The organism is Pseudomonas sp. LBUM1647, assembly GCF_059716175.1.
Genome location: NZ_CP166809.1, coordinates 2,464,175 through 2,521,845 on the forward strand (window position 1 = coordinate 2,464,175; position 57,671 = coordinate 2,521,845).

Genomic DNA, 57,671 nt, shown 5'->3' on the forward strand with positions numbered 1-57,671 from the left:
ACCTACCTGCAACAGCGCCTCAATCTGGCCTGGTCGCAGTTCGGTAGCGCAGGCGGGCACCTGGCGGTGATGTTCATCGACCTCGACCGTTTCAAGATGGTCAACGACAGCCTTGGCCACCATTTTGGCGACCTGCTGTTGAGGCAGGCTGCCCACCGTCTGCGCGGCTGTCTGCGCGACACCGACATGCTGGCGCGCCTGGGGGGCGATGAGTTTTCGGTGCTCGCTCCCGAGGCACCGCTGGACGTGGTGATCGACATCGCCGAACGGATCCTGGTGGCGTTCGACCTGCCGTTTGTCATCAATGGCCATCAGGTTTTTTCGTCCTGCAGTATCGGCATTGTCAGCGCCGACAGTCAGTTCCATCACGAGCCAGCCGACTTGCTGCGCGATGCCGATGCGGCGATGTACCGGGTCAAAAGTGCCGGACGCGACAGCTACGCGGTGTTCAATCAAGAAGTGCGCCGCGAAGTTTCGGATCAGGTTGAGCGTGAAGGGGCCTTGCGCAATGCGCTCAAACGCACTGACGAACTGCTGCCGTATTTCCAGCCGATTGTCAGCGTCGAAACCGGCGAATTGTTGGCCCTTGAAGCGCTGATCCGCTGGCATCAGCCGGGCGGCCGGGTGATCGCGCCGGGCGAGTTTTTGCCGGATGTCGAGGGCTTGCGCCTGATCGGTCGACTGGATCTGTACATGCTCACCAGCATCGCAGTGATCCTCGCACACCCCGAGCACGCCAATTGGCCGCCGGTGCACGTCAATTGCTCCAGCTACAGCATGACGCGCCCGGACTTCGCCAGTGATGTGCTTGCCCTGTTGGCGCGGCACGGGGTCGCGCCGTCGCGGATCTGCCTGGAGTTGACCGAAGGTGCGCTGGTCGCCGAGCCGGCCATTGCCCGACTGACCATGCAGCAATTGGCCGACAACGGCATGTCGGTGGTGCTCGATGATTTCGGCGCCGGGTTTTCATCCCTGAGCTATGTGCACCAATACCGGTTCAGCGGCTTGAAGATCGACAAGTCGTTCATCCTCGAATTGACCACCAGTTCCCGCAGTCGCGCGATTGTCCGGGCGATTGTGCGGATGGCCGAATCGCTGGACCTCAGCGTGGTGGCCGAAGGTGTCGAGGATGCAGCGACCCTGGACCTGCTGCGCGAAATCGGCGCAGGGCAGGCCCAGGGTTATTATTTTGCCAGGCCGATGGGGTTGGAGGCGTTGTTGGCGAGTTCGCTGATCGGTCGCTAGGGTTTGTTGACGTTTTCGAGGCAGTGCCAGTCCGGCCATGCTCTGGTGGATAAGCCCGCTATACAAACGTAACCTTGCCAGTTCGCTTCCCAAGACAAGAAAAAAACCAGGAGTCATTGATGCAACCGATCCGTCTTGGTCTGGTGGGCTATGGCAAGATTGCCCAGGATCAACACGTCCCCGCTATCAGCGCCAACCCCGCGTTCCAGTTGGTATCTGTCGCAACGCAAGGGCAGCCCTGCGACGGGGTAGCGAACTTTCCGTCTCTGAGCGAGCTGCTCGAAAACGGCCCGTCCGTCGATGCGATTGCGTTTTGCACGCCGCCGCAAGGACGATTCGTTCTGGTGCAACAAGCGCTGGCCGCTGGCAAACACGTGCTGGTCGAAAAGCCGCCGTGCGCCACGTTGGGTGAAGCGATGGCGTTGGTGAATCAGGCAGATGAGCAAGGCGTCAGCGGTCTGTTCGCCTGGCATTCACGCTACGCGCCCGGCATCGAAGCCGCCCGCAACTGGCTGGCCACCCGCACCCTGCAAAGCGTACAGATCGACTGGAAGGAAGACGTGCGCAAGTGGCATCCAGGCCAGGCATGGATCTGGCAACCCGGAGGCCTGGGCGTCTTCGATCCCGGTATCAATGCCTTGTCGATAGCCACCCATCTGCTGGCGCTGCCGCTGTTTGTCGAGTCTGCCGAACTGCGAGTCCCCAGCAACAGCCAGTCGCCGATTGCCGCGTCCATCAAGATGTCTGACGCGTGCCACCTCGATGTCCGCGCGGAGTTCGATTTCGATCACGGTCACGAAGAACTTTGGAGCATCGAGATTCGCTGCACCGAAGGCATCCTAAGACTGGACAACGGTGGCGCGCTGTTGAGTATCGACGGCGTGAGCCAAGCCGTATCGGAGGAAGGCGAGTACGCGGCGGTGTATCGACATTTTCAACAGCTGATTGGCGACAAAGCCAGTGACCTGGACCTCCAGCCGCTGCGACTGGTGGCCGACAGCTTTTTCGTCGGCAGTCGGGCGTTGGTTGCGCCGTTCTACGATTAGCGTCCGCTCAGAAACGCAGAGGTGGGTGAAAGGCACGCTGTTGCGTGCCTGGGTTTTGCCGACCACCTTGTAGAAGTGCCGCGCAGGTGAAAGTCAGTTGGTGACCAACAGTTCCGGGCCGAGGTAGTCGTTGATGTGGTCGATATCGTCGTCGCCCAGACTGCCCACCGAAGAGGCCAGGCGCAGGCGCGACATCAAGTAGCGCAGCTTGGCCTCGAACAGATCGTGGCGCGCAACGAAGAGCAGCTCTTCGGCATTGAGGACGTCCGAGTTGGTGCTGGTGCCGCCTTCTTTGAAGCCCTTGCGTGTCGAAGTCAGTGAGCGTTCGTTGGACTCCACTGCCCGCTCCAGCGCGTGAATACGTTGGGCGCCGCTCTCTACGCCACGATACTCGCGGGTGGTGCCGGTGATGACTTCCTGGCGCGTGGCGTCGAGTTCGTCCAGGGCCTTATAGCTATTGGCACTGGCCTGGCGTGTCAACGCGCTGGTGCCGCCACCGTTGTACAACGGAAAGTTTACTTCCAGCCCGATTGAGGCGTAGCGGTTGCGTTGATTCAGCTCGGAGATTGATTGGCTCTCGCCCGCGGTGTAACCGGCAACGAAATCCAGTGTTGGCCAGTGGCCGGCCCTGGCGCGCTTTACTTCTTCTTCGGCGAGGTCGCTGCTATGCCGGCGCGCATGGATCAGCGGGCTGTCGCTCTGGGCTTTGACCAGCCAGTCCTGCAGGTTGCTCGGTAGCAGCGGTGGCGTATCGAAGCTCGGACGCAAGGTGGTCAGGGATTCGGGGGTTTCTCCGATGAATTCCTCAAGCTTGCGGCGCGCATTGACCAGGTTGTCCTGCGCTTCGATCAGCTCAACTGCGGCGAGGTCGCGGCGAGCGACTGACTCGTCGATGTCGGTGATGGTCCCGGCTCCCAACTCCATGCGCCGATTCGCCGAGGCGAGTTGCTCGTCGAAGGCGCTCAGTTTGGACTTGGCAAGGGTGATGGTTTCGCTGGCCAGGAGCACGTCGAAATAGCTTTCGGCCAGGCGCACCGCGGCGTCCTGACTCTTGGCATCGAACACCGCGACGCTGTAGTCGGCACGCTGTTTACCTTGGCGGTACTCGGCCATTTTCTGTTTGTTGAACAGCGGCTGGCGCAAGCGCACGTTAGCGCCCTTGGAGTCGTAGTCGAGATCCCTTTCGATACCGCTCTGACGCTGGGTGCCATTGACCTTGTTGTCGTAGGCCGAGGCATTGATTTGCGGTAGCAGGCCGGCCATGCCGATGGCGCGGTTTTCCGCACCGGCCTCCTTTTCATGCACGGCGGCGCGATAGACGGGGCCTTGGTACTGCAACAGATCCCAGGCTTGTTTGAGGTCCATGGCGTTGGTCGGGAGGGACAGCGCCAGCAGGCAGAAGAACAGGCAATGACGGTCCATTTCATTGTTCCTTGAAGGAGCTGTCAACACGCTCGAGCATTGGTTTGAGAAGGTAGCTCATCAGGTTGCGCTCGCCCGTCTTGATGGTGACGCTGGCGGGCATACCGGGACGAATGTGATTGCTGCCAAGAAGGCTCATGCCATCGGGCGTAACTTCCACCTGAGCCAGGTAGAACGGTTGCTTGCTTTCCTCGTCGAGCAGACGGTCGGCAGAGACGGTCTTCACGCGGCCGGGTATGTTGGGCGTCCGGGCATGGTTGAAGGCCGGGAAGGCGATGTCCACGGCCAGGCCGGGGACCATCTTGTCGATGGCCTGCACGGGAATCATCGCGTCGACCTGCAGCGGTTCGTTGTCCGGAACGATTTCCATGATCTTGAAGCCGGGCTGAATGATCCCGCCGATGGTCGCAATGCTCAGGGACTGGACCATGCCATCGATGGGCGATCGAATCACCGTGTGGGTCACTTCATAGTCCAGCGCACGCAAGCGGTCGGCCAGGGTGGTGTTTTCCTTGGCGGTGTCGGTGAGCTGCGATTCGACTTCCTTCAGATAATCGTGCTGGCGCTGCAGGATGCGCAGCTTGATTTCGGTGGTCTGGCTACGCACGCGAGCGATGTTGTTGAGGTTCTCGGCCTGGCCGGCGGAGAGGTCGGCATTGCTGCGTTCCAGCTCAAGCAGACGGTTGCGCGGGACATAGCCTTCGGCCGCCAGCACGCGGGTGCCTTTCAGTTCCTGGTCGAGGAAGTTGATCTGCGAGGCGCGGGCGCCATAGACCTGCTGCAGTCCCTTGAGCTGCACCGCCGACGCCGCGAGGTTTTCCTGCAGGATGCTGATTTCGCCAGCGAGGCCGGCACGCCGGGTGTCCAGCAGGCGTTGTTGCAGATCCATGGCGGCCACCAGGCGGTAGTCATTCCCGAAGCGCTTGAGCAATTCGGGATCGTAGTTCACCACATCGCGGCCGTCACGTTCCGCTTCCAGGCGGTTTTCCACCGTCTTGCTGACGATGTACTGGGCGCTGACCGCACCCTGTTCGGCAGCGGCACGCAGCGAGTCGAGGCGGACCACCTCCTGGCCTTTTTTCACTGTATCGCCTTCGCGAACAAGAATGGCCTCCACGGTGCCGCCGCTCAGATGCTGCACGGCTTTGCGATTGCTGGTGACTTTTACCGTGCCTGTCGCTACCACGCCGGCATCCAGCGGCGCCAGCCAGGACCACAGGAGGAAGCCGCCGAAGCCGGCGAGCATCAGCAACATGCCCCAGCGCACGGGTTTACCGACGTCCAGATCCACCACGTTCCTGGGATCGGTGAGAATCATGTCGGTGTGTTGGCTCATTTGCATGATCGGTTACTCCCGTGCTTTGACGGAGGCCAGCGGAGTTGATGCGCCTGCAGGCATCACACTGGCCTTGCGCAGCGCTGCGAATACTTCGTCGCGAGTGCCGAGCATCTGCACGCCGCCGTCTCGCAGCATCAGCACCTTATCGACGGCGCAGAGCACATTGGGACGGTGGGAAATCAGAATGACGGTGGCGCCGCGGTTTTTGAGTTGGGCCAGCGCATCGACCAAGGCCTTTTCACCGACGTCGTCGAGGTTGGCGTTCGGCTCATCCAGCACGATCAGATTGGGTTCTCCATACAGCGCGCGGGCCAAGGCGATGCGTTGCTTCTGGCCACCGGAAAGCGGGCTGCCATCGGTGCCCAGACGGGTCTCATAACCCTGCGCAAGACGCAGGATCATCTCGTGCACTCCAGTAGTCCTGGCGGCGCGGATGACCGCGTCGCTGTCCACTTCGCCAAAGCGCGCAATGTTGTCGGCGATGGTGCCCTCGAACAGCTCCACGTCCTGTGGCAGGTAACCGAGCCAGGGGCCAAGTTCGCCCTTGTTCCAGGTGAATATGTCCGCGCCGTCCAGGCGCACCTTGCCGGCCTGTGCCGGCCAGACGCCGACCAACAGGCGGGCGAGGGTGGATTTGCCCGAGGCGGATGGACCGATAATGCCAAGGCTTTCGCCTGGGGAAAGATTGAAGCTCACCCCGCGCAGAATCGTGTTACCGGTGCCGGGGGCGCCGGCATACACATTTTCCACCGCCAGCATGCCCAGCGGCCGCTGCAGTGACATGCTCGGTGGCCGTTGCGGATAGTCGTTCAGCATCTCGTTCAACCGGCCCCAAGCCGAACGGCAGCCAAGCAGCTGCTTCCACGACGCGATGACTTGTTCCACCGGGCCCAGCGCGCGGCCGGTGAGGATCGAGCAAGCAATCATCATCCCGGGGGTGATCTTGCCTTCGATCGCCAGCAGCGCGCCGGCGCCGAGGATCAGTGACTGCAAAGTGATACGCACGAAGCGCCCGGTGCTGCTGATCAGGGCTGCACGGTCGGAGGCCAGGGTCTGCATTTCCAGTATGCGCAAATGGCTTTGGTACCAGCGCTTGCCGATTGACGGCAGCATGCCCATGGCCTCGATGACCTCGGCGTTGCGCAGGTTGTTGTTGGCGTAGCTGGCGGAGGAGAGGGCGGCCTGATTGGCTTCGGCCAGCGGCTTTTGCGTCGCCTTCTCGGTGAGATAAGCCAGACCCATCAGAATCAGCGAGCCGATCAGCGTGATCAGTCCGAGCAGCGGGTGGATCAGATAGGCGACCAGCAGGTAGATCGGCGTCCATGGCGCATCAAAGAAAGCGAACAGGCCATTGCCGGTGAGGAACTGACGCACCTGCGCGAGATCCTGCAGGGCCTGTGCCGGATTACCACCGGCGCGGCTCAGGTTGCGTTCGAATGCTGCGGTGAAAATGCGTCGATTGAGGTCCATGTCGAGGCAGTTGCCAACCCGGATCAGCACGCGGGTGCGGAACATTTCCAGCGTGGCCATCAGCAAGAACAGGCCTATCACCAGAATGGTCAACATCGTCAACGTTGTGACGTTTCGACTGACCAAGGCCCGATCATAGACCTGCAGCATATAAATGGCTGGCGTCAACATCATGACGTTGATGACGCCGCTGAAGCCTGCCAGCGAGTAAAAACTGCGGCGAAGTCGAAAAAGCGCGTCAGCCAGTTCTGATCGAGTGCTCGATTGTTTGCTCATTTGGGTGACCCCTCTTCGAAAAGCCGTTAGCCCTTGCGGCGCAACAGCTAACAGATGTAGTCCGCAGGCAGTTGGTCGATACGCAGGGTGGTCGCTCTAAGGCGAATCTCCTGCAAATCTCTGCGTTGCTTCCATAGCCAGCAGCGTAGGTGGCGTCGAAACAGTCTGAAATAACATTTCGCTCTAATACCGCAATGAACTATCTATAAGTCTTTTAAAAACAGCTAGTTGTGAGGTCAATCACCAGTCGTCTGTTTTGCGTGTCGTAAAATTGACAATTTTTCGCTATGCAACTTTAGTCTCAGTCATTGAGGGAGCCGCTCGCCTGAAGCCTGTCAACTTTTTGGCAACGCAAGGTGTGATGATTTTCCCGATGGAGCACACCATGTCGATGATTTCGTTTTACTGCGGAGTGAAGGGGCTGTTCAGGAAGTTCGCCGTTACTTCAAGTTTCCATGGCCCACCCAAGGCTCGGGTTCGCTCTGCCTAATCGCCGAGCGAGCCATTCTTTCGCGAATTCCAGGCGCGCATCCCGGAGGGGCCGTGTAACGGCTCTGCCTTCCCGTGCCAGCGCTCGCCAAAAAAAAGAACCAACACACTGCGCAAGCCAGCACCGGACTGGGTGCGGGAAGATTCTTATCGTCTCGTGTCCTTTCCCTAAAGAGATCGAGGGCAATCAAAATGGCCAATTTCAACAAGTCGGACCTGGAGTTCATCCTCAAGCAAATCTTCATCGCAGAAGCGCATGCCGACGGCACCAGCCTCAGTGATTTGCTGCCCAACAGTCAGGTGCCATTCGGCCTGCGAACCGTCGATGGCAGCTACAACAACCTGGTCGCCGGGCAAAGCGAGTTTGGCGCCGCGGACAATTCCTTCCTGCGCGTGCTTGATGCCCAGTATCGAGCGGCCTATGCCGCGTCAGGGACGGTGTTCGACTCGCAGCCACGGACTATCAGTAACCTGATTGTCGACCAGACCGCCAACAACCCGGCCGCAGTAGCGGCGAACGGCGGTGCAGACCCGGTGATCAGCCCCGGTCTGGATGGCGTGTTCGGCACGGCCGACGACAAGGAAGTGTTCTTCATCCCCAACCAGTCACCGGACGCCGGTCTGACCGCCGGCTTCAACTCGTGGATGACCTTCTTCGGCCAGTTCTTCGACCACGGCCTCGACCTGGTCACCAAGAGCAGTACCGACTTCGTGTTTATTCCGCTGCAGCCGGACGATCCGTTGTACGTGCTGGGCAGCCCGACCAACTTCATGGTGCTGTCACGTGCAGTGCATACCCCCGGGGCGGACGGAATACTCGGCACTGCCGATGATAGCCAGCCCAACACCACCTCGCCGTTCGTGGACCAAAGCCAAACTTACAGCTCGCACCCCTCGCATCAGGTGTTCCTGCGCGAGTATGTCCTCAACGCGGCAGGTGACCCTGTTGCAACGGGGCGCTTGATTACCAACCGCGATCTCGGCCCCGACGGCAAGTTCGGCACTGCCGATGATGGCGACGGCGAAAATGGCGGCATGGCGACCTGGGCAGTGGTCAAGGCCCAGGCCCGTGACATTCTCGGTATCAACCTGACCGACGCCGATGTGCACAGCGTGCCGCTGCTCGCAACCGATGCGTATGGCAACTTCATCCGGGGGCCGAGCGGCATGCCGCAGGTGGTGATGCGCGTCAGTAACGGTGCTGACGGGATCGCCGGGACAGCTGATGACGTCACTCAACTGGTCGAAGGCAACCGGGATGCTCCGATCAGCCTGGCCAGCGCCGTGAGCGCCGGGCATGGCTTCCTCGACGACATCGCCCACAATGCCGCGCCGGTAGTCGTTGGCGGGGTTCTGCAGGCGGATGCTGACGACGATATCGGCAATGCGCAGCTGGTTGGCGCGGGCGGCAACAACCTGACCTACGACAACGAACTGCTCGACGCTCACTACATTGCCGGCGACGGCCGGGTGAACGAGAACATTGGCCTGACCACCGTGCACCATGTGTTCCACTCCGAACACAACCGCCTGGTCCAGCAAACCAAGGACACCCTCCTTGCCGCCGGCGATCTGGCCTTCCTTAATGAGTGGCTGGTGGACGACGTGGCCGCGATTCCGACTACACCCGCCGGAATCGCGGCGTTGGTGTGGGACGGCGAGCGCCTTTTCCAGGCCGCCAAGTTCGGCACCGAGATGCAGTACCAGCACCTGGTGTTCGAGGAGTTCGCGCGGACCATTCAGCCGCAGATCGACGAATTCCTTGCACCTAACGGGTATGACACCTCGATCAACCCGGCAATCCTCGCCGAGTTCGCCCACGTGGTGTACCGCTTCGGTCACTCGATGTTGACCGAGACCGTCGATCGCTTCGACCCCGAGTTCAATCCGCTCCTCACTGACCCGAACAACCCGGACTCGCAAATGGGTTTGATCGCGGCCTTCCTCAACCCGCTGGCGTTTGCCGGCAGCGGGGCTACTGCGGACGAAGCGGCAGGGGCGATCATTCGCGGTGTGACCCGCCAGCTCGGCAACGAGATCGACGAGTTCGTCACCGAAGCGTTGCGCAACAATCTGCTCGGTCTGCCGCTTGATTTGCCGGCCCTGAACCTGGCACGGGGTCGCGACACTGGCATCCCCACGTTGAATGAAGCGCGCCGTGAGATGTACGCATCAACCGGCGACAGCCAGCTCAAGCCGTACATCAGTTGGGCTGACTTTGCGGACCACCTCAAGCACCCCGAGTCGCTGGTCAACTTCATCGCGGCCTATGGCACGCATGACACGATTACGGCGGCGACCTCACTGGCAGACAAACGCGCTGCAGCCTTGGCGCTGGTGTTCGGCGGTGTTGGTTCACCGGGTGACCGCCTGAGCTTTCTCAACAGCACCGGTGACTATGCCAACGTAACGCTGGCCGGCAAGGATGGGCTGCTGGGTACTGCCGACGACGTGAAGGGTGTGACGATCACGGGTCTCGACGACATCGACTTCTGGGTCGGTGGCCTCGCCGAGCAGAAAATGCCGTTCGGCGGCATGCTCGGCTCGACGTTCAACTTCGTGTTTGAAACTCAGATGGAGGCGTTGCAGAACGGCGACCGCTTCTACTACCTGTCGCGTACCGCGGGTCTGAACTTCGGCACCGAGTTGGAGAACAACTCCTTTGCCAAGTTGATGATGCTCAACACCGATGTCACCCACCTGTCGAACACCGTGTTCCTGACGCCGACGTTCACCCTCGAAGTGAATCAGGCCAATCAGTTCACTAACCTTGGCTTGGACGGCAAAGACGATCCTACGGGCGGCATCATGATCAACGGCGTGGAAATCGTGCCGCTGGTGATCCGCGACAACCCCAACACCGCAGGTCTGGACAGTAATTATCTGCAATACACCGGTGAAGACCATGTCGTCCTGGGCGGTACCGCCGGTAATGACATCATCATCTCCGGTGACGGCGATGACACTGTTTACGGCGACGGCGGTAACGACCGCCTCGAAGGCGGCGCCGGGAACGATGCGGTGCTGGGCGGTGCGGGCGATGACATCATCACCGACTCGTTTGGCGACAACCGTCTGGAAGGTAATGCCGGTAACGACGTGATCGTGGCCGGTAGCATGGGGGTTGCAGGCAACCTGATCCTGGGTGGCGATGGCCAGGACTTCATCATCACCACCGAGGACGTCAGCACCACCTTCGGCGGTCAGGGTGACGATTTCATCCTCGGTGCCAAGACCAACCTGCCAGCTACCGGCAACGAAGGAGATGACTGGATCGAGAAAGGCACCCAGGACGGCGCGCCTGGCGATAACGCCTCGCCGTTGCTCAATGACGATGTGATCGGCAACGACATCTTTGTCGGTGGTGGTGGCTTCGACGAAATGATCGGCGAGGGTGGCGATGACATCTTTGTCGGCAGCGATGCCCAGGACAATATGGATGGCATGTCCGGTTTCGACTGGGTGACCTACAAAAATGACAAGAGCGGCGTGACCGTTGACCTGACCATGGCCGAGCTGGCGCAGCCACACGGCAACGCGCCAAACCAGAACAACGGGGTGTTCAATCCGGTCGGCGCCTCGCCGGCCTCGATTCTCGACCGTTTTGCCGAGGTCGAAGGCTTGTCCGGTTCGAAATTCGCCGATGTGCTCAAGGGCGATAATGTTGATGCGGACACTATCATCAACCACGGTGGTGCCACGGGCAGTGCGCTGACCAATGTGGCGTTGATCCGCGGACTGGAGCAGTTTCTGGCCGATGCCGGCCTGCCGACCACCGGCTTTGCCACAGGTAACATCATCCTCGGTGGCAATGGCAGTGACCTGATCGAGGGCCGCGGCGGCGATGATCTGATCGATGGCGACAAATGGATCAATGTCCGAATTGCAGTTTATGCCCCCGGTGACGTCAACCATACCGGCCCCGAGATCGCTACCTTCGACAGCATGGTCGATATGATCCCGTTCATGCTGGACCGCACGTATAACCCGGGGCAGCTCAAGGCCGTGCGGGAAATCCTGCCCGGCACCTCGACGGGCGGAGCGGCTTTCGATACCGCGATTTTCTCCGGGCTTCAGTCCGAGTATGTGGTGACGCAGGACACCCGCGGCACGGCCAATTTGGCGGACGATGTCTGGACGGTGACCGATACCGAAGTGGGTCGCGACGGCACCGATACCTTGCTGCATATCGAACGCCTGCAGTTCGCCGATACCCAGCGAGTGCTGGTGTCTGGGCTGAATGCACAACCGACGGGCAGGCCGACCGTCGCGGATGGAAACGGCGGCGAGATAACAGTGGGCGACACACTGACCGTGAGCATGGCCGGTGTGCGCGATGGCAACAACATCGCGGTGGGTAACCTGCAGGGTTTCGTCAATAACGCCTCGGTGTCCTACTATTGGCAGTTCGAAGCCGACCCCGGCACCGGCGTGTTCGAAGACATCATCCTGCTGCCTGCGGGTGACCTGGGGTTCCAAAGTGCCGACGGCACCTCGTTCAAGGTCTCGCCGGATCTTGCCGGGCTGTCACTGCGGGTCAAGGCGATCTACCAGGATGGTCATGGCACGACTGAAGTAGTGTTCTCGCAGCCGACTGACGTGGTGGTTCCCGGCGCGCCGGTCGTGCCGACGGCGCCGACACCGGTAGTCGATGCCACCGCGGGTGGCGAGGGCCTTCACATGGTCCGCTCCGACCTCAACTTCATTCTTGATCAGATCAAGATTGCCGAGGCCGACGCGGCCGGTCAGGACATTCTTTCGCTGATCCCGAATATCCGCGCGCCATTGGGCCTGCGTGCGGTCGATGGCTCGAACAACAACCTGATGAACCTCAACGGCATTAACAACACCGAGTTTGGTGCCGCGGATAACACCTTCCCGCGCTTGTCCGATCCGGTCTTCAATCCGGCGGAAGGTGCTCCTGTAGGGTTCTTTGGCCCCGGCTCGCCGGCCATCCCGGGATCGTCGTACCAACAGAACAGCGGCTCTGTGTTTGACTCGCAGCCGCGCACCATCAGCAATCTGATCGTCGACCAGACGTCGAACAACCCGGCGGCCTATGCCACGGCTTACGACCCTGGGGCAGACGGTAAGCTCAACTTCGGCGAGGTGGGTAACGACGACGTACTCAAGGATGGCGTACGGATAGTCGCCAGCCCCGGCATGGATGGTCAGTTCGGTACTGCCGACGACCACAATGTGTACCTGTTCGAGAACACCACGGCGGATGCGGGGTTGTCCGCGCCGTTCAACGCCTGGATGACCTTCTTCGGGCAGTTCTTCGATCACGGTCTGGACTTGGTGACCAAAGGTGGTTCGGGCACCATCTTCATCCCGCTGAAAGCGGATGATCCGCTGTATGTGGAAGGCGGCAACGCCAACTTCATGGTGCTGACCCGCGCGACCAACCTGCCAGGGGCGGATGGTGTTCTCGGCACGGCCGACGACATCCATGAACACACCAACACCACCTCGCCGTTTGTGGACCAAAACCAGACCTACAGCTCGCACCCGTCGCACCAGGTTTTCCTGCGCGGTTATGAGCTGACCGACAACGGCCCTATCGCGACCGGCAGGCTGATCACTAACCGTGACCTGGGAGCGGATGGCAAGTATGGTTCCGCGGACGACACCGAAATCGGTGGCATGGCGACCTGGAAGGTGGTCAAAGCGCAGGCCAACGACATCCTGGGTATCCACCTTACCGATGCCGACGTCGGTAACGCCCCGTTGTTGGCGACTGACGCCTACGGCAATTTCATCAAGGGGCCGAACGGCTTCCCGATGGTTGTGATGAAAGGGGCTGACGGTCTTGGTGGCACGGCTGATGACGTCCTTGTCGAAGGCAATCCGCTGTCCCCCATTAGCCTGACCAATGCTGTGCGCACCGGTCACCAGTTCCTCGTCGACATCAACAACAATGCAGCGCCGGTGTTCAGCGGTGGCGTGCTCGTGCCTGACGCGGATGACGATGTCGGTAACTCAGTGCCGTTCAATCCGCAGACCGGGGCCAACCTGGCCTACGACAACGAACTGTTGGATGCGCACTACATCGCTGGCGACGGCCGGGTCAACGAGAACATTGGCTTGACCGCGGTGCATGCGATCTTCCACTCCGAGCATAATCGGCTGGTCGCACAGACCAAGGACACCGTGCTCGATTCGGGTGACGTGGCCTTCCTCAACGAGTGGCTGCTCAATCCGGTGAGCGGGTTGCCAGCCAACCAGGCTGAGATCGATGCGCTGGTGTGGAATGGCGAGCGCTTGTTCCAGGCTGCCAAGTTCGGCACCGAGATGCAGTATCAGCACCTGGTGTTCGAGGAGTTTGCGCGGACCATTCAGCCCAGGGTCGACCTGTTCTTCGCACCGACCCAAGTCTATGACGTTGACCTCGATGCCTCGATCGTCGCCGAGTTCGCCCACACCGTGTACCGGTTTGGCCACTCGATGTTGACCGAGACCGTCGATCGCTTCGACGTCGATTTCAACGTGGTCGGCGATCCGAACAGTGCTGATCCTGATCAGCAACTCGGCCTGATCGCGGCGTTCCTCAACCCGTTGGCGTACGCCGCCAGTGGTGTGTCGCCCGAGGATGCGACCAGTGCGATCGTGCGTGGGTTGACTCGGCAAGCCGGTAACGAAATCGACGAGTTCGTCACCGAGGCGCTGCGCAACAACCTGCTCGGCCTGCCGCTCGACCTGCCGGCGTTGAACATCGCCCGTGGCCGCGACGTGGGGATTCCCTCGCTCAATGCGATCCGCCGCGACATCTTCAGCCAAACCGGTGATACCCAACTCAAGCCGTACAGCAGCTGGGTCGACCTGGTGCAGCACCTGAAACATCCGGAGTCGTTGATCAACTTCATCGCGGCCTATGGCACGCATGAAACGATCACGGAGGCGACCACGCTGGAAGGCAAACGCGCTGCAGCCATGGCGCTGGTATTTGGTGGTGATGATGCGCCGGATGACCGCCTGGACTTCCTCAACGGCAGCGGTGACTGGGCCAACGTAACGCGGGCCGGCAAGGATGGGGTGCTGGGGACTGCCGACGATCTGAAGGGAGTGACGATCACGGGCGTCGATGCCATCGATCTCTGGATCGGCGGCCTGGCCGAAGAGAAAACTCCGTTCGGCGGCATGCTCGGCTCGACCTTCAACTTTGTGTTCGAGAACCAGCTGGAAAAACTGCAGGACGGTGACCGCTTCTACTACCTGGAGCGTACCGCTGGCCTGTCGATGAACGCCGAACTGGAAAGCAACTCGTTCGCCAAGCTGATCATGGCCAACACTTCGGCCACGCACTTGCCGGGCCTGGTGTTCTCGGACCCTGGGTTCTATCTGGAAGTGGACAAGACCAAGCAGTACAACGATGGCCTGGGCTTCGCCGATCCGCTTGGCGAGAACGGCGAGAAAGTGGTGTTCCGCGACAACCCGCTGACCGACGGGCCAGACACCAACTACATCCGGTACTCGGGTGGAGAGCACATCGTGCTGGGCGGCACCAACGGCGCAGACATCCTCGTTTCGAGTGAAGGTGATGACACGGTCTGGGGTGACGGCGGCAACGATCGCATTGAAGGCGGTTACGGCAACGACCAACTGCGTGGTGGCGCCGGCGACGACATCATCACCGACCTCGGCGGCGACGATAACATCCAGGGTGGCGACGGCAACGACGTGCTGCACGGTGGCAACGGCGTCAACCTGATCATTGGCGGGTTCGGCAATGACTTCATCATTACCGGTGAGGACGCTTCCGAGGCCATTGGTGGCCAGGGCAACGACTTCATCCTGGGCAGCAAAGCCAACGAACAGGACATGGGTAACGAAGGCGACGACTGGATCGAGAAGGGCACTTCGGACGGTGCACCTGGCGACAACTTCGACCCGGCTGGCAATGACCCGGTGATCGGCCACGATGTGTTCATCGGCGGTAACGAGAACGATAAGTTCAACGGTGAAGGCGGCGACGACATCATGGTCGGCAGTCTCGGCCTGGGTGACCGCTATATCGGTGGCTCCGGCTATGACTGGGCAACCTTCAAGGGGCTCGCCCAAGGCGTGACCATCGATTTCACCGACCGCTTTTTCGATGTTCCACCGATGCCGGGTTCGGGTGCTTCAGCGCTGGTGCGTTTCGACATCATGGAAGGTCTGTCGGGTTCATCGCACGGTGACTTCCTGCGCGGTGATAACGAAGATGCCACATCGCTGCCCACTGCGGGTGCAACCGGCAGTGTGCTGACCAACATCAACCTGATCAACGGCCTGGCTGATTTGCTGCCAGACGGCGCGACGTTCTTCGATGGCGGCAACATCATCCTCGGCGGTAGCGGTAGCGACCTGATCGAAGGTCGCGGTGGCGACGACATCATCGATGGTGACAAGTGGCTGAACGTACGCATCAGCGTACGGGCGAATGCTGATGGGACTGGCCCGGAAATCGCCACGTTCGACAGCATGGAGCCAATGGTGCCGTTTATGCTGAACGGTACTTACAACCCGGGCCAGTTGGTCATCGTGCGGGAGATTCTGACCGGCGATAACAGCTACGACACTGCGTTGTTCTCCGGTAATTTGGGGGAGTACGGCATCGAGATCGATGGCGACACGGTCATCGTGACCGACTCGGTGGCAGGGCGTGATGGCGTCGATCGCCTGACAGGCATCGAGCGTCTGCAGTTCGCTGACGTTGCGGTGTCGTCCGGAGTGGGCACCGCTCAAAACAACGACCCATTGGGTCATCTGGCAATCCTCGATGCTGCCACCGGTGTGCGTGACGAAACGCCTGTCGCCGGCCAGTTGTTGCGCGTCAGTGATTCGGCGGTACACGACGCGGACAACCAAAGCGTGGCCAATCCGACCAGTGCGGTAACTGGTGCGGTGGCTTACTACTGGCAGGTCGAAAACATTCCTGGGTCAGGCATCTTTGAAGACATCACCATTATCGCCGCTGGCGAGGCAGCGCGGGCGAGTGGCACCACCTTCCGGGTGGGGGCCGATGAGGCGGGTCTGAACATCCGCGTTCGTGCGGTGTACCAGGACGCCAAGGGCACGCTGGAGATCGTCGATTCGTCCGGGAACAGTACACCGACCGAAGGGCCGACCGTTATCGGGCTTGCCGTGCAGAACCAGGTGTTGACCGCTGACCCGTCGAGCATCATCGACCTCGATGGCCTGAGCAATCCGCATTTCACCTACCAGTGGCAGGCGAACGACGGGCTTGGCTTCGTCAACATCGCCGGAGCTACCGGTAGTACGTTCGCGCTTGGTCAGGCTCAGGTCGACAAGGAAGTGCGCGTGGTGATGGGTTACGTGGATAACTTCGGTGTGGCCGAAAGCGTTTCGTCCAACATCGTGGGGCCGGTGGACAACGTCAACGATGCACCGACTGCAGGGCCGACCGTAACCGGGCTTGCAGTGCAGAACCAGGTGTTGACTGCTAACCCGGCGAGCATCATCGACGTTGATGGCCTGAGCAATCCGCATTTCACCTACCAATGGCAGGCGAACAACGGGCCTGGCTTCGTCAACATCGCCGGCGCTACCGGTAGCACGTTCGCGCTTGGCCAGGCTCAGGTCGGCCAGGCAGTGCGCGTGGTGGTCGGTTACGTGGATGACTTCGGTGCGGCCGAAAGCGCTTCGTCCAACATCCTGGGGCCGGTGGCCAACGTCAACGATGCACCGACAGGTGTGTTGCTGATCAGTGATACGACACCGGATCAAGGGCAGGTGCTGACCGCGCTGACGGGTGGGATTGCCGATCCGGATGGGCTGGGCACCTTCAGCTTCCAGTGGCAGCAAGGTGTCGGCGCGTCCTTCACTAACATCAACGGCGCGACTGCTGCGACCTTCACCCCTGGTGCGGCGCAGGTCAATCTGCAACTGCGAGTGATCGTGCGCTACACCGATGGCTTCGGCACGCTGGAGTCGGTGACCTCGGCGGCGACGGCGGCGGTTGTGATACAGGGCGTGGTACTGCAGGGCAATGCTTTGGCGAACACCCTCACCGGCACCGCGGGTAACGATGTGCTGTCTGGCCTGGGCGGGAACGATACGCTGAATGGCCTCGCCGGTATCGACCAGTTGTTTGGCGGCACTGGCGACGACATCCTCAACGGCGGAGACGACAATGACGTCCTCAATGGCGAGGACGGCAACGACACCCTCAACGGTGGGCTCGGCGCGGATGCCATGAACGGCGGTGCCGGCAACGACACGGTTGTGGTCGACAACGTCGGTGACGTTGTCACCGAGGCGCTGGGTGGTGGTACCGATCTGGTGCAAACCAGTCTGACGACCTACCTGCTCGGTGCCAACGTCGAGAACCTGACCTATACGGGCGCCGGTAACTTCACCGGTACCGGTAACGCGCTAGCCAACACCATCACCGGCGGGGTGGGTAACGACCTCCTCAATGGCGGTGCGGGTGCTGACCGGATGGTGGGGGGCGCCGGCAACGATACCTACGTTGTCGATGCAGCCGCAGACGTGGTGGTCGAGGTGGCGGGTGGCGGTACGGACACCGTGCAGACTTCGCTGGCCAGTTACACGCTGGGCGCTAATGTCGAGAACCTGACCTACACCGGAGCCGGCAACTTCGTCGGCAACGGCAACGGGCTGAACAACTCCATCACCGGCGGGGTGGGTAATGACACCCTCAATGGTGGCGACGGCAACGACATCCTCACCGGCAACGGCGGTAACGACACACTGAATGGCGACGCCGGCAACGACCAACTGTTCGGTGGCCTTGGCACGGATACCCTCAACGGCGGCGCTGGCGATGACAGCCTCGACGGCGGTGATGGGGCGGATGTCTTGAATGGTGGAGCAGGCAACGACACGCTGCTCGGTGGTGACGCTAACGACACATTGTTGGGTGGTGCTGGCAATGACTTTATCGATGGCGGTACTGGCAACAATACGGTGACTGGCGGTGCCGGCAACGATGTGATGGTTGCCAGCAGTGGCAACGATATCTTCATGTTCGCAGCGGGCTTCGGGGTCGATCAGATCATCGGCTTCGATGCCAACCCGGTGGGAGGCCAGGACCGGCTCGATATTTCCGCGTTCGGCGTCACTGCTGCGACCTTTGCCGGCAGCGTCATCATCACCGATGTCGGTGCGGATACCTTGATCAGCTCCGCAGGAATAGCTGACTCCATCCGCCTGGTCGGTGTGGCCGATGCAACAACCGTCACTGCCGCAGACTTCATTCTCGCCACTTGAGGTCCTGATCAGTACTGTTGCAGACGCGTGGAAAGCGGAGGGGAGGGCATGGATGCCCTCCCTTTTTTTCTTTAAAAAAACTGGCTGTTTGTTGAGCTGAAAATGGGTGAACCACCCTGGCAGGTCGGTATGTCGGACCTTAGGAAACGCTTGATCAACATTTGACTGGGGAGTGGAAAAAGAAGGGTCGTCAACGCTCTGGAAGTGTCAGGCGTTGGATCTAGAGCAGCAGGTAGCGATCCAATTGAATGCTTCCCACTGTCTCTTAACTGCTGAAAAAGATGATAAGACTCCAGGCTGCCCCTATCGCAAAAATGAAAAGAATGAGTACCAGCGTGAGGATTAGCGGCTCGACGCGCATGAAAGTGACTCCTCAGAAGGGCTAGCAATGCGCGCCTGATCTGCGGCGCAGGTGTTTTTCAAGGCAACGGTTGATGTATAGGGAGTGCCTCAGGAAAGTTGTTTTTCCAGTGGTAACAGCGCTTCAAACTCTCAATTAATGCGCTAGTGAACTCACAGCATTCTCTATGCCAAAAAACTAAACAGCCTATAATTCCCCGCCGGCGGGGCAGCCTGATTCTGTGGCTGGTTCTCCATCAAAAAAGTTGAAACAGGATGCGGGTAATACAGCCCATTTATGGGGGATTTCTCTCGACGTGGGTGTGGCAATAGCACAGGTGCTTGCGCCTTTCGCTACCTGCTGATATCGACCTGATGCGGACACTGAAAAAGGAACTGCGGTTGAACGAACAGACATTGTCCCAGCGCCTGGAGCGCGTGGCGGCGCATATGCCAGCAGATGCGCGCCTGGCCGATATCGGCTCGGATCACGGCTACCTGCCGGTGGCGTTGATGCGCCGTGGCGCGATCGTGGCGGCGGTGGCCGGCGAGGTGGCATTGACGCCGTTCCGCTCGGCCGAACGCACCGTGCGCGAGAACGGCCTGGACCAGCGGATCACCGTGCGCCTGGCCAATGGACTGGCGGCGATCGAGCCGGGAGACGGGATCACGGCGATCAGCATCTGCGGCATGGGCGGCGAGACGATCCGCGACATCCTCGACATCGGCAAGGCGCGTCTGAGCGGCCAGGAGCGTCTGATTCTGCAACCCAACGGCGGCGAGCAGCCACTGCGCCAATGGCTGATGGAAAATGGCTACCGCATTCTCTGCGAGGAACTGCTGCGGGAAAATCGCTTCGACTACGAAATCATCGTCGCCGAGCGCGCCGGGCCGGTGAAGTACACCGCCGAGGAGCTTTACTTCGGCCCGCTGCAGATGCAGGCCCGCAGCCCGGCGTTCCTGATCAAGTGGCAGCGCATGCTGCGCGAGAAGCAGAAGACCCTGACCCACTTCGCCCGTGCGCGGCAGGCCGTGCCCGAGGAGAAGGTGCAAGACATCACCCGGCAGGCCCGGTGGATCACCGAGCTACTGGCTTGAGCTCGGCTATCGGTCCAGCAGAGGTGCCAGCAGTGCACACATGCCGCGCCAGTGCGAACCCTCCCAGTAAACCCGTTGGCAGGCGTCGCAGCGCAAGAAGTGCGAATAGAGGGCGCCAACGCGTGGCGGCACCTGCGGCCGGGCCAGTTCCGGGCTGATCTCGTGCAGCGGCAGGTTGCAATGAAGGCACAGGCTGAATGGCCGCGCGCTACGCGCCAGGTCGAGGCGCTCGTACAACTCGCGCAGCTGCAGCGACGGTTTCAGGGCATGCACGTAACAGCCGTGGCTGATGATCCGTCGCTTGAGCAGGTCGCGGTCGCGGGTTAGCACGATGCGACCTTGCTGCGCAGCGATCTCGGCGATCTCGCCATCCTCGAAGCCATTGTCGTAGAGGGTGTCGAAGCCGCTCATGCGCAGCAGGCTGGCCAGTCCGCCAAGGTGCGCATCAGCGATGAAGCGCAGCACCCGTAAAGGTTGCGTACGAACCTTTAGCAGCGGGCTGATGTCCAGCGCTTCGAACTTGGGATACACCGCCAGCCGGTCACCGTCGAAAATCACCCGCTCGAAGCCCACCGACTCGCCGTTGAGCAGCACCAGCTCGACCTCCGTGTGCGGTATCCCGAGCGCCTCGATCATGTGCTTGACCGTCGCCCCTCGCGCGCACTTGCAGGTGAATGACTGCCGCCGCCGTTCGGCCGGCAGGAAATCGTTGAGCTCCTCGTAGAAGCGGAAGGTTGCACTGGTCATGCTGAACAGTATGGCAGGGCTGCAGGATGAGCGAGTCTAGTCCGGACATCTTCTCCGGCAGGCCCCAAACTACGATCGTAATCATGTTGAAATTGACTATGCCATGGAGCTTCGATGCTGGATGTACTGCTTGAAATTGTTATCCACGTCATTTGCTACCCAGCAGGCCGGGCGTTCATCAAGGTCGCAATATTGGGAAGGCGACCGGATAGAACGGCATCGTGCGCGGATACACCAGAAAACGAGTCCATCACCGAGCCGGGAACAGCAAGGTGTGTTTGTACTCGAGTCGATGCAGTTCAAGCAGTACACATTAGGCTGAGCAAGCCAGCTTTTTGGCCGTTAGTCGCACTACATGACCGGCTACTATCGACCCATTGCAGCCCTTCGAGTACTCAATATCCGCTGACGAGACTGACAAGCCAAGACCAATCCGTTGTGCCAAAATTCGGGCACCAAGGATGACAGCGAACTGATTATGTCTAGCCACTCCACCCATAAAGATTTCATGCATCTAGCCCTGATTCAGGGGCGCTTAGCCTTACCTGAATGCCTGCCAAATCCACCGGTAGGCTGCGTATTGGTGAAGGATGACTTGGTGGTCAGCCAAGGCTTCACTCAGCCACCTTCATCATGCGGAAGCAATGGCGTTGAACCGGCTACCTGATGAATGCCGCGGTGTTTCGGCGTTTGTCACGCTGGAGCCGTGCTCCTTTCATGGTCGAACTCCATCGTGTGCGCAGGCGCTGGTAAATAGCGGAGTCGAAAAAGTATTTGTCGGAATGCTCGATCCTGATCCGAGAAATTCAGGCGCAGGTATAAAAATTCTGCGAGAGGCGGGCATTACGGTTGTTGTCGGGCTGTTGGCAGAGGAAGCAGCAAAAGACTTGGCTGGTTTCTTGATGAGCAAACCAGGTGGATTGGCGGATCCCGACGTTAAATAGATCGTCTTAGTTGACCGGCACCGCGGTGCAAGGTGTGATGCCCGGACGGCCACCGTCTTCAGCAGTTGAAATAAAAGCTGACTACTAGTCCGGATAGTCAGCTGCACTTCTCCCGTTTTGAGGTTCCCACCATGCGCAAATACACCTTGGCATACCTGTTCAACGGCGAGCTCCGCACGCACATATTTGAACTCAAGCGGCCTCAGCTGTCCGTACACGAGGCGGCGATGCACCTGCTACAGCTGCATTTTGGGGATGGAGAAAACAGCCTGATCATGCCCACTGCGGACGCGACGCCGGACGAGATTTTAGAACAGGCTGAGCTGGTAGGGTTGACGCAGATTAAGGTCGTCGATCAATCCAGTTGATGCCAGGTGCAGCGACGAGCACTGCGCGCCTTGGCATAAAGGGCGGCTTTTGGCCGATCACAGCCCTTGGCCTCAGGCAGCAATCGGCCAAAAGCAATGGGATGGACTCCTCCTCACTTCGGCATCTTGAGTGCCAGACTGAAAGTGCGAACCACAGTCAACAGTGAGAAGGAGTCCACACATGAAGCTTATGCGCATTGGGGTCGACCTGGCCAAGAACGTGTTTCAGATCCATGGCGTGGATTGTCATGAGAAGCCGATCTGGCGGCAGCGGCTACCACGTGATCGCTGGCTTCAGACGGTGCTGGAAAAGGTCGAACCTGGTTGTGAGATCGGCATGGAGAGTTGCGGTGGGGCCCATCATTGGGCGCGGCAACTCGAAGCTCGCGGATTTCGAGTCAAGCTGATCGCCCCTCAGTTCGTTAAACCTTATGTCAAAAGCAACAAGAACGACGCGAACGATGCCGAGGCGATCTGCGAAGCGATGAGCCGTCCCAGCATGCGCTTCGTCGCCATCAAGACGATCGAACAACAGGATATCCAGGCGACGCATCGCATCCGGGCCGGCTTAATCGAACAGCGGACGGCCAAAGCCAATCAGATCCGTGGGCTGGTCGCCGAGTATGGTCTCGTTGCACCGAAGGAATTGCTGATGCTGCGTCGTGCAATACCATGCTGGCTAGAGGATGCCGATAACGGTTTGACGGCACGCTTTCGTCGTCTTCTGGATGGTTTGTGGGACGACCTTCGTGCGCTGGATGGGCGTGTATGCAAGCTCGACGGCGAGATCACTGCGATCGCGACAAACGAGCCGTCCGCCGTTCGCCTTCAACAGCTGCGCGGTGTCGGTCCAATGATCGCCACAGCGCTCGTCGTCGCTCTCGGTGATGCCCGTCAGTATGCCAATGGCCGACAGTTTGCCGCCTCGCTGGGACTGACACCGAGGCAACACAGTTCTGGTGGTAAGGATCGACTGCTCGGTATCAGCAAGCGCGGTGATACGTATCTACGAACATTGATGGTGCATGGCGCACGCTCGGCGCTACGCACAGCCAAATCCAAAGAGGATCGGCTCAGTCAGTGGGCCGTTCGTTTAGCCGAGCGATCGCATCCCAATGTGGCCGCTATTGCGCTGGCCAACAAAACTGCACGCATGGCTTGGGCGATGCTGCGTCACGGTACTGATTACCAACCGAATCAGGCAGCGGCCTGATCTATTTACCCGGCGTGTTCTACGAGAGAAACAACTCTTAACCACGATTGCGAAGCAACCTGAACGATGGCAAACCGGTCGAACCGGCGTCGGCAAAACCCTCGAATGTCCAAGTGCTAAAAGCACGAAAAAGCGATCGGGAGCCGGCGCGCGAATAGCCCATCATGGCCCTGCATCAAAACGATGCCGCAGTAAGAGGCCGAATATACGTGTGCAGTCGGCACGGGCGCCAAAGCAAAGGAGGCTTGCAACGAGGAGGAGTCCATATACGGACATGTGTCTACGAGTTCAGGGCCAATTCAGATTTCGACACAGTTTCGACACGTCAGCTAGACAGTCTTAACCAAACGTTATAGCTCATACATGTAGAATGCATGAGTATAAACAGAGCTAATTATCGGAATCTTGAACATGCATGAACCAACCTATCAGAAGCTTACCTTCCACCACGTGGGAATCCCTATTACTGATGACCTCCCAGCGGACACCTATAATTCTGCTTTGAAAATGCACGCTACAGGATACTTTGACTCCCCGTATGCAATGGAATGGATGAAATTTGATAAGGACAGTTCTCTCCCTGAAATAATTAGAAAACAACCTCATATTGGCTATGTGGTTGATGACCTGCAAAAAGCAATCTATGGCCGGCAAGTAATCCTAGAGCCAACAAGTCCCAGCGAGGGGGTAACAGTTGCATTTGTCCTTGAAGGTCGTGACTTAATAGAGTTTTTGCAATTTGACAAACCTGAAGAAGAAGTATGGCCGCACTCTAACAAGTTCCTGCTTGAGTGTTTGTGAGGAGCGATTTATAACAAACCGCACACTCATGAATTTTTCACCACAAACCGCGTATAACAATTGGTTCAAATCGTTCGTTCGGCTCACTGGGGCGCATCCTCCCCTTAACCAAGCGTTAGGCAGCTGAATGTCGAGTCCCTGTAGTGGTAGAAGCCCGGCTGGATTGAGGATCCTGAAGAGAAATGATGCCAGGCAGGCTGACGCCTGAATCGCTCCTCATTTTGTAGTCAACTAAGGGCCGCTTTTGGCCGATTGCTGCCTGTCGCGACGGGCCGCAAACGACCAATGCCAAACTTTGAAAGTACGCGAAGTCAGTAAAGGTTTTCGCAACGAGCAATGGATCTCCTCCATCGCCGCACCCTTACTCAGTGAGATGCTGCAGGAAGTCGTCTGGCCCACCGACCTGTGCACGCTGGGCGGTAACGCCACGGCTATTAGCGAGACCATTCACCGCTTCAGCCGCCTGTCGTTTCACCGCTCTATGGTCGGCGGGCGTCTTCTGTGCGTGTCACGCAGGTAGTGCTTCAGGTATCAGAATGTTCGCCATGCGAGCGCTGCGATCCTTGCGATCCTGCGCAGTGTCTTCGCTGTGCAGCAATGACAAGCTGATTTGATAGGCATAGATCAGATAAGCGCGATCGCAGGCTTCGCTCTGCGTCACGTCAGCTTGTATCAACAGACCCTCGATATAGTTCAGGCGATAGCGGTCGACTTCGTCGATGGCTTGTCTGGCTTTATCGTCCCGGCGTGCCCAGGCGCGTATCCCCAATTCAATGGCGGCGGCTTCGCGAGCGGTCTGGCCATGGGATGGCAGCTCCAGCAGGCGTTGCAGTTGCTGGAGCGGTGAAGTGTGTGCGGTACGCAGTTGAAGGATGACATCCTCGGTCGCACGGGACCGCCAGTTGCCGAGAATGCCTTCGAGTAATTCACCACGGCTTTTGAAGTGGTAGTAGAAGCTGCCACGGGTGATCTTCAACTCCTTGGCTAAAGTGTCGACCCGAACGGCGTCTACGCCGCTGGTAACCAGGACATGCTGTGCGGCATGAATCCAATCTTCTCGAGTGAGACTGGTGCGTGTTGACATTGTGCTAGGGCCTTGTCCAACCAAGTGGATGAGTGCCGGGGGCGGGTAGGGCGCCTCGGGCTAGGAAAAACATTCTAACGCCTGGCTGCTTTCCAGGCAGCCGCAATTCACAGGTGTATTCAACAGATCTTTTCTGTACCAGGCTGACCGCTCATCATAAAGATACAGCTATGTATCTTCGTTAGAAAATGATTTTTCCGCTCTAGCACCTGATTCTGCGTCCAATACTGAGATACATGTCTGTATTTTGAGTGTTGACGCGTCCTGGTTTCCTCTCTAGCATACAGATACACATCTGTATCTTCATAAATAAAAACAACCGGAGGCCTTATGGACGGTATTGGAAAAACCCTGCTGGCAGCAGGACACAAGACCAACTATCACGAAGCAGGTCAGGGCGACGCCCTGTTTCTGCTCCATGGCTCCGGTCCTGGCGTTTCGGGTTGGACCAATTGGTCCCGGAGCATGTCGGCGTTCTCTGACAAATGGCGGGTCATCGTGCCGGACATTGCCGGATTCGGTTTCACCGAGTTCCAGGAAGAGGCCAAATACGACATCAAACTGTGGGTCAGCCACCTGGTCGGCATCATGGATGCGCTGGATATTGCCAAGGCCTCTTTCGTCGGCAATTCCTTTGGTGGCGCGGTCGCCATTGGCCTGGCGGTGTTCGCCCCGGAGCGGGTCGACAAACTGGTCCTGCTGGGCACGCCTGCCGGTGAATTCGTGCAGACGCCTGGATTGCGCGGCGCCTGGGAGTACGAACCATCCCTGGAAAACATGCAGCGTCTGATGGAGTTGTTCCCACACGACAAGGCCTTGATCACGCCCGAGCTGGTCAAGGCGCGTTACGAAGCCAGCGCCCGCGCCGGTTCCCAGGAAGCCCTGCGCAAGCTCATTCCCAAGCCAGCCGCCGAGGGCGAAACGCTGGTCAAGGGTTTCCCGGCCGCGGCATTGGCCAAGATCGTCGCGCCGACCCTTGTCGTGCATGGTCGTGAAGATCGCGTAGTGCCGCCATCCTGCGGAATGCTGATTGCCAACAGCGTCCCGAATGCGGATTTGCATCTGTTCGGCCGTTGCGGCCACTGGGTGCAGAGCGAGCAACCGCGGCGCTTTGCGGCGCTGGTTCGCGACTTCCTGAGCGAGTGATCCGACATGAGCCGAAATCTATTGGAGCGAGCGCTGTGGCAACTTTCAGTTGATCGCGCCGCCAAAGAGCGTTTTCGCGAAGACCCCAAAGGCTTCCTCGGGCGTTTCGCATTGAGTGAAGAAGAAGTCGAAATGGTCGTGGGCTTCGATGTCGCCGCGCTGCAAGCGGTCGGGGTCAATCCGATGCTGACCATGGGCTTCTGGCAGGAGTTGGCACCTCAGCGAAGCATGTCGCTGTACAAGCAGCGCCTGGGTGCAACCGATGAACAACGCGCGGCGTTCTCCGCCGCACTCAAGGGGTGAACCGATGGGCAAGATAGTAGGCGGTTTCTGGATGCCCCATGACCCGGTCATGTTCGTCGCCCCCAACGCGCCGCCGCCGGCCCAGGGTGATGCAGTCTGGGGTGCATACGAGCAATGTGCTCAGCGCCTGGCGCAGTTGGCGCCAACCTCGGTGATCATCGTGGGTTGCGATCATTACATCCTGTTCGGCACCCAGTGCCTGCCGCGTTATGTCATCGGTACCGGTGATGTCGATGGTCCACTGGATCGCTTGCCGGGGCTGGAGCGAGGAGTGGTACGCAACCAGGAAAAACTGGCCGGGCATATCGTCTCGCATGGCGAGGGGCAGGGCATCGACTGGACGGTGGCACGCAGCTTCACCGTGGACCACTCGTTCTCGATTCCACATCAGCTGACGGTCAAGCCGGCTGAGCACATTCTCGGTCGGGAGTTGCCGACCATTCCTGTGTACCTGGCCTGTGGCGTGGATCCTTACATCTCGCTTAAGCGAGCTGCCGACCTGGGTCGCCAGATCCGTGCTGCGGTGGAGTCGTTCGATGCTGAGGAGCGCGTCGTCATTATCGGTAGCGGCGGCATCAGTCACTGGGTAGGGACGGCGGAAATGGGTCGGGTTGCCGAGGACTTCGACCGGGAGATTCTCGCCCACGGCATCAACGGCGATCTGCAAGCGCTGTGCGCCTATTCCGATGAAGAGATTTTGCGTCGCGCCGGCAATGGCGCCATGGAAATCCGCAATTTCGCCTGTGCCATGGCTGCCGTCGCCCAACCGACCGGTGAAGTCATCGCCTATGAAGCTGTACCGGCCTGGGTCACCGGGTTGGGTTTCTTGCAATTGTTTTGTGCGGAGGAAAGGTCATGAGCCGTGTATTGCTGTGCCAGCGCGATGAACTGTCGCCGGGCGAGTTGAAAAAAGTCAGCCATGGCGCTGCCGAAGCTATCTGCGTGTACAACCTGGGCGGCACGTTCTATGCCACCTCGGACATGTGCACACACGCCACGGCCTCTCTGGCGGAAGGTGACCTGGAAGACGATCTGATCACCTGCCCGGTGCATTGGGGGCAATTTCATATTCCGACCGGCAAGGCGATAACTTTTCCTTGCGAAAAGCACCTTCGAACGTATCGGATCATCGTTACCGACAAAGAGGTCTTTGCCGACCTCGAGCACGCCAGTGATGCCGCTCTTGCCGAAGCCTGACGCTCGACACGAAGGCCTGTCGTACCACCCGTATTCCTTGTGAGTCTAGAGCATGGATAACTGCAAACACATACCACTCAGAACCATTGAAGCCACACCCAGCCTGCCGAACCTTGATCGGGTGTGCGACATGGATGAAGGACGCTTGTCCGGCAAGGTGTTCTGGGACCAGGCCATCTACGAGCAAGAACTCGAGAAGATTTTCGCGCGTTGCTGGCTGTTCGTAGCCCATGAATCCCAATTGCCCAAGTCTGGTGACTATCTCGCCACCAGCATGGGCGAGGACGAGGTTCTGGTGGTACGTCAGAAGGACGCATCACTGAAGGTGTTCCTCAATGCCTGCCCACACCGTGGCAACAAGATATGTTTCGCCGAGGCGGGCAATGCACGGGGCTTTATCTGCAACTACCACGGCTGGTCATTCGGCGCCGATGGCGGCCGGTTGCTGGGTATGCATGAATCCAAGTGCTATGAGGAAAGTAATTTCGACAAGTCCAAACATGGACTGCGCGAAGCGCGTGTTGCGACTTACAAGGGTTTGGTGTTTGCCACCTTTGCCGACGATGCACCGACACTTGAAGAGTACCTGGGGCCGATGACCTGGTACCTGGATGTCATGCTCGACATGGACGAGGGCGGCAGTGAGTTTCTCGGTGGCTGTATCCGTTCCACCATCGAATGCAACTGGAAAGTCGCGGCTGAAAACTTCGTCGGCGACATCCTCCACGGTGGCTGGACTCACGACTCCGCGGCCAAGGCCATGCTGGGCGGGCCGGTGGCCAACGTCGGCGACCTTCCTGAGTCCTACTCGGTGAACTGGAATGGCCACGGCTACGAGTTCGCCACCGATGTGGTCGGCAATGCCGCCACCCTGGGCGAGAAAGAAATCAACAAATACCTGCACGTATTGCGCCCGAAAGTGGCGGAGCGGCTGGGTGAGTTCCGCTCCAAGCTGATCGGTTCGATTTCTTCGTTCACCGTGTTTCCCAACTTCTCCTTTTTGCCGGGGCAGAACACGGTTCGCATCTGGCAACCGCGCGGGCCACACAAGATCGAGCTGTTTACCTGGGTCATCGTCAACAAAAATGCGCCGCAGGACATAAAGGACAAATGGCGCCGTGGCGCGATGATGACCTTCTCCCCAACCGGCGTGTTCGAAATGGACGATGGCGAGAACTGGGAATACTGCACCAAGACCAGTCGCGGCATGGTCACGCGCTATCAGGATCTGTACGTCGGCCTTGGCATGAATACACGCATCGAAAACAGCGAACTGCCTGGCAATGTGTTCAAGGGACAACTCAACGAATGCAACTCCCGTGCGTTTTACCAGCGCTGGAAAGACCTGTTGCAATCGCCGACCTGGGCGGACGTACCAGATCGTAACGGCAAGATGCGTTGAGGGGACCGAAAATGAATGCTTTGCCAATGGAACAACCCGTTGCATTCGAAGACACACGCGCCGTCGAGGCCTTCTTGTTGCGTGAGGCCCGCCTGCTCGACAACGAGTGCTGGGATGAGTGGCTGCAGTCGCTCAGCGAGACCATCCACTATTGGATGCCCGGTATCGAGAACCGCCGACGCGAAGACAAGTCGGGCCCCTACAGGCTGGAACACATGGCCTTCTTCGACGACGGCATGCGCGATCTGCAGCGTCGGGTGGCGCGGTTCAAACAGCCGTCGGCCTGGGCTGAAAACCCACCGACGCGCAACGTTCACCTGATCAGCAATATCGAGGTGTTTGCCGGTGAACAGGAAGGCGAGTTCATTGCGTTCTCGTGCTTCATGAACATCCGCAGCCGAGGTCTGGACGAGTCCCATCAACTGGTCGGACGCCGTGAGGATGTGCTGCGCCGCGAGGCCGACGGGCTGAAGTTATTGAAGCGCAAAATCCTGATTCCAAACGCGATGTTGTTGTGCAAGAACATCAACACTTTCCTCTGAGGACACGCACATGGGTTGGCTCGAAGGACAAGCAGCATTGGTCACTGGCGGTACCGGCGGCATCGGTAGCGCCATCGTTCGGCGCTATGTGAACGAAGGTGCACGGGTGTGCGTCATGGCGCGTGACGACGAACAGCTGAGCGCACTGCGCAGCGAACTGGGCGACGCCATCATCACGGTGCAGGGCGATGTCTCGAAATATGAAGACAATCAACGCGCGGTGGCGGCCACACTGAATGCGTTCGGCAAGCTCGACACGTTTGTCGGCAACGCGGCGGTATTTGACTACTTCACACGTCTGGACCGCATTGCCCCTGAAGATTTTGAAAGCGCGTTTCAGCGTTTGTTCGCCATCAATGTTCAAGGCTACATGCTGGGCGCACGATGCAGTACTGATGCCTTGCGCGCCAGTCGCGGCAGCATGATCTTCACCCTCTCCAACAGTGCTTTCTACGCCGGCGGTGGAGGCATTCTCTATGTGACCGCCAAACATGCGCTGGTCGGCATGATCCGTCAGCTGGCCTACGAACTGGCACCGGATATCCGCGTGAATGGCGTAGCGCCCGGGGCGACCAATACGCCTATGAAGAGTCTCGATGGGCTCAATGCGCGAAGTGTTCCGCTCAACCAGATCCCGGGTTTCGAGCAAGGCGCTGCGCAGGCGGTGCCGCTTCAGCGCATCGCTGAACCAGAGGATCACACGGGCCACTATGTGCTGTTGGCCTCCCGTGAAAACTCGGGGTTGACCACCGCCAACATCATTCACAGCGACGGTGGCTGGGAAGTCCGCAGCCCGGGCGCAGCCAGTCACAGAAAGGTCTGAAGCCAGACCTGCACGTGTACCCATAACAAGAGAAATGACCGATGAGCGTCTACAGCCGTTCCTTGAGTGCACCCCAACAGAAGTTGCTGGAACTGTTCGCTGGTTTACCGATGCCAATCCTGGCCGCTCCGATGTTCCTGGTTTCCGGGCCGCAGCTGCTCAATGCCTGCTGTCAGGCGGGCATTGTCGGCAGCATGCCGGCGCCCAATGCGCGCACCGTCGAGCAACTGCAGCAGTGGCTGGCGCAGATCGTTGCCGAGCGTAAAGCCGCGCAAATCCGGGGCCAGGTCTGGGCTCCCTGGATGCTGAACATGATCGTGCACAGTACCTATGATCGGTTCGAGGCCGAGTTGGAACTGGTCAAGCGCTACCAGCCGCAAATCGTTTCCACGGCCTTGGGCAGCCCCAAGCGTGTGATGGAAACTGTCCATGGTTATGGCGGTGTAGTGATCGCTGACGTCATCACCCCGAAATTGGCACGCAAGGCGGTCGAAGCTGGTGTCGATGGCCTGGTGTTGGTCTGTAACGGTGCCGGCGGCCACACCGGCAGCTACAACCCTTTTGCCTTCGTCGCTGAAGTCCGCGAGTTCTGGGACGGGCCGCTAGGTCTGGCCGGTGCTGTTTCGAATGGGCGCGACATCCATGCGGCGCAAGTCCTGGGTTGCGACTTCGCCCTGGTGGGCACCCGTTTGGTTGCGGCCCACGAGAGCCTGGTCGAAGACGCCTACCGGGACATGCTGGTGGACTGCTCCATGGATGATGTGGCGACCACCAAGGCCGTCAGTGGCGTACTCGCCACTTGGATGAAACCTTCCCTGGAAAAGGCTGGCATTGATCCTGGCACCGAGAACAACACGCGTATCGATTTTTCCGGTGACATTGCCTCTGCCAACAAGGCCTGGAAACACGTGTGGTCGGCTGGTCAGGGAGTAGGGCAGATCAAGCGCAGCTACAGCGTCGCCGAGTTGGTCGATGAGCTGCATCAGGGTTACCTGGCAAGTCAGCAACGCTCGCATTGAGCGTTCACCACCATCTGTTGAGGAGTTATTCCGTGAGCCACGATTCCATCCAGGCTGCCGCCTCGGTTCTGGCGCAAGCGCGCATGACACGAACCCCGTGCGGTCGTATCTCCGAGCGCTTCCAGATTTCCACTCTGGCTGACGCTTATGCCGTACAGGAACTCAATACCCAGGCCGCGCTGGCCGCCGGTCGCCGTCTCAGCGGGCGTAAAATCGGTTTGACCTCGCTGGCCGTGCAAGAGCAGTTGGGCGTCGATCAGCCAGACTTCGGCATGTTGTTTGCCGATATGGAATACGGCGATGGTGAGGCCATTGACAGCTCCCGCCTGATTCAGCCCAAGGCCGAGGGTGAAATCGCTTTCGTGTTGGGGCGTGACTTGCCCAACGCCGACACCACATTGGGCGAGCTGATGAGCGCGGTGGAGTATCTGGTACCGGCGCTGGAAATTGTCGATTCGGCGATCGAGAACTGGAAAATCACCCTGGTCGATACGGTCGCCGACAATGCTTCCTCGGGACTCTACGTCCTGGGCAAGAGCCCCTTGCGCCTGGCCAATCTGGACCTTGCGCTGGAAGGCATGCTGCTGGAAAAAAATGGTGCTCAGGCCTCGATCGGTGTGGGCGCAGCCTGCCTCGGCAACCCGCTGGACGCCTGCCTGTGGCTGGCGCGGACCATGGCCGAATTTGGGCGGCCATTGCGCGAAGGCGACGTGCTGTTATCCGGAGCCTTGGGCCCCATGGTGCCCGTGACCACCGGTGACAGCCTGCGCTTGAAACTGACCCGGCTGGGTGAAGTGAGCTGCCGATTCGTATGAAGTGAAGGTCGCTGATCGTTTGGCGTCATGCGAAAGGGTGCCGGGTTGATAAACCGGCACCGTAACAACAAAAATAATGATGATGAGACAGCAGACCTGTCTGTTGATCTCGTGAGGGCGTGCCGTGTACGACTTTTTCGACGATCCTGCCAAGTTGGCACCTGCTCACGTGACTGTCGAGCCAGGTGAGGCGGGTAGTTTCATACTGCGATCCGCTGAACAACTGCAACCCTATGCCCGTTGTATCGGCGAGTGGCTGGAGCAATGGGCGCGCGAGGCTCCACTGCGCCCTTATTTGGCCGAGCGTCGCAATGGCGTCTGGTTCACCTTGAACTACAGCGAGGTTCGCCAACGCGTCGGCGCCCTGGCCCAAGGTTTACTGGAACTCGACACGGTGCCCGGCCGACCAGTGCTGGTGTTGTCAGAGAACGACATCGACCAGGCATTGATTACGCTGGCGGCCATGCATGTCGGGATTGCGGTGGCCACTGTTTCGGTCGCTTATTCGCGTAATACGCAGAGCGGTTGCAGCAAGCTCAAGTCTATCGTGGCGCAGCTGCAACCGGCGTTGATCTTCATCAACGATGGCGACACTTATCGCCGCACCATCGAATTGATTCAACCGGACTGTCCCGTCGTGGTTGCGCGCAACGCCCAGGCAGTTCCTGGCGCGCTACCGCTGCCCATGCTTTACCGGGTCGAAAGTGCGCAGGTCATGGAGGCCTTTGAGCGTCTCGATGGCGGTGTCCCCGCCCGCTATATGTTGACCTCCGGCTCCACGGGCACGCCCAAGGTGGTGATCAATACCCATCGCATGCTGTGCGCCAACCAGCAAGCGATTGCCCAGTGCTGGCGCTTCCTCGAAGGCAGTGAAATGGTCGTGGTGGATTGGCTGCCGTGGAGTCATACCTTCGCCGCGAACCATAACTTCAATATGGTGCTACGCAATGGCGGCACGCTCTATATCGATGATGGTTTGCCGGTGAACGGGCGCATCGAGCGGACGGTGGAAAATATCAAATCCGTCCAGCCAACGGTGTTCTTCAACGTCCCACGTGGCTATGAAGCGCTACTGCCTTACCTGGAGCGTGACGAGGAGTTGGCGCATGCACTTTTCGGTCGCCTGGACATGCTGTTCTATGCCGCTGCGGCTTTGCCACAGAACACGTGGGACCGGTTGATGGCCTGTGCGGAAAAGGTGCGGGACAAGCCCCTGTTCTTTACCAGCGAATGGGGCGCGACCGAGACCTCTCCAGTGCTCACCAATGTTCATTACCATTTGGACAAGCCAGGCAACATCGGCCTGCCAGTACCTGGCGTAGAGATCAAGTTCGTGCCCAGCGGCGACAAGCTGGAAATGCGTGTACGCGGACCCTCAGTGTTTCAGCAGTATCTCAATGACCCGCAAGGCAGCCTTGAGGCGTTCGATGAACAGGGCTTCTATCAGATTGGCGATGCCGGTCGACTGCTCGATCCCGAGCGCCCGGAGAAGGGCATCGTGTTTGACGGGCGGGTCACCGAAGACTTCAAGTTGACCACGGGCACGTGGGTTTCCGTCGGCACGTTGCGCCCACGGCTGGTGAGTGCCTTGGCACCTTACGCTTCTGACTGTGTGATTTGCGGTCACGATCAAGACCTTATTGGCGCATTGATCTATCCGACGCCGGCGTTGCGCGCCTTGGCCGGAGCCCCCGGCAAGCGCATGACCGCTGAGCAACTGGCTCTGGAACCTGCCGTTCGCAGGGCCCTGAGTGCGGGCTTGCAAACACTGGCCCAGCAGTTTCCTGCGTCCTCGCAGCATGCCGTGCGCATGGTCATCCTCGACTCACCGCCGAGCCTCGATGATGGGGAGATTACTGACAAAGGTTACATCAACCAACGCGCTGCACTTGGCCTGCGTGCTGATGCGGTCAAGCGTCTGTATGCCGAGACGTTGGACCCGGCCGTGATCCTTCTCGACGAAGCTTATGGAGAAAGAAAATGAGTTCCAGAAAAATGAAAGTCGCCATCATCGGTTCCGGCAACATCGGCACCGACCTGATGATCAAGATTCTACGTAACGCCAGGTACCTGGAAATGGCGGTCATGGTCGGCATCGACCCGGCTTCCGACGGCCTGGCCCGCGCTCAGCGCATGGGCGTGGCCGTGACCCATGAAGGCGTTGAAGGCCTGACCCGCCTGGACGTGTTCAAGGACATCGACTTCGTCTTCGATGCCACCTCGGCCGGTGCCCACGTCAAGAACGATGCGTTCCTGCGCTCGATCAAACCGGACATCCGCCTGATTGACCTGACCCCGGCAGCCATCGGCCCGTACTGCGTGCCGGTGGTCAATCTGGAGCAGAACCTCGCTCAGCTCAACGTCAACATGGTCACCTGCGGTGGCCAGGCAACCATCCCGATGGTCGCGGCGGTGTCGCGCGTCGCCAAGGTGCACTACGCCGAAATCGTCGCCTCGATTGCCAGCAAATCGGCCGGCCCCGGCACTCGCGCCAACATTGACGAATTCACCGAAACCACCTCCAAGGCCATCGAAGTGATAGGCGGCGCGGCCAAGGGCAAGGCGATCATCGTGATGAACCCGGCCGAGCCCCCGCTGATGATGCGCGACACGGTGTTTGTGTTGTCCGAGGCAGCCGATCAGGCTGAGGTCGAGGCGTCCATTCTCGAGATGGCCGTTGCCGTACAGGCCTATGTGCCAGGTTATCGCCTGAAACAACACGTGCAGTTCGACGTCATTCCCGAAGAGGCACCGTTGCACATTTCGGGCCTGGGCACGTTCTCCGGGCTGAAGACCTCGGTGTTCCTCGAGGTTGAAGGCGCCGCCCATTACCTGCCGGCCTATGCCGGTAATCTCGACATCATGACCTCCGCTGCCTTGGCCACCGCCGAGCGCATGGCGCAGTCGATGCTGAACGCTTGAGGAAACCGACATGACTTTTAACCCCGGCAAAAAACTCTACATCTCCGACGTGACCCTGCGCGACGGCAGCCACGCGGTGCGTCACCAATATTCGCTGCAGAACGTGCAGGACATTGCTCGCGCCCTGGACAAGGCCAAGGTCGACTCGATCGAAGTCGCCCACGGTGACGGTCTGCAAGGGTCGAGCTTCAACTATGGCTTTGCCGCGCACACCGATCTGGAATGGATCGAAGCGGCGGCCGATGTCATCAGCCACGCCAAGATCACTACCCTGTTGTTGCCTGGCATCGGCACGGTGCATGACCTCAAAGCCGCCTACAACGCCGGAGCCCGGGTGGTGCGCATCGCCACTCATTGCACCGAAGCGGACGTGTCGAAACAGCACATCGAATACGCCCGCGAGCTGGGCATGGACACGGTCGGTTTCCTGATGATGAGCCACATGATTCCGGCCGAACAGTTGGCGGCGCAGGCCAAATTGATGGAGAGCTACGGCGCGACGTGCGTGTACATGGCCGACTCCGGTGGCGCGATGAACATGCAGGACATTCGCGACCGCTTCCGTGCGTTCAAGGCTGTGCTCAAGCCGGAAACCGAAACCGGCATGCATGCTCACCACAACCTGTCGCTCGGCGTGGCGAACTCGATCACCGCCGTCGAGGAAGGTTGTGACCGCATCGACGCCAGCCTCGCGGGCATGGGCGCCGGTGCCGGTAACGCACCACTGGAAGTGTTCATTGCCGCCGCCGAGCGTCTGGGCTGGAACCACGGTACCGACCTTTACACGCTGATGGACGCCGCCGACGACATCGTTCGTCCGTTGCAAGACCGTCCGGTACGGGTGGATCGCGAAACCCTGGCGCTGGGTTATGCCGGCGTTTATTCGAGCTTCCTGCGCCACGCCGAAATCGCCGCCGCGAAGTACGGCCTCAAAACCCTCGACATCCTCGTCGAACTGGGCAAACGCCGGATGGTCGGCGGTCAGGAAGACATGATCGTCGATGTCGCGCTCGACCTGCTGACGGCCCGGCGCCGTTAATTTTTCATCACACAGTGAATGAGCAAATGCCATGACCTATCACGTAGATATTCAACCAGCTGGGCAACAATTCGATCTGGATGCGGGCAAGACCATCCTGGATGGTGCGTTGGCGGACGGGCTGATGCTAAAGCACAGCTGCCGTGAAGGGACGTGTGGCAGTTGCAAGGGCAGGGTGGTGAGCGGCAGTGTCGATCATGCCAACAGTCCGCTGGAGGTTCTGAGCGAAGAGGAACGTGCTGCCGGACTCGCTTTGTTCTGCTGTGCCAAAGCGACCTCGGACCTGGTCATTGATGCCCCGGAAGTGACCGAACTTCGCGGTATTTCGATTCAGCAGACGGCCGCCCGCGTGGCCAGCATCGAAAAGGTCGCCGACGATGTCATCGTCGTTCGACTGATGTTGCCGCCTACGGTCACGTTCAACTATTACCCCGGCCAATATGCGCAAGTATTGCTCAAGGACGGCAGTCGTCGCAGTTATTCAATGGCTACACATTCGACAGTGGACAATCAACTTGAGTGGCATATCCGTCATATGCCAGGGGGCAGTTTTAGCGGGCATGTATTCAATGCGTTGAAGCCGCGCGAACTGCTTCGTCTGGAAGGTCCTTACGGTTCTTTCTATCTGCGTGAGAACGATCAACCGATGATCTTTCTCGCCAGTGGTACCGGTTTTGCGCCGATCAAGGCGTTGCTTGAGCAACTGCGTGAACAGGGAAATAACACACGTCCGGTTTATCTCTATTGGGGAGGACGGCAGCGCAAGGATCTCTACCATCACGAGCAGTTGCTCGAGTGGCAGGCCGAATTACCCTGGTTGAATTACATCCCGGTGCTCTCGGAACCGAACGATGCCTGTCAGTGGCAAGGCGCTTGCGGATTTGTACACCAGCAGGTCCTGTCCGACTTTGCTTCGTTGAAGCGCTTTGAAGTGTATGCCTGTGGGGCACCGATCGTTGTGGATTCCGCCCGTCGAGACTTTATCGGGCAGCGAGAGTTGCTGGAAACCAATTTCTACGCTGATGCATTCGTATAACCGCAACAACGTTAACTAACGGATTAGAACGAGCAACACCCGAACTTTATTGGGCACGCCTGCGTGGTCGCTCAACAGGTTCGGGGGCAGGGACACGCCAGCAGTAAGGACCCGTTCAATACTAATAAAAATAGAGAAAACCATGAAAGCTCAAGTTCGCGTTCCCTCGAGTATCGCTGTTTGTTTTGTTCTCTCCGTTCTTGCTGGGCAAGTAAGGGCAGCCGGTTTTGTCGAAGACAGTAAAGCCAGTCTGACGATGCGCAATTACTACTTCGATCGCGACTACAAAGGCACGTCCGCGCAATCGGCAGCCCGCGAGTGGGCCCAGGGCTTTATTCTCAAATACAGTTCGGGCTTCACCCCGGGGCCTGTGGGTTTCGGTATCGATGCCATGGGGCTGTTGGGTGTCAAGCTCGATTCATCGCCGGATCGTACGGGCACAGGTTTGCTGCCGTACGACGTGCCCAGCCGAGAGCCACGCGACGATTATTCGGAGCTCGGACTGACCGGAAAAATGAAAATATCGAAGACGGAACTGCAAGCCGGGACCATCAGTACGTTCCTGCCGATCGCCTTCGCCAGCCCCACACGCTTGTTGCCGCAGACCTTTCGTGGTGCCTATTTGCGTTCGCAGGATCTGGACAACCTGACGTTGAGTGTCGGCTGGTTGGACCGCATCAACCTGCGCGATTCCACCAGTTACCAAAAAATGACCGTCGCATCGCCCAACGGCCGTTTCAACCCCACCGCAGAATCGGACCGGTTCGTCTTTCTGGGCGGTGATTACAAATGGTCCGATAGCCTGACCCTGAAGTACTACCACGCTGTGCTGGACGAAATGTATCGCAAGGACTACTTCGGCTTCGAGCAGATACAGCCTATCGGTCCCGGGAAGCTGAAGACGGATGTGCGCTATTTCATCACAGGGGAAGACGGCGCGGCCAAGGCTGGGCATGTCGACAACCGCAATCTGGGGATGATGTTCACTTATTCGGTGGGCGCCCACAGCCTGGGGGCCGGTTATATGCAGCTCAACGGCGCTACCGCCATGCCTTATCTGACCGGGACCGAACCCCTGGTAGTGTCCGAAGGGTCGCTCAGTTCCGAGTTCCTCAACCCCAAGGAGCGCAGTTGGCAAGTGCGCTACGACTACGATTTTGCGGGCGTCGCAGTGCCGGGCCTCAAAGGCATGGTGCGCTACCTGGAAGGCAGCAATATCCAACTGCCGACGGCTTTGGGTGGCGATGGCCTCAGTGAAAGCGAAAAAGATGTCGAACTGTCCTATGTCGTGCAGTCGGGCACTTTCAAAGGGGTCAGCGTACGTCTGCGTCATGCCTGGTATCGCAACGATTTCGCCCCGGCGGCTTCCTTCCGCGATGACAACGAGACACGGGTGAACATCGACTACACCTTGGCGCTCTGGTAGTCCAGGCAGCGACTGGCCGAACGGGCGCCATCAAGCGCCTGGCCGCTCCCAACCACCACAACAAGAACAACAACATTGGATTACTGATCATGCAGCAGCGTGTATACGACGTTCCGACACATCGAAATCGAATGGTCGCGGCGCCTCTCCCTAGCCGTCCTTCCGGTTATTGCACCTACAGCGCTCCGCACTCCGAAGCCACATCCGTCCTGCTCGCATTCCACTGAGGATCACTCATGGACTTTTCAATACTGGCATTTCTTACCCAGGACGGGCTGACCACAGGCGCCATTTATGCATTGGTGGCTCTGGCACTGGTTCTGGTGTTTTCGGTTACTCGGACGATCCTGGTGTTCCAGGGCGAGTTCGTGACCTTCAGCGCCCTGACACTAGCCACGCTCCAGTCCGGCCTTTTACCAGGCACGTTGTGGTTGTTGATCGGTTGCTCAATCGCGGCATGCCTGCTCGACAGTGCAATCGCATTGAAACACCGACAGCCATGGCAATTGCCACGAATCGCGCTCAGCTACCTGGCACTGCCACTTGCATTGCTTGTAATACTCAGCACTTTTGACCTGCAAAGCCTTCCAGGACTGATAAAAATCATTGTTGCACTGGCGATCGTTACACCGTTGGGTCCACTGCTATACCGGCTGGTCTATCAGCGCGTTGCCCAAAGTTCGGTATTAGTGCTACTGATCATTTCGGTCGCTGTGCACATCGTGCTGATCGGGGCCGCCCTGTGGATGTTCGGTGCTGAAGGTGTACGAACTGAGGCCTACAGTGATGCCGGTCTGATGCTCGGTGAACTCTCGATCAGCCTGCAAAGTCTGCTGGTGGTTGGTTGTGCGTTGCTGTTGATCGGCCTGCTTTACGTTTTCTTTGGCCACAGTTTGTATGGCAAAGCCCTGCGAGCCACTGCATTCAATCGCACTGGCGCGCAACTGGTGGGCATTCCCACTCAACTCGCCGGCAAAAGCGCTTTTGCGCTGGCAGCCTTCATTGGGGCAATTTCCGGAATCCTCATCGGCCCACTGACAACCTTGTATTACGACTCCGGTTTCCTCATCAGCCTCAAGGGCTTCGTTGCCGCAATCATTGGCGGTCTGATCAGCTATCCATTGGCCGCCGCAGGTGCCTTCCTGGTAGGCCTGCTAGAAAGTTTCGCGACCTTCGGGGCATCGGCTTACAAGGAGGTCATCGTTTTTACACTGGTCATACCCGTGTTGCACTGGCTCTCGCTGAAACACCCCAACATTGAGGAGCAACACTAATGGCCCGTCGTCTCATACCGCTGTTTCTTCTGCTCTTGGCGGCCTGTATCGCCCCTCAGATATTGCCGTCCTTTTACGTCAGCCTGTTTAACTACATCGGCTTGTACAGCCTGGTTGCGTTGGGCCTGGTGTTATTGACGGGGGTCTGCGGCCTGACGTCGTTCGGCCAGGCAGCCTTCGTCGGCATCGGGGCTTATGCCACCGCAGTACTCAGTACCACACTGGGGTTATCACCCTGGCTAGGGCTTCTGGCCGGCTTGAGTATGACCCTTGTTGTTGCCTTGGTACTCGGCCTGCTGACCTTGCGCCTGGCGGGTCACTACTTGCCCATTGGCACCCTGGCTTGGGGGTTGGCGATCTATTACCTGTTTGGCAATTTGCCGGGGCTGGGAGGTTTTGGCGGCATTCAAGACCTGCCAACCATCGCTTTGTGTGGCTGGCGGATCGACAGCGCAGCGGATTTCAGCCTTCTGATCGGAGTCTTGCTGATCGCCTGCATCTGGCTGCTCGACAATCTTCTGCACAGTCGTCAGGGGCGCGCCATCCGCAGTCTCAAGGAAGCTGGCGGCATGGCCGAGGCGATGGGGGTGGACACGGCACGCAGCAAATTGATCGCATTCGTGCTGGCAGCCCTGCTTGCTTCGCTATCCGGCTGGCTCTATGCGCACATGCAACGAGTGGTCAACCCCACACCTTTTTCGGTGAACATGGGTATCGAATACCTGTTCATGATCGTCCTGGGTGGCACGGCGAGCTTATGGGGAGCGCTGGTTGGCGCGGCGCTTGTGACTTTGATCAAGCAGGTGCTGCAAGACGTGTTGCCGATGTTGTTCGGGCATGCCGACAACTTCGACATGATTTTCTTTGGTCTGCTGGTGATTCTTGTACTGCAGTATGCCCGAGGAGGTTTGATGCCACTTTTGCGCAATCGCCTGCCGACACTTCGCGCTTCCATCCTGCCCCTCGCCGATGCAACTGCATTGCCGCGGCGCCAGCCACCCACGAATGGCTCCCCGCTGCTGATAGCTGAAGGCCTGGTGAAGCGTTTCGGCGGGCTTGTCGCAAATAATGATATGAGCCTATCGGTCAAATCAGGCGAAATCACAGCGCTGATCGGCCCGAACGGCGCGGGCAAGTCCACATTGTTCAACCTGTTGTCCGGGGTATTACCTCCCACTGCCGGACAGATCCTGTTTCTGGGCCAGCGCATCGACGGCCTCCCGCCACGCAAAATCGCCAGGCTGGGCGTGAGCCGCACCTTCCAGCACGTGCGGCTACTACCGGAAATGAGTGTTCTGGAGAATGTCGCTCTTGGCGCCCATAGCCGGGCAAATGCAGGGCTCCTGCGTTCACTGCTGCACGCAGAGCGCGAGGAAGAAAAACGCATTCTGGCCGAAGCAACGCGACAAATCGAACGCGTGGGACTCGGTCAATTCATCCACACCCCTGCTGGCAGCCTCGCGCTGGGACAGCAGCGCATTGTCGAGATCGCTCGTGCCCTGTGCAGCGATCCCTTGCTGTTGCTCCTCGACGAACCCGCGGCGGGTCTGCGATATGGCGAAAAACAAGCGTTGGCCGGTCTGCTCGAGCAATTGCGCAGCGAAGGCCTAGGCGTGCTGTTGGTGGAGCATGACATGGACTTCGTCATGCGCCTGGCTGACCACGTCGTTGTGATGGAGTTCGGCCAGCGTCTTGCTGCCGGGACCCCCGATGAAATACAGGACAACCCGGCGGTGCTGGCCGCTTATCTCGGAGGGGTGGAATGAGCCATCTACTGCAAGTACGTAATCTATCGGTCAGTCATGGCAAGGTCGAAGCCGTGCGCAAGCTCGACCTGCATGTCGAGGAAGGCCAGATCGTCAGCCTGATCGGCCCGAATGGAGCGGGTAAAACCACCTTGATGGCAGCCCTCATGGGTTTGCTGCCCGCTACCGGCGAAGTGCGCTACTTGGGCCAACCGCTGTTGGCCCACAAGGGCGTTGCGCAACGTGTTGGCATGGGCATGGCGCTGGTGCCGGAAAGCCGCGAACTGTTCGGCCCGATGAGCGTGGAGGACAACCTGCGGCTGGGCGCATTCAGTCGCCACCGTCGCGGTCTGCGGGATCACGACCAGGGACTGGATGAGGTGTTCGGTTTGTTTGCGCGACTGTATGAGCGTCGCCAGCAGGCAGCCTGCACCCTCTCCGGCGGCGAGCGGCAGATGCTTGCCATTGGACGCGCGTTGATGGGCAAACCCCGATTGCTGATGCTCGACGAACCCAGCCTGGGTCTTGCTCCCAGGGTGATCAACGAGACGTTCTCGATTATCCAGAACCTGCGACGCAGCGGCGTTTCGATCCTCTTGGTGGAGCAAAACGCAAGAGCCGCGCTCAAGATTTCGGACTACGGGTATGTCATGGAACTGGGGGAACTGGTTCTGGAAGGTCGAGCTGAAGACCTGGCGCAGAATCCCAAAGTCATCGAGACCTACCTGGGCCGTAAACCCACTGCATTCGGCCCCCCAAAAACCGAGGCGGTCGATGCTTGATAAAAGCAAAAACCTGCTGATCAAAGTCCCCCGCACATAGAACAACAACAAAACCACCTGGAGCTTCCATGAAACGCCACATCGCCTTGTGTTTAGCTGCATTGATGACAACAGTAGCGCATGCCGACATCTCTATCGGCATCATCCTTTCGACAACCGGGCCCGGTGCCTCTCTGGGCATTCCAGAACGTAATACCGTGCAACTACTGCCCAAACAGATCGCCGGTCAAACCGTTAATTACATCGTCCTTGACGACGGTAGCGACAGTACCGCGGCCACCAAAAACGCTCGCAAACTGGTGAGTGAACATGCTGTTGATCTGCTGATCGGCTCCACCACGGTGCCAACCTCCTCGGCAGTCGCCCAAGTCGCCAAGGAAAGCAGCACAGCGCAGATCGCCCTTGCTCCTTACGTCCCGCCAAACAACGAAAATCGCTGGATCTTCACGATCGCTCAAACCAATACCCTCATGGCCAAGGCGCTCATCGAGCACATGCAGCACAACGGCGTAAAAACACTGGGCTACATCGGCTTCAACGACGTCTGGGGTGAGGACTGGTTCAAGGCCCTCGGCGAACTGGCTCCCGCAGCCGGCATTACACTGGTGCGCGATGAGCGCTTCAACCGCACCGATTCCTCTGTCAGTGGCCAGGCATTGAAAGTAGTCGGCTCACGACCTGACGCAGTGCTGATCGGCGCTGCCGGAGCTCCCGCTGCGCTCCCCCATACCGAACTGCGCAGGCTCGGCTACAAGGGTGCGATTTACCACACTCATGGCGCGGCCAATAGCGCCTTTCTGCGGATCGGCGGCAAAGCCCTCGACGGGGCCATCCTGCCCGTCGGTCCGGTAGTGGTCTGGGACAAGCTACCCGACAACCATCCCTCCAAGGCAATCGCGAGCCAATACGCCCAAAGCTATGAAGCGCAGTTCGGCCCCCACAGTCTCTCGCCTTTTGGCGCTTATCTATATGACGCCATGCGCCTGGTGGAAGCCGCAGTACCTGGTGCACTGCAAGCCGCCCAGCCCGGAAGCCCCGAGTTCCGCCAAAGCTTGCGTGATCAGCTGGAAAAAACCGACAACGTCGTCGGTACCCATGGGGTTTACAACTTAAGCCCAACTGACCACTTCGGGCACGACCAACGCGCCCGAGCGCTTGTCAGCGTGCAAAACCAGCAATGGGTTCTGCTTAACGGTCCTAAATAAAGATAATTGTCTAGTCCTGAAATAGGTATGCACCTGTTTCACCACAATGCCCGATGCACTGCATCGGGCATTTTTTTCTGGGCGCTAGGCATGGTGGTGGTGGCCACATTGGTAATGCGCTACCAGACCACGGACGACCGGCAAGGCGGTGATCGTGTCGAAGACAATAAGGTAGGGCATAGCGATCGCCCCCTATGTGAAATTTGCGCTCGCAGGATCTGGACAACTTGATGTTGAGTGTCGGCTGGTTGGACCGCATCAGCGCGGTTCCACCAACTATCAAAAAGCCCGTTGCATCGCCCAATGGCCGTTGCAACCCCAAGGCCGAATCAGACCAGTCTGTCTTTCTGGGTGGTGATTACAAATGGTCCGATAGCTTGACACTGAAGTACTACCACGCGTAGCTGGACGAAATGGTTCCGAGTTCATCAACTGGCCGTATGAACGCCATAGCGCTCATGTTCGATTTCTCTGAAATAGCCCGTTTTGAATGTCCGCTGGTGGCCGATAGCTGCCTGTCGATTGATCCGTATGCGTCCGACCAAGTCATCTACCCAGTCTCGCAAAGCCAAGACATGCCGCTGCGCGCCCCAGCGGGAGCAAGCTCCCTCGCCACAGGTGTGAAGTTCACCTGAATATCCTTAACTGACTGGCATTGGGGCAAGCCCGGCTCCCACAGGTCTCGCGCCGGACTTGTCGGGGCGCATTACCTCCCAGTACTAAAGGAGGTGCCAATGAAAGCCAAAGGACCATTCCAGTCTGGCGTCATAGGTTCATGCTCAATCCCATGATTAAAAGATACCGGCTGCGATGGCCCATCCACCTCTGCATCTTAAAACACTGTTCGCCTGAACACTTGATGCAGCATGTCTCCCGCTGAACTTCGTCAATGATGACAATCAGCCCCGCCTCACAGCCTGCGATATGAGTAGAAGACCTCACCTGATTTCCGGGTTTCCAGAATAAAAGAGGATTTATCATGAGCAGCACCTTCTTCATTCCATCCGTGAACATGATGGGCATTGGCAGTCTCGACGAAGCGATGCTCGCCATCCGCAAATATGGTTTCCGTAAAGCCTTGATCGTCACTGATGCAGGCCTGGCCAAAGCCGGCGTGGCCGCCAAGGTAGCCAGCCTTCTGGCCCAGCAGGACATCAACTCCACCCTGTTTGATGGCGCCAAGCCGAATCCGACGGTCAGCAATGTCGAGAAAGGCCTCGAGCTGCTTGGCCGTAGCGACTGTGATTTCATTATTTCCCTGGGCGGCGGTTCACCCCATGACTGCGCCAAGGGCATTGCCCTGTGCGCCGCCAATGGCGGGCACATCAGTGATTACGAAGGCGTGGATCAATCCGCCAAGCCACAGATGCCGTTGATCGCGATCAATACCACCGCTGGCACGGCGAGTGAAATGACCCGTTTCTGCATCATTACCGACGAAGTCCGGCACGTGAAAATGGCCATCGTCGACCGTAACGTCACCCCACTGTTGTCGGTCAACGATCCTTCGCTGATGGCAGGCATGCCCAAAGGCCTGACCGCCGCCACCGGCATGGACGCGCTGACCCACGCTATCGAAGCCTACGTGTCGACTGCGGCAACGCCGATCACCGATGCCTGTGCACTCAAGGCTGTGGAATTGATCTCGGCCAACCTGCGCACTGCCGTTGCCCAGGGTGACGACATGACCGCCCGGGAAAATATGGCCTACGCGCAATTTCTTGCCGGCATGGCCTTCAACAATGCTTCGCTGGGCTATGTCCACGCCATGGCGCACCAACTGGGTGGGTTCTACGACCTGCCCCACGGCGTCTGCAATGCGATCCTGCTGCCCCATGTCGCCAGCTTCAACGCCAGCGTATGCCCGGCCCGATTTAAAGACATCGCCAACGCAATGGGTGTCGACACCCAGCATCTGGATGCGGAAAAAGGCGCCGCCGCGGCCATCACCGCCATCCGTAAACTGTCTTCGGATGTCGGTATTCCGAGCGGCCTCGCCGAACTGGGCGCCAAGGCCGACCATATCCCGATCCTGGCAACCAATGCCATGAAGGATGCCTGCGGCTTTACCAATCCGCGTCCTGCCAATCAGGACGAGATCGAGCAGATTTTCCATACCGCGATGTAACCGATGTGAAGTGACGCCAGCCAGATCAAAAGCCCCGCCTTCGGTTGAAGTGCGGGGCTTTTTTTGGATTCTTCACGGGTTACTCGAGCCTGTATCTCTTAAATGCGGGGATTCGCAGGAAACAGAGGTCTGTCGCTTCCTGCGATTATCTTGGGGGCGCCTGGTTCGGGACTACGCTAAAACCATGCGGATCGTCGATCAATTGTGTCCCACTGTTTGCGCTGCGTCCGTCCCTGGAGCGCCCAATGCCGTCCATCATCACGCGCCTGGTGGCGCTGTTTGTTCTTTGCCTGACTCTTGAAGTGCCAGCCCAGACCAACGCCTGCCCACCTGGCGAGAAACAAGTGTGCCTGGACGGCTGCATCTGCCTGCCAGACCTGGTGCCTGATGGCATCTACCAGATCGCGGCACCGGCCCTGGCGCTGTGGCTGACCCAAGCCCGCGCTGAAGCAGCCAGTGCCGGCATCCAACCCATTCCACCGCACATCCGGGAACAACTGCTGCGCTGGTACGACCCCAGCGTCCTCGATACCGCGCGCTATAAAGTGAGCGACAACGGCCAATTCAACGCCGCCACTGCCATGCTGCAAAACCCCGATGTCGGTGCCGTGACGCTGATCGACATCATCCTCTTCCGGGACACTCAAACCGCAGAACAGGACATCGCGCTCTGGGCTCACGAATTGAAGCATGTGCAGCAGTATCAGGAATGGGGGGTAGAAGGATTTGCCCAGCGGTATACACAGGATTTCAATGCCGTGGAGGCGCCGGCTTATGCCATACAGGCTGAGGTCAGGCGGTCGGTGCGGGAAGGGACTTACTGAAGAGTAGCGAACCCCGCTGCTCGGCCACCAACAGCAATGACTGCGGCACAGGACTTTGCGGGTGCTGCGGTTCCTGCAGGGTGGCCAGCTGAAAACCGGCCATGTCCAGCGCATTGAGCCAACTGGACAAGGAGCGGAAATACCACGGCATGGGTTGCCATTGCCCCTTGAACCCAGTGAAGGTCTCTTCCCGCCAACCATCCTGATAGTCGCCCGCGGCCGCAGTCCACGGATGCAGCGTCTGGATCACCAGCGCGCCGCCAGGGGCGAGCAGGGCGTTCATGGCGGCGAGCAGGGGGATGATGTCCTGGTGCAGCAGGGCGAAGTTGGCGCAGATCAGGTCGTAGTCGCGGCCGATGTCCACCTTTGCCTCCGCCAACTCTTCATAGCTCGCCAGATGCACCGGCGAAGAGCCCGCCGCCCGCGCCGCCTCGACCAGCGTCGCATCGCCATCCACACCGACCGCTTTGATGCCCCGTTCAGCCAGCGCGCGCAACAGCCAGCCCTCGCCGCAGCCCAGGTCGAGCACTCGCTCGGGCTGGCGGCCCAGCACCGCCAGCAGGATGGCCTGGTCGGTGACCTTGAGGCGGCTTTCGATGGCGCCAGTGCGGATGGCGTCGATCCAGGATTGGGCGTTGTGATGCCAGCTTTGCAGGAGGGTGGATTCGGGGGTGGGCATGTCGGTGACCGGAGTTGTTGGTTGGATAAAAGGATAGGACAAGTGCGGGTGGATCGAACCTTGTCGGTTTGCCCACTCATGTTCGGCCAGTTCGCGACGCAGAGTGAGGAATTTGTCGCGTGTATCGATGGTGCCGAAAATCTTGCCCCACACCTCCTTTGAAGCCTGCATCTTGCGCGCGATCTTTTGTGTCCATTCGTGGGGGACGTGGCAGCCCGGGCAACTGGCGCGCACGCCATAGCAGACATTCCTGCTTTCAAATCGAGCGTTGATTAACACGCTGAGTCAGTTCTTCCGCTGACTCCTTGCGTTCGGAGTAGCGGTCAACCAGATCCGGGCGCTCGCGCAGCAGCAACGTGAACTTCACCAGTTCTTCCATGACGTCTACCACCCGGTCATAGAGCGAGGACGGTTTCATGCGGTTCCCTTCGTCAAACTCCAGAAAAGCCTTCGGCACGGAAGATTGATTAGGGATCGTGAACATCCGCATCCAGCGTCCCAGCACGCGGAGCTGATTCACCACGTTAAAGGATTGGGAACCACCGCTGACCTGCATGACGGCGAGCGTTTTCCCTTGGGTCGGGCGAACGGCGCCCAGGGTCAGCGGCACCCAGTCAATCTGGGCCTTGAATACGGCAGACATGGAGCCATGGCGCTCGGGTGAACACCAGACCTGTCCTTCAGACCATTGCATCAATTCAAGTAATTCCTGAACTTTCGGGTGATCGCTGGGTGCGTCATCCGGTAGCGGTAGTCCCGATGGATTGAAGATCCGCGTCTGTGCACCGAAGTGTTCGAGCAGACGGGCTGCTTCTTCGACCAGCAGCCGACTGAATGACCGTGCGCGGGTCGACCCGTACAGCAACAGGATTCGTGGTTTGTGTCGACCGTCGTCACTGGCAATGGGCTGAATCAATGACGCGTCGAGATTAGGCAGTGGATTGGTCATGGGGGCTCCCGTTACAGCGTGCTGATGCGGTTGAGTTCGCGCTTCAGAGCATCGCGATCAAGTTGGGCGAAGGGCAGGGCGAGGAACGCCCGGCAGCGTGTTTCGATGCGCGCAAGAGTCGAGTGGAATGCAGCGGCGACGACCGTCTCATCACCCTTCACCTCTGATGGATCTTCCAGTCCCCAGTGGGCCTTAAGGGCCGGTCCAAAGTAGACCGGGCACGCCTCACCGGCGGCCTTGTCGCAGACGGTGATGACAATGTCCGGCGGGTTGGCCTCGAAGGCGTCGTTACCTTTGCTGCTTAACCCGTCGATCGCAATCCCGGCCTCTTGCAACGTGGTCAGGCTGCGCGGCAGAACCTGTCCTTTGGGGAAGCTGCCGGCGCTGATCGCCTGGAAACCTTGCGGTGCGAGATGATTGAACATCGCTTCGGATAAAATGCTGCGACAGCTATTGGCGGTACACATGAACAGAACGCGCATGGCGACTCCTCTTTCCAGACAGGCAGGTGCTAAACGCCCAGGCGCAAGGCCAGGGCAGATAAGGTGATGAACAGAATCATGAGCAGTCTCGACGGGGTGATGGGTCAGCAGCAGGCGGCAGTGTTGATAGGGCGGTCGCCCATCGCTTTGAGTCGAGTGTTGTTTTCCTTAAGCCAGTCGGCGTTGGCTTCCAGTGTGGTCTCAAGAATGGTGCGAACCCACTTTGGCAGTTCGGGGTTGAGCCGGTAATACACCCACTGACCCTGACGGCGGTCTAGAAGCAAGCCACATGCCCGGAGCTGCGCGAGGTGGCGGGAGATTTTCGGCTGACTGTCGTCCAGGGCGCAGACCAGTTCGCAAACGCATAACTCTCCCTCACGGGTGATCAGCAAGGTGGCCCGCGTGCGAGTTTCGTCGGACAGGCATTTGAATACGGCGGCAGGGTTCAGCATGGGGGCGTCTTCAATACATGTGGTTATCCGAATATACGGTTATCCATATGTATCGAGCAAGCCAAAATCAGATCAACGTCAGTAAGACGACCTGTCGGATTAATTTTTGCACTCCGCCAACACCACTTTGCAGGTATCGGGCGTGCCACCGGATCGGCCGGCATAGCGTATGCAATTATCCAGGGATTTTTTGCGAGCCATGTTCAAGGTGGAGCCCCAAGCCAGGCCGCCCTCGCCGGCAGTGGGTAGCGCTTTTGCATAGCAGCTGTCGCCTATGCTTGAGGCCGAATAGCGAGCTGTCGAAGCTTTGCCTGCACATCCCGCTGCCAGCGCCAGGTTGATGGCGAGCAGGGAGGGCAGGATCCATGACGAGCATTGGCGTGCTGTTTTTCCGGTCATCGCATTTCCCCTGTATCAAGAGGCTAGAGGCGTGTCTGCTCCGACTGCTGGTTGGATCTGGAGAGATCATAACGCTGACGTTATCAGAAAACGGGCCTCAATAATCTGAGGCATGTCGTCATGTATCCATGACGATTATTTGAATGTAGTGATTATCGATTTTACGATGGCGGCACACACCATCTGCACTGGCACGAGGCTCCCAATGCACATCGCCATCCTGACTTTCGAAGGTTTCAACGAACTCGACTCGCTGATCGCGCTCGGCATCCTCAACCGGGTCCAGCGGCCCGGCTGGCGGGTATCTATCGCCAGCCCCACGGACAAGGTGCTGTCGATGAACGGTGTGTTGATCGAGGCACAGACTTCGCTAGAGGACGCATGCGGTGCGGACGCTGTTCTGGTGGGTAGCGGGAGAAAGACCCGTGACGTCGTCGCAGACGCCGAGCTGATGTCTCGTCTGAAATTCGACCCGACGCGCCAGCTGCTGGGCGCTCAGTGCTCGGGCACACTCATCCTCGCCAAGCTGGGTCTGCTGGACGACGTTCCGGCCTGCACGGACTTGACCACCAAACCGTGGGTCGAGGAGGCCGGCGTGGCGGTGCTCAATCAGCCGTTCGTGGCCAAGGGGAACGTCGCGACAGCCGGTGGGTGTCTGTCGTCGCAGTATCTGGCTGCCTGGTTCATCGCCCGTCTGGAAGGCGTCGAGGCTGCACGCAGTGCGATTCATTATGTGGCACCGGTGGGAGAGAAGGAGGTCTATGTGACGCGAGCGATGGCGAACATTTCGTCGTTCCTTTAAAACTCACCGGGACCGTTTGTTGCGGGAGCTGCCAGCCCAGAATTCTCCCGCGACAACACCGCTTACTGGACGCCATAACCGCGCCTATGGCATCGTCGAAAAAATACGCCATGTAGTAAACAGGATAAAAACAATGGAGGAGGGTGATGAGGTCGGCGCCAAGGCGTCGATGGCCACGCTGACAGCGTTCAATCGTTGCGTGTTGCACCTGGGTCGGCTTGCTCGAGATCGGGGCGCCTCCCAATTCATCGCCGACGGCTTGCAGGCCTTCCGCCAACTGGTGCCCTTCGCCTCGGCATGGTGGGGCGAGATGTCGACGTCAGACGCCAGCACACCCCCTCAAAGCTGGATGCACGGGCGGATCAATCTGCCTGAGTCGTTTGCCGTCGAATGGCACAAAGTGGCGGTCAGCGACCGATTTTCCCAAGAGACCTTAAGTCAACCCGGGGAAGTGGTGCGCGACAGTGGGTTCACCGACCCCTGTGAGGAGGTGAACGACTTCGCCCGGCGACACGACCTCTACCACCTGATGTGCATCACGTTCGAGCTCCCTGAAAGCGGCTTGATGTTCTTCGTCTGTCTCTACCGTGGCCTTCATGCACCGGCTTTCAATGACAGTGAGGCCGGGTTGTTTTCGGCGTTCTGCGACCATCTGCTGCAGCTGTGGCGGTTCCAGGTGCAAGACATGATTCGCTGCGACACGGGCAACGGGGCGAGTGACTTCGGGGTCGCCCGGATGGATGGCAGTCTGCTGTATGTGGGCGCAAGTCTGTGCGCCGCGATTCAGCACGAGTTGCCCGGGTGGAGCGGTTCAATGCTTCCCGCGGAGGTCATCGCGCAACTGCAAAAAGCGCCGTGCGTGATGCGTCTCGGTCGTTGTGCGCTGACGCTGAGTCCTAACGCCGAGCATGTGATTCTGTCGCTCGAATCACAGTCGCGCGGGGCGGTGCTGGCGCCACGCGAGCGCACGGCTGCGATGCTGTTCGCCGCCGGCCATTCCTACAAGGAAATTGCCAAAATCCTTGCACTGAGTCCGGCCACGGTACGCACCTATCTGCGCAACTGCTACTTGCAGCTCGGCGTGAAGAGCAAAGTGGAGCTGGGTTCAGCACTGCGTTCGCAGACTTCGCTTGCGGAAACTGCACGTCGTAATTAAGCGCAGCGCCTTAAGCCATAACGCATACCTTGTAGCTGCCTTGTGGCGAGGGGATTTATCCCCGTTCGGCTGCGAAGCAGTCGTGAATTCAGACGACGCGGCGCATCAGATAGACCGTGCGTTCAGGTTTTACGACTGCTTCGCAGCCGAACGGGGATAAATCCCCTCGCCACAAGGCAGCTGCTACAAAGTATGCGTTGCTGCTTAGCTGACCGGTATTTGCCTTACCCCTCCTCATTTGTGGAGGTCCATCCGACCGCCGCGCTCTATAGGGTATGCCCTGCATATCAGGGGCTTGCGACCGTCCGTTCGGGCCACTTCCAAAACTATAAAAACAGAGGTGAGGCAGTTGAAATTTTCCAGGCTATTTATCGCCGTTGCCGCGACAACGGCATTTTCCTGTGTGGCGCTGGTGGGGTGTCAGACACACGCTTCGACAGGCGCCGACATGGTCATGCGCAACGGCTATGTCTACACCGTCGACGGCAAGAATTCCGTGCAGCAGGCGATCGCCGTCACGGGCGGGAAGATCGTTTATGTCGGCAGTGATGCAGGGGTTTCCTCTTACATCGGCACGCAGACACAGCTGATCGATCTGGCGGGTCGCATGGTGATGCCGGGCTTCGTTGATGCGCACATGCATCCGGGGGATGGCGGCCGCGCCATGACCTTGTGCGACCTGAAATACCAGACGATGACCCGCAAGGTTTTCCAGGAAACCATTCAGGCGTGCCTGGATGCCGACAAGGACAAAGGCCCCGATGTCTGGCTCGAAGTGGGCAGCTGGGACCGCATTGGCATGACCGGACTCGACGGTGACCCCGACAAGTCGACACTGGACGCGCTCAAGACCAATCGTCCGATTCAAGTCCGTTCCACCGACTTCCATACGGTGCTGACCAACTCGCGCGGCCTGGCGGTGGCCGGCATCAACAAGCAAACGGCCAATCCCGGTGATGGCAAGTACATGCGCGATAGCGCCGGCAACCCGAACGGCATCTGCGAAGACGGAGCCGCCGAGGCCATGGCCGCCGTGGTGCCGCCCGCCACCGACGCCGAGAAACTCAATCAGACCCGCGCGGCGCTCGACGCCATGCGCCAGCAAGGCATCACCAGTTTCTTCGATGCCTTGTCGGGGCCGGAAAATGGCAAAGCGTTTACCACCCTGCAGCAGTCGGGTGAGCTGACGGCCCGGGCCTTGTTGGCGATCAAACTCGACCCTGCGGCCGCCACGGCAGACCCGGCGAAGACCATCGCCGAAGCCAAGGCGCTGGCTGATACCTACGATCAGGGCGAAGCAAAAGTAGCGCCGGGCGTGAGCATGCGCCACGTCAAATTGTTCATGGACGGCATCATCAACGCGCCGGCCGATACGGGTGCAATGTTGACGCCGTACCTGCGCAATGCCGGCACCGATACGGCGCCGAAGTGGACACCCGGTAAGAACACAGGTGAGCTTTACTTCCCGCCGCAAGTGCTCAACCCGCTGCTGCTGAAGGCCGTTCAGGCCGGCCTCGATCCGCACCTTCACGCCACCGGAGACCGCGCGGTGCGTGACTCACTGAACGGCATCGAATACGTGCGCCAGCAACTGCCTGGCAATGGCTTCCGCCCAGCCATTACTCACAACGAGTCGGTGGACCCTGCCGACTATGCGCGCTTCAAAGCGCTCGACGTGACCGCCAACATGTCCTTCCAGTGGGCCCAGCAGGCACCCTCTACGGTCGACGGTACCAACGAGCATCTGGGGGCGGCGCGATTTGCCCGCATGGAGCCCTCCGGCAGCATCGCCCGTGCCGGCGGCCGTGTAGCGTATGGCAGCGACTGGCCCGTCGACCCGCTCGACGAGTTCCTGGCGCTGAAGATCGGTGTTACCCGCTCAGGTGATCCGCTGAACCCGCACAGCTACGGCCCCAAGTATGCGGGCAGGCTGAATGCCGACCCGGCGCTGTCGCGCACTGAAGTGCTGCGCACCATCACCATGAACGCTGCCGAGCAGCTGAAACTGGACGCTGTCGTCGGTTCGGTCGAGGTCGGCAAGTTCGCGGACCTGATCGTTCTGGACAAGAACTTCATGCAGGTTCCCGAGGAGGAGTTGGCTCGAAATAACGTGCTGCTGACGGTAGTGGGCGGCCAGGTCGTGTGGGCCAAGGCGCCGTTCGTTGGCCTTGATCCGAAGGCGTTGTCCCAGGCATCAGCCGCCCGCCCAGTCCAATAAAAACAAGAGAGTGTTCCGATGCAGCGATTTATTCCAAACCTGTTGGCCGCAGCCCTGGCTTTTTCTTCGGTGCAAGCCATGGCCGCCGCTGACCTTGTGTTGTTCAACGGCAAGGTATTCACCGCCGAACCCGGTCAGGGACTGGTCCAGGCAGTGGCCGTGCAAGACGGCAAGATCCTCAAAGTGGGCAGTAATGCTGAGATCAACGCCTTGGCCGACACCCGCACGCAACGGATCGATCTGGCGGGCAAGGTGCTGATGCCAGGAATGATTGATACCCACAGTCACCCGGTGGTTGCGGCCTTCGACAGCATGGGGGCCAACCTGCTGGATGAAGTCAAGCCGTTGCCGGAGCTTGAACAGTGGATTATCGAACAGGATCAGGCGGGCATTGCGCGGGCCGGTGACGTGATCAGCATCGCCGGGGTCAGTTCGGCGTATTGGGACAAGAGCCGTGAGCTGGGGCAGCGCTTCAATCAGGGACGTTGGGTGGATCAACCGGTGGTCCTCAGCGGGATCGACGGGCACACCGGCTGGGCCAACAACGCCATGCTCAAGCGCCTGAAAATCGACGCGACACTGGTAAAAGGCCTGTCGGAACAGGATCGCAGCTATGTGGGGCACGACACGGATTTCACCCCCAATGGTTATTTTGCCGAGTCTCGCTGGGACCAGGTACGCAGCCAGATCCCCGCGCCCAGCGACGAGATCATGTTGAAAGCCGCCCGCGAGGCGGTGAAGGTCAACAATCAATACGGCGTCACCGCCTGGATGGACGCGGCGGCGAATGCCGGCAGTGGCGATTCGTTGTTCGATTTCAAGGCAACCGAGCAGAGTTACGGCGTGCTGCCGCTTTACCGCGAACTGGCAGAGAAGGGCGAGCTCAATGCCCACGTCGCCGCGCTGCTGTTGGCCAACCCGAAAAGCCGACCGGCCGACCTGGAAGTGCTGGCCAAGGTGATGAAGAAATTCGAGGGTGTACCCAACCTGAGTTTTCCTGGCATCAAGGTATTCGCTGACGGCGTTCTCGAGTTTCCGGGGCAGACCGCCGCGGTCATCGTTCCCTTCAAGAACAGCCAAAAAAACGGTCAACTGCTGATCGACCCCGCGCACTTTGGTGAGTTGGTCGTGGCAGCGGAGAAGCGCGACTGGATTGTGCACATGCATGCGGTCGGCGACCGTGCGGTGCGTGAATCACTCAATGGTTTTGCCTACGCGCGCAAACTCAACCCGACACCGGTGGCTCATAGCATCAGCCACCTGCAACTGGTCAACCCAAAAGAGTTTCCGCGCTTCAAGCAACTTGGCGTGATCGCTTCCATGCAATTGCTGTGGGCCACCGGCGAGAGTTACACCGTCGAGCTCGTCAAACCCTATATCAGCGCGTTTGCTTACGGTTATCAGTATCCCGCCAAGTCCCTGCATAACGCCGGTGCGGTCATCGCCGGTGGCAGTGACTGGCCGGTGTCCAGCCCCAATCCATGGAACGCCATCGCTCAGGCCAGCACGCGCAAAGGGCCGCTGGGCGTGTTGAATGCCAAGGAAAGCATCGATCGCCAGACCATGTTCTACGCCTACACGCTCAATGCCGCCAAGGCCCTGCGCCTGGAGCAGCAGATTGGTTCGCTGACACCCGGCAAACAGGCCGATCTGATCATCCTCGACCGCGATGTCTTCAAGGTCAGCGATGACGAACTGTTCGACACCAAGGTCCTGAAGACCTTCTTCGCCGGCAAAGAGGTGTACGCACCCGCGTCCTGACCCTCCGTTCACCCGCACCACGCAAAAGACGCCTGGCTCCTCGTACGACGAGGGGCTCGGCATCGCCATGGCTGAAATAACCCGCACCTCCATAAAAATAAGAGACTTGTATGAACGCACGCTCAGTATTGACCCTTGCCACTCTTGTATTGGCACCCCTGACCACCCAGGCACTGACACTCAACGATGACTTTAACCTAGACATGACCCTGGGAGTCTTCAGCGACTACCGAACCCGTGGCATTTCGCAAACCCTGGGGGATCCGGCGGCTCAGGCCGGCGCCACGCTGGTGCACAGCAGCGGCCTGTACGTGGGCGCCTGGACCTCGAATGTCGATTTCGGCGGCGAGTTCAAGACGCGGCAGGAACTCGAGTATTACGCGGGCTACTACTGGCAGGCGACCGAGGCCATCAGCCTCGATCTGGGGTACATCAAGTACGACTATCCAAAAGAGGGCCAATTCAACCTGAGTGAGGTCTACGCCGTCCTTGACGTTTATGGCGTGAAGCTCGGCGCTTACTACTCAAAAGATACGCCGAACTTCTTTGGCGAGGACCAGGACACCCTTTACACCTACCTCAGCTACAAAATCGAATTGCCGGCCGAGATCGGCCTGGACCTACGCGTGGGTCGCAACGATGTCAAAGACCCGGCTTTCTGGTCCGCCAGCGGCGAAAGCCGTGATGCCTACAGCGAGTGGGAAGCCAAGTTGACCCGTGACTTCGTGGGCGTGACCTGGGGCCTTAGCTACATTGATACCGACCTGTCGAAAAGCGAATGCACGAGCTGGTACGGCTATGGTGATTTGTGCACCGCCACTGTGGTTGCCAGTGCCAGCAAGGCGTTCTAAGCGTTCGAGCCCACACCATAAAAACAAGCGCCTCAAAGGAAAACACCGTAATGACCAAGGTCAGCGATAGTCAGCAGCGAAGTCCCCTGATCGAGACACGTTCGATCGATTACATCCCCGAGGCCGAGCGTCATGGCAGCCTCTACAGCCAGTTCACCCTGTGGCTCGGCGCCAACCTGCAGATCACGGCGATCGTCACCGGCGCCCTGGCCGTGGTGCTGGGCGGCGATGTGTTCTGGTCGCTCATCGGCTTGCTGATCGGCCAGGTACTCGGCGGTGCAGTGGTTGCCCTGCACGCGGCGCAAGGGCCGAAGCTTGGGTTGCCGCAGATGATCTCCAGTCGTGTGCAGTTCGGGGTCTATGGGGCGGCCATCCCGATTGTCCTGGTGTGCCTGATGTACCTCGGTTTCAGCGCCACCGGCGCAGTGCTGTCGGGGCAGGCGATTGCTCAGTTGATCCATGTCAGCGACAGCGCCGGCATTCTGATTTTTGCCTCCTGTATCGCGTTTCTGACGATCTTCGGTTACCGGGTCATCCACCTGGTCGGCCGGGTGGCCAGCGTGTTGGGCATCATCGCCTTCGTCTATCTGTTCACCCGGTTGATGACCCTCAACGATATCGGCCTGTTGCTGGAAAACCGTCACTTCGGCTGGAGTACTTTCCTGCTGGCGGTGTCGTTATCCGCGTCCTGGCAGATCGCCTTTGGCCCTTACGTGGCTGATTACTCACGCTACCTGCCGAGCAAGACCTCGTCGTGGAAGACGTTTGCTGCCGTCGGGCTTGGCACGGTGCTGGGCGCCCAGGCGTCCATGGTGCTGGGGGTGTTCGCCGCGGCATTGGCCGGTGCGAACTTCCGCGGTCACGAGGTGGCGACCATCGTCGGGTTGGGCAGCACCGGTGTGATGGCGTCCCTGCTGTACCTGAGCGTGGTGTTCGGCAAGGTCACAGTGTCCACGCTCAACGCTTATGGCAGCTTCATGTGCGTGGCCACCATCATCAGTGGTTTCCGCAGTCGTCTGGAGATTTCCGCCCGCCAGCGGATGGTGTTTGTGTTGGTGATTGTCGCGGCATCCACCACGCTCGCGCTGCTGGGGCAGTACTCGTTTCTCAACACCTTCAAGTACTTCATCCTGTTTTTGCTGACCTTCTTCACACCGTGGAGCGCGATCAATCTGGTG

The 57,671-nt window shown here is 59.2% G+C and carries 46 protein-coding genes and 1 pseudogene (2 of these 47 running past the window's edge); 36 read left to right on the forward strand and 11 right to left on the reverse strand.

The annotated features are described in order from the left end of the window. Both ACA059_RS11190 and ACA059_RS11195 read left to right on the forward strand, forming a co-directional pair. Positions 1–1,245 carry the 3' end of a sensor domain-containing phosphodiesterase gene (locus tag ACA059_RS11190; RefSeq protein WP_497633815.1) on the forward strand. The gene continues 1,653 nt to the left of window position 1, outside the view, so only the last 1,245 of its 2,898 coding nucleotides appear in the window; its start codon lies off the left edge, out of view; the stop codon is at positions 1,243–1,245. A gap of 119 nt (positions 1,246–1,364) precedes the next feature. Continuing rightward, a complete protein-coding gene (locus ACA059_RS11195) occupies positions 1,365–2,291 on the forward strand; it encodes a Gfo/Idh/MocA family protein (protein ID WP_497633816.1) in 927 nt (308 codons plus the stop codon). Between the two features lie 93 nt (positions 2,292–2,384). Here the strand turns inward: ACA059_RS11195 and ACA059_RS11200 are convergent, their stop codons facing one another. From ACA059_RS11200 to ACA059_RS11210, 3 genes are read right to left on the reverse strand one after another with little or no spacing between them, the layout of a single operon-like run. After that, positions 2,385–3,713, reverse strand: a complete 1,329-nt coding sequence (locus tag ACA059_RS11200) for a TolC family outer membrane protein (protein WP_497633817.1) — start codon at positions 3,711–3,713, stop codon at positions 2,385–2,387. Between the two features lies 1 nt (position 3,714). Next, positions 3,715–5,055: an HlyD family type I secretion periplasmic adaptor subunit gene (locus tag ACA059_RS11205; RefSeq protein WP_497633818.1), complete on the reverse strand. Its 1,341-nt coding sequence runs from the start codon at positions 5,053–5,055 to the stop codon at positions 3,715–3,717. A gap of 6 nt (positions 5,056–5,061) precedes the next feature. Beyond that, positions 5,062–6,798 carry a type I secretion system permease/ATPase gene (locus tag ACA059_RS11210; RefSeq protein WP_497633819.1) on the reverse strand — a complete coding sequence of 579 codons (1,737 nt, stop codon included), beginning with the start codon at positions 6,796–6,798 and terminating at the stop codon, positions 5,062–5,064. A gap of 681 nt (positions 6,799–7,479) precedes the next feature. On the opposite strand from ACA059_RS11210, the gene ACA059_RS11215 reads away from it, so the two are divergent. Then, entirely contained in the window at positions 7,480–18,522 is an 11,043-nt protein-coding gene (locus ACA059_RS11215) for a peroxidase family protein (protein WP_497633820.1), read from the forward strand. Positions 18,523–19,263: 741 nt separating this feature from the next. Then, positions 19,264–19,959, forward strand: coding sequence for a tRNA (adenine(22)-N(1))-methyltransferase (locus ACA059_RS11220; protein WP_497634655.1), 696 nt, complete (start codon positions 19,264–19,266; stop codon positions 19,957–19,959). Positions 19,960–19,965: 6 nt separating this feature from the next. Here ACA059_RS11220 and ACA059_RS11225 read toward each other — a convergent pair whose 3' ends face one another. Then, positions 19,966–20,706: a Mut7-C RNAse domain-containing protein gene (locus ACA059_RS11225; protein WP_497633821.1), complete on the reverse strand. Its 741-nt coding sequence runs from the start codon at positions 20,704–20,706 to the stop codon at positions 19,966–19,968. 590 nt (positions 20,707–21,296) lie between these two features. Between ACA059_RS11225 and ACA059_RS11230 the strand changes: the two genes are divergently transcribed. The 5 genes from ACA059_RS11230 (at position 21,297) to ACA059_RS11250 (ending at position 24,552) form a co-directional block, all read left to right on the forward strand. Further along, on the forward strand, positions 21,297–21,650 hold the full coding sequence (locus ACA059_RS11230) for a bifunctional diaminohydroxyphosphoribosylaminopyrimidine deaminase/5-amino-6-(5-phosphoribosylamino)uracil reductase RibD (protein WP_497633822.1): 354 nt from the start codon (positions 21,297–21,299) through the stop codon (positions 21,648–21,650). A 131-nt stretch (positions 21,651–21,781) separates the two neighbouring features. Beyond that, positions 21,782–22,018, forward strand: a complete 237-nt coding sequence (locus tag ACA059_RS11235; RefSeq protein ID WP_497633823.1) for a hypothetical protein — start codon at positions 21,782–21,784, stop codon at positions 22,016–22,018. A 181-nt stretch (positions 22,019–22,199) separates the two neighbouring features. Continuing rightward, positions 22,200–23,231 (forward strand): IS110 family RNA-guided transposase, encoded by a 1,032-nt coding sequence (locus ACA059_RS11240; protein ID WP_497633824.1) that lies wholly within the window; start codon positions 22,200–22,202, stop codon positions 23,229–23,231. A 411-nt stretch (positions 23,232–23,642) separates the two neighbouring features. Next, the gene (locus ACA059_RS11245) at positions 23,643–24,032 is read left to right on the forward strand and encodes a VOC family protein (RefSeq protein WP_497633825.1); all 390 of its coding nucleotides are present in this window, start codon (positions 23,643–23,645) and stop codon (positions 24,030–24,032) included. A gap of 295 nt (positions 24,033–24,327) precedes the next feature. Continuing rightward, positions 24,328–24,552, forward strand: a complete 225-nt coding sequence (locus tag ACA059_RS11250) for a hypothetical protein (RefSeq protein ID WP_497633826.1) — start codon at positions 24,328–24,330, stop codon at positions 24,550–24,552. Here ACA059_RS11250 and ACA059_RS11255 read toward each other — a convergent pair. Beyond that, positions 24,541–25,116: a TetR/AcrR family transcriptional regulator gene (locus ACA059_RS11255; protein ID WP_497458300.1), complete on the reverse strand. Its 576-nt coding sequence runs from the start codon at positions 25,114–25,116 to the stop codon at positions 24,541–24,543. The genes ACA059_RS11250 and ACA059_RS11255 overlap by 12 nt on opposite strands. A gap of 330 nt (positions 25,117–25,446) precedes the next feature. Between ACA059_RS11255 and ACA059_RS11260 the strand changes: the two genes are divergently transcribed. The 21 genes from ACA059_RS11260 (at position 25,447) to ACA059_RS11360 (ending at position 46,744) form a co-directional block, all read left to right on the forward strand. Beyond that, the gene (locus ACA059_RS11260; protein ID WP_497633827.1) at positions 25,447–26,262 is read left to right on the forward strand and encodes an alpha/beta fold hydrolase; all 816 of its coding nucleotides are present in this window, start codon (positions 25,447–25,449) and stop codon (positions 26,260–26,262) included. A gap of 6 nt (positions 26,263–26,268) precedes the next feature. Next, a complete protein-coding gene (locus tag ACA059_RS11265) occupies positions 26,269–26,565 on the forward strand; it encodes an extradiol ring-cleavage dioxygenase (RefSeq protein WP_497458298.1) in 297 nt (98 codons plus the stop codon). Between the two features lie 4 nt (positions 26,566–26,569). Further along, positions 26,570–27,424 carry a DODA-type extradiol aromatic ring-opening family dioxygenase gene (locus ACA059_RS11270; RefSeq protein ID WP_497633828.1) on the forward strand — a complete coding sequence of 285 codons (855 nt, stop codon included), beginning with the start codon at positions 26,570–26,572 and terminating at the stop codon, positions 27,422–27,424. Continuing rightward, positions 27,421–27,762 carry a non-heme iron oxygenase ferredoxin subunit gene (locus tag ACA059_RS11275; RefSeq protein ID WP_497633829.1) on the forward strand — a complete coding sequence of 114 codons (342 nt, stop codon included), beginning with the start codon at positions 27,421–27,423 and terminating at the stop codon, positions 27,760–27,762. Before ACA059_RS11270 ends, ACA059_RS11275 begins: the two co-directional genes overlap by 4 nt. Positions 27,763–27,814: 52 nt before the next feature. Then, a complete protein-coding gene (locus ACA059_RS11280; protein ID WP_497633830.1) occupies positions 27,815–29,164 on the forward strand; it encodes an aromatic ring-hydroxylating oxygenase subunit alpha in 1,350 nt (449 codons plus the stop codon). Between the two features lie 11 nt (positions 29,165–29,175). Beyond that, a complete protein-coding gene (locus ACA059_RS11285) occupies positions 29,176–29,706 on the forward strand; it encodes a 3-phenylpropionate/cinnamic acid dioxygenase subunit beta (RefSeq protein ID WP_497633831.1) in 531 nt (176 codons plus the stop codon). Positions 29,707–29,716: 10 nt separating this feature from the next. Then, the gene (hcaB, locus tag ACA059_RS11290; protein WP_497441009.1) at positions 29,717–30,529 is read left to right on the forward strand and encodes a 3-(cis-5,6-dihydroxycyclohexa-1,3-dien-1-yl)propanoate dehydrogenase; all 813 of its coding nucleotides are present in this window, start codon (positions 29,717–29,719) and stop codon (positions 30,527–30,529) included. Between the two features lie 41 nt (positions 30,530–30,570). Continuing rightward, positions 30,571–31,548, forward strand: coding sequence for an NAD(P)H-dependent flavin oxidoreductase (locus ACA059_RS11295; protein ID WP_497633832.1), 978 nt, complete (start codon positions 30,571–30,573; stop codon positions 31,546–31,548). An 83-nt stretch (positions 31,549–31,631) separates the two neighbouring features. Further along, positions 31,632–32,363 (forward strand): 2-keto-4-pentenoate hydratase, encoded by a 732-nt coding sequence (locus ACA059_RS11300; RefSeq protein ID WP_497634656.1) that lies wholly within the window; start codon positions 31,632–31,634, stop codon positions 32,361–32,363. 124 nt (positions 32,364–32,487) lie between these two features. After that, entirely contained in the window at positions 32,488–34,347 is a 1,860-nt protein-coding gene (locus tag ACA059_RS11305) for a feruloyl-CoA synthase (RefSeq protein ID WP_497633833.1), read from the forward strand. Further along, the gene (locus ACA059_RS11310) at positions 34,344–35,285 is read left to right on the forward strand and encodes an acetaldehyde dehydrogenase (acetylating) (RefSeq protein WP_497633834.1); all 942 of its coding nucleotides are present in this window, start codon (positions 34,344–34,346) and stop codon (positions 35,283–35,285) included. The genes ACA059_RS11305 and ACA059_RS11310 overlap by 4 nt, the downstream gene beginning before the upstream one ends. A gap of 10 nt (positions 35,286–35,295) precedes the next feature. Beyond that, entirely contained in the window at positions 35,296–36,324 is a 1,029-nt protein-coding gene (dmpG, locus tag ACA059_RS11315; RefSeq protein WP_497633835.1) for a 4-hydroxy-2-oxovalerate aldolase, read from the forward strand. A 31-nt stretch (positions 36,325–36,355) separates the two neighbouring features. After that, positions 36,356–37,360: a CDP-6-deoxy-delta-3,4-glucoseen reductase gene (locus tag ACA059_RS11320; protein WP_497633836.1), complete on the forward strand. Its 1,005-nt coding sequence runs from the start codon at positions 36,356–36,358 to the stop codon at positions 37,358–37,360. 142 nt (positions 37,361–37,502) lie between these two features. Beyond that, positions 37,503–38,786 (forward strand): OprD family porin, encoded by a 1,284-nt coding sequence (locus tag ACA059_RS11325; protein ID WP_497633837.1) that lies wholly within the window; start codon positions 37,503–37,505, stop codon positions 38,784–38,786. 236 nt (positions 38,787–39,022) lie between these two features. Then, on the forward strand, positions 39,023–40,060 hold the full coding sequence (locus tag ACA059_RS11330; protein ID WP_497633838.1) for a branched-chain amino acid ABC transporter permease: 1,038 nt from the start codon (positions 39,023–39,025) through the stop codon (positions 40,058–40,060). After that, entirely contained in the window at positions 40,060–41,826 is a 1,767-nt protein-coding gene (locus ACA059_RS11335; RefSeq protein WP_497633839.1) for a branched-chain amino acid ABC transporter ATP-binding protein/permease, read from the forward strand. Before ACA059_RS11330 ends, ACA059_RS11335 begins: the two co-directional genes overlap by 1 nt. Then, the gene (locus ACA059_RS11340) at positions 41,823–42,587 is read left to right on the forward strand and encodes an ABC transporter ATP-binding protein (protein WP_497633840.1); all 765 of its coding nucleotides are present in this window, start codon (positions 41,823–41,825) and stop codon (positions 42,585–42,587) included. The genes ACA059_RS11335 and ACA059_RS11340 overlap by 4 nt, the downstream gene beginning before the upstream one ends. Positions 42,588–42,655: 68 nt before the next feature. Further along, positions 42,656–43,792, forward strand: a complete 1,137-nt coding sequence (locus tag ACA059_RS11345) for an ABC transporter substrate-binding protein (RefSeq protein ID WP_497633841.1) — start codon at positions 42,656–42,658, stop codon at positions 43,790–43,792. A 203-nt stretch (positions 43,793–43,995) separates the two neighbouring features. Continuing rightward, positions 43,996–44,196: an OprD family outer membrane porin gene (locus ACA059_RS11350; RefSeq protein ID WP_497633842.1), complete on the forward strand. Its 201-nt coding sequence runs from the start codon at positions 43,996–43,998 to the stop codon at positions 44,194–44,196. Between the two features lie 575 nt (positions 44,197–44,771). Further along, positions 44,772–45,920, forward strand: coding sequence for an L-threonine dehydrogenase (gene yiaY, locus ACA059_RS11355; protein ID WP_497633843.1), 1,149 nt, complete (start codon positions 44,772–44,774; stop codon positions 45,918–45,920). Positions 45,921–46,165: 245 nt separating this feature from the next. Further along, positions 46,166–46,744, forward strand: coding sequence for an eCIS core domain-containing protein (locus ACA059_RS11360; RefSeq protein WP_497633844.1), 579 nt, complete (start codon positions 46,166–46,168; stop codon positions 46,742–46,744). Here the strand turns inward: ACA059_RS11360 and ACA059_RS11365 are convergent. The 6 genes and pseudogenes from ACA059_RS11365 to ACA059_RS11390 all read right to left on the reverse strand — a co-directional run bounded on the left by ACA059_RS11365 (position 46,713) and on the right by ACA059_RS11390 (position 49,705). Continuing rightward, positions 46,713–47,423 (reverse strand): class I SAM-dependent methyltransferase, encoded by a 711-nt coding sequence (locus ACA059_RS11365; protein WP_497634657.1) that lies wholly within the window; start codon positions 47,421–47,423, stop codon positions 46,713–46,715. The genes ACA059_RS11360 and ACA059_RS11365 overlap by 32 nt on opposite strands. Before the next feature lie 69 nt (positions 47,424–47,492). Then, a pseudogene (locus ACA059_RS11370) lies at positions 47,493–47,660 on the reverse strand (NapC/NirT family cytochrome c); the annotation flags it as partial. 19 nt (positions 47,661–47,679) lie between these two features. Beyond that, positions 47,680–48,372, reverse strand: coding sequence for an arsenical resistance protein ArsH (gene arsH, locus ACA059_RS11375; RefSeq protein WP_497633845.1), 693 nt, complete (start codon positions 48,370–48,372; stop codon positions 47,680–47,682). A gap of 11 nt (positions 48,373–48,383) precedes the next feature. Beyond that, positions 48,384–48,854, reverse strand: coding sequence for an arsenate reductase ArsC (locus ACA059_RS11380; protein ID WP_497633846.1), 471 nt, complete (start codon positions 48,852–48,854; stop codon positions 48,384–48,386). 104 nt (positions 48,855–48,958) lie between these two features. Beyond that, positions 48,959–49,306 (reverse strand): metalloregulator ArsR/SmtB family transcription factor, encoded by a 348-nt coding sequence (locus tag ACA059_RS11385; protein WP_497633847.1) that lies wholly within the window; start codon positions 49,304–49,306, stop codon positions 48,959–48,961. Between the two features lie 99 nt (positions 49,307–49,405). Next, positions 49,406–49,705, reverse strand: coding sequence for a hypothetical protein (locus tag ACA059_RS11390; protein ID WP_497633848.1), 300 nt, complete (start codon positions 49,703–49,705; stop codon positions 49,406–49,408). A 205-nt stretch (positions 49,706–49,910) separates the two neighbouring features. Here ACA059_RS11390 and ACA059_RS11395 point away from each other — a divergent pair, with 205 nt between their 5' ends. The 6 genes from ACA059_RS11395 to ACA059_RS11420 all read left to right on the forward strand — a co-directional run. Next, positions 49,911–50,507 carry a DJ-1/PfpI family protein gene (locus ACA059_RS11395; protein WP_497633849.1) on the forward strand — a complete coding sequence of 199 codons (597 nt, stop codon included), beginning with the start codon at positions 49,911–49,913 and terminating at the stop codon, positions 50,505–50,507. Between the two features lie 133 nt (positions 50,508–50,640). Next, a complete protein-coding gene (locus tag ACA059_RS11400; RefSeq protein WP_497633850.1) occupies positions 50,641–51,663 on the forward strand; it encodes a helix-turn-helix transcriptional regulator in 1,023 nt (340 codons plus the stop codon). A gap of 349 nt (positions 51,664–52,012) precedes the next feature. Beyond that, positions 52,013–53,881 carry an amidohydrolase gene (locus ACA059_RS11405; protein ID WP_497633851.1) on the forward strand — a complete coding sequence of 623 codons (1,869 nt, stop codon included), beginning with the start codon at positions 52,013–52,015 and terminating at the stop codon, positions 53,879–53,881. 18 nt (positions 53,882–53,899) lie between these two features. Next, positions 53,900–55,642, forward strand: a complete 1,743-nt coding sequence (locus ACA059_RS11410; RefSeq protein WP_497633852.1) for an amidohydrolase — start codon at positions 53,900–53,902, stop codon at positions 55,640–55,642. A gap of 110 nt (positions 55,643–55,752) precedes the next feature. Next, positions 55,753–56,493 (forward strand): TorF family putative porin, encoded by a 741-nt coding sequence (locus ACA059_RS11415; protein WP_497633853.1) that lies wholly within the window; start codon positions 55,753–55,755, stop codon positions 56,491–56,493. A gap of 50 nt (positions 56,494–56,543) precedes the next feature. After that, positions 56,544–57,671, forward strand: the 5' portion of a protein-coding gene (locus tag ACA059_RS11420; RefSeq protein WP_008154744.1) for a purine-cytosine permease family protein. Its footprint extends 276 nt past the window's final position; 1,128 of the gene's 1,404 nt are visible here — the first part of the coding sequence; it begins with the start codon at positions 56,544–56,546; its stop codon lies beyond the right edge, outside the window.

Bases quoted from the DNA above. Each gene is read 5' to 3' on its own strand.
- arsH (WP_497633845.1), bottom strand. From the start codon at position 48,372: ATGACCAATCCACTGCCTAATCTCGACGCGTCATTGATTCAGCCCATT.
- ACA059_RS11320 (WP_497633836.1), top strand. From the start codon at position 36,356: ATGACCTATCACGTAGATATTCAACCAGCTGGGCAACAATTCGATCTG.
- ACA059_RS11275 (WP_497633829.1), top strand. From the start codon at position 27,421: ATGAGCCGTGTATTGCTGTGCCAGCGCGATGAACTGTCGCCGGGCGAG.
- ACA059_RS11210 (WP_497633819.1), bottom strand. From the start codon at position 6,798: ATGAGCAAACAATCGAGCACTCGATCAGAACTGGCTGACGCGCTTTTT.
- ACA059_RS11240 (WP_497633824.1), top strand. From the start codon at position 22,200: ATGAAGCTTATGCGCATTGGGGTCGACCTGGCCAAGAACGTGTTTCAG.
- ACA059_RS11255 (WP_497458300.1), bottom strand. From the start codon at position 25,116: ATGTCAACACGCACCAGTCTCACTCGAGAAGATTGGATTCATGCCGCA.
- ACA059_RS11285 (WP_497633831.1), top strand. From the start codon at position 29,176: ATGAATGCTTTGCCAATGGAACAACCCGTTGCATTCGAAGACACACGC.
- ACA059_RS11335 (WP_497633839.1), top strand. From the start codon at position 40,060: ATGGCCCGTCGTCTCATACCGCTGTTTCTTCTGCTCTTGGCGGCCTGT.
- hcaB (WP_497441009.1), top strand. From the start codon at position 29,717: ATGGGTTGGCTCGAAGGACAAGCAGCATTGGTCACTGGCGGTACCGGC.
- ACA059_RS11385 (WP_497633847.1), bottom strand. From the start codon at position 49,306: ATGCTGAACCCTGCCGCCGTATTCAAATGCCTGTCCGACGAAACTCGC.
- ACA059_RS11360 (WP_497633844.1), top strand. From the start codon at position 46,166: ATGCCGTCCATCATCACGCGCCTGGTGGCGCTGTTTGTTCTTTGCCTG.
- ACA059_RS11295 (WP_497633832.1), top strand. From the start codon at position 30,571: ATGAGCGTCTACAGCCGTTCCTTGAGTGCACCCCAACAGAAGTTGCTG.
- ACA059_RS11245 (WP_497633825.1), top strand. From the start codon at position 23,643: ATGCATGAACCAACCTATCAGAAGCTTACCTTCCACCACGTGGGAATC.
- ACA059_RS11225 (WP_497633821.1), bottom strand. From the start codon at position 20,706: ATGACCAGTGCAACCTTCCGCTTCTACGAGGAGCTCAACGATTTCCTG.
- ACA059_RS11205 (WP_497633818.1), bottom strand. From the start codon at position 5,055: ATGCAAATGAGCCAACACACCGACATGATTCTCACCGATCCCAGGAAC.
- yiaY (WP_497633843.1), top strand. From the start codon at position 44,772: ATGAGCAGCACCTTCTTCATTCCATCCGTGAACATGATGGGCATTGGC.
- ACA059_RS11270 (WP_497633828.1), top strand. From the start codon at position 26,570: ATGGGCAAGATAGTAGGCGGTTTCTGGATGCCCCATGACCCGGTCATG.
- ACA059_RS11345 (WP_497633841.1), top strand. From the start codon at position 42,656: ATGAAACGCCACATCGCCTTGTGTTTAGCTGCATTGATGACAACAGTA.
- ACA059_RS11265 (WP_497458298.1), top strand. From the start codon at position 26,269: ATGAGCCGAAATCTATTGGAGCGAGCGCTGTGGCAACTTTCAGTTGAT.
- ACA059_RS11395 (WP_497633849.1), top strand. From the start codon at position 49,911: ATGCACATCGCCATCCTGACTTTCGAAGGTTTCAACGAACTCGACTCG.
- ACA059_RS11230 (WP_497633822.1), top strand. From the start codon at position 21,297: ATGACTTGGTGGTCAGCCAAGGCTTCACTCAGCCACCTTCATCATGCG.
- ACA059_RS11390 (WP_497633848.1), bottom strand. From the start codon at position 49,705: ATGACCGGAAAAACAGCACGCCAATGCTCGTCATGGATCCTGCCCTCC.
- ACA059_RS11325 (WP_497633837.1), top strand. From the start codon at position 37,503: ATGAAAGCTCAAGTTCGCGTTCCCTCGAGTATCGCTGTTTGTTTTGTT.
- ACA059_RS11260 (WP_497633827.1), top strand. From the start codon at position 25,447: ATGGACGGTATTGGAAAAACCCTGCTGGCAGCAGGACACAAGACCAAC.
- dmpG (WP_497633835.1), top strand. From the start codon at position 35,296: ATGACTTTTAACCCCGGCAAAAAACTCTACATCTCCGACGTGACCCTG.
- ACA059_RS11400 (WP_497633850.1), top strand. From the start codon at position 50,641: ATGGAGGAGGGTGATGAGGTCGGCGCCAAGGCGTCGATGGCCACGCTG.
- ACA059_RS11215 (WP_497633820.1), top strand. From the start codon at position 7,480: ATGGCCAATTTCAACAAGTCGGACCTGGAGTTCATCCTCAAGCAAATC.
- ACA059_RS11195 (WP_497633816.1), top strand. From the start codon at position 1,365: ATGCAACCGATCCGTCTTGGTCTGGTGGGCTATGGCAAGATTGCCCAG.
- ACA059_RS11415 (WP_497633853.1), top strand. From the start codon at position 55,753: ATGAACGCACGCTCAGTATTGACCCTTGCCACTCTTGTATTGGCACCC.
- ACA059_RS11280 (WP_497633830.1), top strand. From the start codon at position 27,815: ATGGATAACTGCAAACACATACCACTCAGAACCATTGAAGCCACACCC.
- ACA059_RS11365 (WP_497634657.1), bottom strand. From the start codon at position 47,423: ATGCCCACCCCCGAATCCACCCTCCTGCAAAGCTGGCATCACAACGCC.
- ACA059_RS11380 (WP_497633846.1), bottom strand. From the start codon at position 48,854: ATGCGCGTTCTGTTCATGTGTACCGCCAATAGCTGTCGCAGCATTTTA.
- ACA059_RS11235 (WP_497633823.1), top strand. From the start codon at position 21,782: ATGCGCAAATACACCTTGGCATACCTGTTCAACGGCGAGCTCCGCACG.
- ACA059_RS11340 (WP_497633840.1), top strand. From the start codon at position 41,823: ATGAGCCATCTACTGCAAGTACGTAATCTATCGGTCAGTCATGGCAAG.
- ACA059_RS11410 (WP_497633852.1), top strand. From the start codon at position 53,900: ATGCAGCGATTTATTCCAAACCTGTTGGCCGCAGCCCTGGCTTTTTCT.
- ACA059_RS11330 (WP_497633838.1), top strand. From the start codon at position 39,023: ATGGACTTTTCAATACTGGCATTTCTTACCCAGGACGGGCTGACCACA.
- ACA059_RS11310 (WP_497633834.1), top strand. From the start codon at position 34,344: ATGAGTTCCAGAAAAATGAAAGTCGCCATCATCGGTTCCGGCAACATC.
- ACA059_RS11200 (WP_497633817.1), bottom strand. From the start codon at position 3,713: ATGGACCGTCATTGCCTGTTCTTCTGCCTGCTGGCGCTGTCCCTCCCG.
- ACA059_RS11300 (WP_497634656.1), top strand. From the start codon at position 31,632: ATGACACGAACCCCGTGCGGTCGTATCTCCGAGCGCTTCCAGATTTCC.